The 56,909-nt window shown below is 71.7% G+C and carries 53 protein-coding genes (1 of these 53 only partly in view); 21 read left to right on the top strand and 32 right to left on the bottom strand.

What is annotated here, in order from left to right:
• On the bottom strand, positions 1-677 hold the 5' portion of the coding sequence (locus tag ACFYW7_RS34955) for a cytidylyltransferase domain-containing protein (RefSeq protein WP_389509937.1). 631 nt of this gene lie to the left of the window's left edge; only the first 677 of its 1,308 coding nucleotides appear in the window; it begins with the start codon at positions 675-677; its stop codon lies beyond the left edge, outside the window.
• Between the two features lie 91 nt (positions 678-768).
• Complete coding sequence (locus ACFYW7_RS34950) at positions 769-2,094, bottom strand: DUF6716 putative glycosyltransferase (protein WP_389509934.1); 1,326 nt, start codon at positions 2,092-2,094, stop codon at positions 769-771.
• Between the two features lie 198 nt (positions 2,095-2,292).
• Here ACFYW7_RS34950 and ACFYW7_RS34945 point away from each other — a divergent pair, with 198 nt between their 5' ends.
• The 3 genes from ACFYW7_RS34945 to ACFYW7_RS34935 all read left to right on the top strand — a co-directional run bounded on the left by ACFYW7_RS34945 (position 2,293) and on the right by ACFYW7_RS34935 (position 6,294).
• Positions 2,293-3,273, top strand: a complete 981-nt coding sequence (locus ACFYW7_RS34945; RefSeq protein ID WP_389509932.1) for a glycosyltransferase family 2 protein — start codon at positions 2,293-2,295, stop codon at positions 3,271-3,273.
• The gene (locus tag ACFYW7_RS34940) at positions 3,270-4,604 is read left to right on the top strand and encodes a polysialyltransferase family glycosyltransferase (protein WP_389509930.1); all 1,335 of its coding nucleotides are present in this window, start codon (positions 3,270-3,272) and stop codon (positions 4,602-4,604) included. The genes ACFYW7_RS34945 and ACFYW7_RS34940 overlap by 4 nt, the downstream gene beginning before the upstream one ends.
• A gap of 526 nt (positions 4,605-5,130) precedes the next feature.
• The gene (locus tag ACFYW7_RS34935; protein ID WP_389509928.1) at positions 5,131-6,294 is read left to right on the top strand and encodes an acyltransferase family protein; all 1,164 of its coding nucleotides are present in this window, start codon (positions 5,131-5,133) and stop codon (positions 6,292-6,294) included.
• Between the two features lie 109 nt (positions 6,295-6,403).
• On the opposite strand, the gene leuE is transcribed toward ACFYW7_RS34935, so the two are convergent.
• The 3 genes from leuE to ACFYW7_RS34920 all read right to left on the bottom strand — a co-directional run bounded on the left by leuE (position 6,404) and on the right by ACFYW7_RS34920 (position 8,995).
• Positions 6,404-7,054, bottom strand: a complete 651-nt coding sequence (gene leuE / locus ACFYW7_RS34930; protein WP_389509926.1) for a leucine efflux protein LeuE — start codon at positions 7,052-7,054, stop codon at positions 6,404-6,406.
• Between the two features lie 51 nt (positions 7,055-7,105).
• Positions 7,106-7,267, bottom strand: coding sequence for a hypothetical protein (locus tag ACFYW7_RS34925; RefSeq protein WP_389509924.1), 162 nt, complete (start codon positions 7,265-7,267; stop codon positions 7,106-7,108).
• 147 nt (positions 7,268-7,414) lie between these two features.
• Positions 7,415-8,995, bottom strand: a complete 1,581-nt coding sequence (locus ACFYW7_RS34920) for a methylmalonyl-CoA mutase (protein WP_389509922.1) — start codon at positions 8,993-8,995, stop codon at positions 7,415-7,417.
• 264 nt (positions 8,996-9,259) lie between these two features.
• Here ACFYW7_RS34920 and ACFYW7_RS34915 point away from each other — a divergent pair, with 264 nt between their 5' ends.
• Complete coding sequence (locus ACFYW7_RS34915; RefSeq protein ID WP_389509920.1) at positions 9,260-10,141, top strand: L,D-transpeptidase family protein; 882 nt, start codon at positions 9,260-9,262, stop codon at positions 10,139-10,141.
• A 469-nt stretch (positions 10,142-10,610) separates the two neighbouring features.
• Here the strand turns inward: ACFYW7_RS34915 and ACFYW7_RS34910 are convergent, their stop codons facing one another.
• From ACFYW7_RS34910 to ACFYW7_RS34870, 9 genes are all read right to left on the bottom strand, one after another.
• Entirely contained in the window at positions 10,611-11,726 is a 1,116-nt protein-coding gene (locus ACFYW7_RS34910; protein WP_389509918.1) for a hypothetical protein, read from the bottom strand.
• On the bottom strand, positions 11,726-12,388 hold the full coding sequence (locus tag ACFYW7_RS34905; protein ID WP_389509916.1) for an RNA polymerase sigma factor: 663 nt from the start codon (positions 12,386-12,388) through the stop codon (positions 11,726-11,728). Before ACFYW7_RS34905 ends, ACFYW7_RS34910 begins: the two co-directional genes overlap by 1 nt.
• A 674-nt stretch (positions 12,389-13,062) precedes the next feature.
• Entirely contained in the window at positions 13,063-13,875 is an 813-nt protein-coding gene (locus ACFYW7_RS34900) for a hypothetical protein (protein WP_389509914.1), read from the bottom strand.
• Positions 13,876-14,151: 276 nt separating this feature from the next.
• On the bottom strand, positions 14,152-14,769 hold the full coding sequence (locus ACFYW7_RS34895; protein WP_389509912.1) for an RNA polymerase sigma factor: 618 nt from the start codon (positions 14,767-14,769) through the stop codon (positions 14,152-14,154).
• Positions 14,770-15,213: 444 nt separating this feature from the next.
• Positions 15,214-15,594, bottom strand: a complete 381-nt coding sequence (locus tag ACFYW7_RS34890) for a hypothetical protein (RefSeq protein ID WP_389509910.1) — start codon at positions 15,592-15,594, stop codon at positions 15,214-15,216.
• Positions 15,595-15,791: 197 nt separating this feature from the next.
• Positions 15,792-16,364 (bottom strand): hypothetical protein, encoded by a 573-nt coding sequence (locus ACFYW7_RS34885; protein WP_389509908.1) that lies wholly within the window; start codon positions 16,362-16,364, stop codon positions 15,792-15,794.
• Between the two features lie 393 nt (positions 16,365-16,757).
• Positions 16,758-17,555 carry a DUF4328 domain-containing protein gene (locus tag ACFYW7_RS34880; RefSeq protein WP_389509906.1) on the bottom strand — a complete coding sequence of 266 codons (798 nt, stop codon included), beginning with the start codon at positions 17,553-17,555 and terminating at the stop codon, positions 16,758-16,760.
• A 180-nt stretch (positions 17,556-17,735) separates the two neighbouring features.
• Entirely contained in the window at positions 17,736-19,370 is a 1,635-nt protein-coding gene (locus ACFYW7_RS34875) for a glycoside hydrolase family 20 protein (protein WP_389509904.1), read from the bottom strand.
• The gene (locus tag ACFYW7_RS34870; protein WP_389509902.1) at positions 19,367-19,522 is read right to left on the bottom strand and encodes a hypothetical protein; all 156 of its coding nucleotides are present in this window, start codon (positions 19,520-19,522) and stop codon (positions 19,367-19,369) included. The genes ACFYW7_RS34875 and ACFYW7_RS34870 overlap by 4 nt, the downstream gene beginning before the upstream one ends.
• Positions 19,523-19,794: 272 nt before the next feature.
• On the opposite strand from ACFYW7_RS34870, the gene ACFYW7_RS34865 reads away from it, so the two are divergent.
• The 5 genes from ACFYW7_RS34865 (at position 19,795) to ACFYW7_RS34845 (ending at position 23,969) form a co-directional block, all read left to right on the top strand.
• Entirely contained in the window at positions 19,795-20,367 is a 573-nt protein-coding gene (locus tag ACFYW7_RS34865; RefSeq protein WP_389510008.1) for a 2-oxo-4-hydroxy-4-carboxy-5-ureidoimidazoline decarboxylase, read from the top strand.
• Between the two features lie 167 nt (positions 20,368-20,534).
• Positions 20,535-20,915, top strand: a complete 381-nt coding sequence (sdhC, locus tag ACFYW7_RS34860) for a succinate dehydrogenase, cytochrome b556 subunit (protein ID WP_389509900.1) — start codon at positions 20,535-20,537, stop codon at positions 20,913-20,915.
• Between the two features lie 5 nt (positions 20,916-20,920).
• On the top strand, positions 20,921-21,412 hold the full coding sequence (locus ACFYW7_RS34855) for a succinate dehydrogenase hydrophobic membrane anchor subunit (protein WP_389509898.1): 492 nt from the start codon (positions 20,921-20,923) through the stop codon (positions 21,410-21,412).
• Between the two features lie 23 nt (positions 21,413-21,435).
• Positions 21,436-23,190, top strand: a complete 1,755-nt coding sequence (sdhA, locus tag ACFYW7_RS34850; protein WP_389509896.1) for a succinate dehydrogenase flavoprotein subunit — start codon at positions 21,436-21,438, stop codon at positions 23,188-23,190.
• Positions 23,190-23,969 carry a succinate dehydrogenase iron-sulfur subunit gene (locus ACFYW7_RS34845; protein ID WP_389509894.1) on the top strand — a complete coding sequence of 260 codons (780 nt, stop codon included), beginning with the start codon at positions 23,190-23,192 and terminating at the stop codon, positions 23,967-23,969. Before sdhA ends, ACFYW7_RS34845 begins: the two co-directional genes overlap by 1 nt.
• A gap of 122 nt (positions 23,970-24,091) precedes the next feature.
• Here the strand turns inward: ACFYW7_RS34845 and ACFYW7_RS34840 are convergent, their stop codons facing one another.
• The 5 genes from ACFYW7_RS34840 to ACFYW7_RS34820 all read right to left on the bottom strand — a co-directional run bounded on the left by ACFYW7_RS34840 (position 24,092) and on the right by ACFYW7_RS34820 (position 28,556).
• Entirely contained in the window at positions 24,092-24,355 is a 264-nt protein-coding gene (locus tag ACFYW7_RS34840; protein WP_389509892.1) for a TM2 domain-containing protein, read from the bottom strand.
• Positions 24,356-24,681: 326 nt separating this feature from the next.
• Positions 24,682-25,089 carry a DUF2752 domain-containing protein gene (locus ACFYW7_RS34835; protein ID WP_389509890.1) on the bottom strand — a complete coding sequence of 136 codons (408 nt, stop codon included), beginning with the start codon at positions 25,087-25,089 and terminating at the stop codon, positions 24,682-24,684.
• Complete coding sequence (locus ACFYW7_RS34830) at positions 25,082-25,567, bottom strand: TM2 domain-containing protein (RefSeq protein WP_389509888.1); 486 nt, start codon at positions 25,565-25,567, stop codon at positions 25,082-25,084. The genes ACFYW7_RS34835 and ACFYW7_RS34830 overlap by 8 nt, the downstream gene beginning before the upstream one ends.
• A 131-nt stretch (positions 25,568-25,698) precedes the next feature.
• A complete protein-coding gene (locus ACFYW7_RS34825; RefSeq protein WP_389509886.1) occupies positions 25,699-28,167 on the bottom strand; it encodes a DUF4132 domain-containing protein in 2,469 nt (822 codons plus the stop codon).
• On the bottom strand, positions 28,164-28,556 hold the full coding sequence (locus ACFYW7_RS34820; protein ID WP_389509885.1) for a hypothetical protein: 393 nt from the start codon (positions 28,554-28,556) through the stop codon (positions 28,164-28,166). The genes ACFYW7_RS34825 and ACFYW7_RS34820 overlap by 4 nt, the downstream gene beginning before the upstream one ends.
• A 160-nt stretch (positions 28,557-28,716) precedes the next feature.
• Between ACFYW7_RS34820 and ACFYW7_RS34815 the strand changes: the two genes are divergently transcribed.
• The 4 genes from ACFYW7_RS34815 to ACFYW7_RS34800 all read left to right on the top strand — a co-directional run bounded on the left by ACFYW7_RS34815 (position 28,717) and on the right by ACFYW7_RS34800 (position 30,989).
• On the top strand, positions 28,717-29,133 hold the full coding sequence (locus ACFYW7_RS34815; RefSeq protein ID WP_389509883.1) for a VOC family protein: 417 nt from the start codon (positions 28,717-28,719) through the stop codon (positions 29,131-29,133).
• Between the two features lie 114 nt (positions 29,134-29,247).
• Positions 29,248-29,655: a hypothetical protein gene (locus ACFYW7_RS34810; protein WP_389509881.1), complete on the top strand. Its 408-nt coding sequence runs from the start codon at positions 29,248-29,250 to the stop codon at positions 29,653-29,655.
• 5 nt (positions 29,656-29,660) lie between these two features.
• A complete protein-coding gene (locus tag ACFYW7_RS34805) occupies positions 29,661-30,185 on the top strand; it encodes a thiol-disulfide oxidoreductase DCC family protein (protein ID WP_389509879.1) in 525 nt (174 codons plus the stop codon).
• A gap of 153 nt (positions 30,186-30,338) precedes the next feature.
• On the top strand, positions 30,339-30,989 hold the full coding sequence (locus tag ACFYW7_RS34800; protein WP_389510005.1) for a TetR/AcrR family transcriptional regulator: 651 nt from the start codon (positions 30,339-30,341) through the stop codon (positions 30,987-30,989).
• Between the two features lie 69 nt (positions 30,990-31,058).
• Here ACFYW7_RS34800 and ACFYW7_RS34795 read toward each other — a convergent pair whose 3' ends face one another.
• The gene (locus ACFYW7_RS34795; RefSeq protein WP_389510003.1) at positions 31,059-33,473 is read right to left on the bottom strand and encodes an MMPL family transporter; all 2,415 of its coding nucleotides are present in this window, start codon (positions 33,471-33,473) and stop codon (positions 31,059-31,061) included.
• Between the two features lie 159 nt (positions 33,474-33,632).
• Between ACFYW7_RS34795 and ACFYW7_RS34790 the strand changes: the two genes are divergently transcribed.
• The 3 genes from ACFYW7_RS34790 to ACFYW7_RS34780 all read left to right on the top strand — a co-directional run bounded on the left by ACFYW7_RS34790 (position 33,633) and on the right by ACFYW7_RS34780 (position 38,334).
• Positions 33,633-34,322: a response regulator transcription factor gene (locus tag ACFYW7_RS34790; protein WP_389509877.1), complete on the top strand. Its 690-nt coding sequence runs from the start codon at positions 33,633-33,635 to the stop codon at positions 34,320-34,322.
• Complete coding sequence (locus ACFYW7_RS34785; protein WP_389509875.1) at positions 34,319-35,773, top strand: ATP-binding protein; 1,455 nt, start codon at positions 34,319-34,321, stop codon at positions 35,771-35,773. Before ACFYW7_RS34790 ends, ACFYW7_RS34785 begins: the two co-directional genes overlap by 4 nt.
• A gap of 290 nt (positions 35,774-36,063) precedes the next feature.
• The gene (locus ACFYW7_RS34780; RefSeq protein ID WP_389509873.1) at positions 36,064-38,334 is read left to right on the top strand and encodes a sulfatase-like hydrolase/transferase; all 2,271 of its coding nucleotides are present in this window, start codon (positions 36,064-36,066) and stop codon (positions 38,332-38,334) included.
• A 55-nt stretch (positions 38,335-38,389) separates the two neighbouring features.
• Here the strand turns inward: ACFYW7_RS34780 and ACFYW7_RS34775 are convergent, their stop codons facing one another.
• The 3 genes from ACFYW7_RS34775 to ACFYW7_RS34765 form a co-directional block, all read right to left on the bottom strand.
• Positions 38,390-39,943: an ABC transporter substrate-binding protein gene (locus ACFYW7_RS34775; RefSeq protein WP_389509870.1), complete on the bottom strand. Its 1,554-nt coding sequence runs from the start codon at positions 39,941-39,943 to the stop codon at positions 38,390-38,392.
• A gap of 143 nt (positions 39,944-40,086) precedes the next feature.
• On the bottom strand, positions 40,087-41,481 hold the full coding sequence (locus tag ACFYW7_RS34770) for a metallophosphoesterase (RefSeq protein ID WP_389509867.1): 1,395 nt from the start codon (positions 41,479-41,481) through the stop codon (positions 40,087-40,089).
• 15 nt (positions 41,482-41,496) lie between these two features.
• Complete coding sequence (locus ACFYW7_RS34765) at positions 41,497-41,739, bottom strand: SCO4848 family membrane protein (RefSeq protein WP_389509864.1); 243 nt, start codon at positions 41,737-41,739, stop codon at positions 41,497-41,499.
• Between the two features lie 112 nt (positions 41,740-41,851).
• Between ACFYW7_RS34765 and ACFYW7_RS34760 the strand changes: the two genes are divergently transcribed.
• A complete protein-coding gene (locus ACFYW7_RS34760; protein ID WP_389509862.1) occupies positions 41,852-43,153 on the top strand; it encodes a D-alanyl-D-alanine carboxypeptidase family protein in 1,302 nt (433 codons plus the stop codon).
• 35 nt (positions 43,154-43,188) lie between these two features.
• Here the strand turns inward: ACFYW7_RS34760 and ACFYW7_RS34755 are convergent, their stop codons facing one another.
• From ACFYW7_RS34755 to ACFYW7_RS34740, 4 genes are all read right to left on the bottom strand, one after another.
• Positions 43,189-44,208 (bottom strand): YihY/virulence factor BrkB family protein, encoded by a 1,020-nt coding sequence (locus ACFYW7_RS34755; protein ID WP_389509860.1) that lies wholly within the window; start codon positions 44,206-44,208, stop codon positions 43,189-43,191.
• Complete coding sequence (locus tag ACFYW7_RS34750; RefSeq protein ID WP_389510001.1) at positions 44,196-44,621, bottom strand: GtrA family protein; 426 nt, start codon at positions 44,619-44,621, stop codon at positions 44,196-44,198. Before ACFYW7_RS34750 ends, ACFYW7_RS34755 begins: the two co-directional genes overlap by 13 nt.
• A 164-nt stretch (positions 44,622-44,785) precedes the next feature.
• A complete protein-coding gene (locus tag ACFYW7_RS34745; protein WP_389509858.1) occupies positions 44,786-45,730 on the bottom strand; it encodes a decaprenyl-phosphate phosphoribosyltransferase in 945 nt (314 codons plus the stop codon).
• Positions 45,723-46,232, bottom strand: a complete 510-nt coding sequence (locus tag ACFYW7_RS34740) for a phosphatase PAP2 family protein (protein ID WP_389509999.1) — start codon at positions 46,230-46,232, stop codon at positions 45,723-45,725. The genes ACFYW7_RS34745 and ACFYW7_RS34740 overlap by 8 nt, the downstream gene beginning before the upstream one ends.
• Positions 46,233-46,641: 409 nt before the next feature.
• On the opposite strand from ACFYW7_RS34740, the gene ACFYW7_RS34735 reads away from it, so the two are divergent.
• Both ACFYW7_RS34735 and ACFYW7_RS34730 read left to right on the top strand, forming a co-directional pair.
• Positions 46,642-47,991: an FAD-binding protein gene (locus ACFYW7_RS34735; RefSeq protein WP_389509856.1), complete on the top strand. Its 1,350-nt coding sequence runs from the start codon at positions 46,642-46,644 to the stop codon at positions 47,989-47,991.
• 87 nt (positions 47,992-48,078) lie between these two features.
• Positions 48,079-48,834, top strand: a complete 756-nt coding sequence (locus ACFYW7_RS34730; RefSeq protein ID WP_389509854.1) for a decaprenylphospho-beta-D-erythro-pentofuranosid-2-ulose 2-reductase — start codon at positions 48,079-48,081, stop codon at positions 48,832-48,834.
• A 48-nt stretch (positions 48,835-48,882) separates the two neighbouring features.
• Here the strand turns inward: ACFYW7_RS34730 and ACFYW7_RS34725 are convergent, their stop codons facing one another.
• Together ACFYW7_RS34725 and trpS are read right to left on the bottom strand one after the other, a co-directional pair.
• On the bottom strand, positions 48,883-49,464 hold the full coding sequence (locus ACFYW7_RS34725) for a 2'-5' RNA ligase family protein (protein ID WP_389509852.1): 582 nt from the start codon (positions 49,462-49,464) through the stop codon (positions 48,883-48,885).
• Positions 49,465-49,692: 228 nt separating this feature from the next.
• Positions 49,693-50,706 (bottom strand): tryptophan--tRNA ligase, encoded by a 1,014-nt coding sequence (gene trpS, locus ACFYW7_RS34720; protein ID WP_389509850.1) that lies wholly within the window; start codon positions 50,704-50,706, stop codon positions 49,693-49,695.
• Positions 50,707-51,094: 388 nt separating this feature from the next.
• Between trpS and ACFYW7_RS34715 the strand changes: the two genes are divergently transcribed.
• On the top strand, positions 51,095-51,850 hold the full coding sequence (locus ACFYW7_RS34715) for a hypothetical protein (protein WP_389509848.1): 756 nt from the start codon (positions 51,095-51,097) through the stop codon (positions 51,848-51,850).
• A gap of 82 nt (positions 51,851-51,932) precedes the next feature.
• Here ACFYW7_RS34715 and ACFYW7_RS34710 read toward each other — a convergent pair whose 3' ends face one another.
• Complete coding sequence (locus tag ACFYW7_RS34710) at positions 51,933-53,378, bottom strand: glycine hydroxymethyltransferase (protein ID WP_389509846.1); 1,446 nt, start codon at positions 53,376-53,378, stop codon at positions 51,933-51,935.
• A 403-nt stretch (positions 53,379-53,781) separates the two neighbouring features.
• Here ACFYW7_RS34710 and rocD point away from each other — a divergent pair, with 403 nt between their 5' ends.
• On the top strand, positions 53,782-54,996 hold the full coding sequence (gene rocD / locus ACFYW7_RS34705; protein WP_389509997.1) for an ornithine--oxo-acid transaminase: 1,215 nt from the start codon (positions 53,782-53,784) through the stop codon (positions 54,994-54,996).
• A gap of 27 nt (positions 54,997-55,023) precedes the next feature.
• On the opposite strand, the gene ACFYW7_RS34700 is transcribed toward rocD, so the two are convergent.
• Positions 55,024-56,208, bottom strand: coding sequence for a glutathionylspermidine synthase family protein (locus tag ACFYW7_RS34700; RefSeq protein ID WP_389509844.1), 1,185 nt, complete (start codon positions 56,206-56,208; stop codon positions 55,024-55,026).
• A 276-nt stretch (positions 56,209-56,484) separates the two neighbouring features.
• Complete coding sequence (locus ACFYW7_RS34695; protein ID WP_389509842.1) at positions 56,485-56,820, bottom strand: hypothetical protein; 336 nt, start codon at positions 56,818-56,820, stop codon at positions 56,485-56,487.
• Between the last annotated feature and the right edge of the window lie 89 nt (positions 56,821-56,909).

Raw genomic sequence — 56,909 nt, 5'->3', positions numbered from 1 at the left:
CGGAAGCCGCCGGCCTCCATGGCGTAGACGGCTCCGGTCTCCAGGAGGTCCTGGGGACGGTCCTGGCGGCGCGGGCGGAAGGACTTGTCGTGGTTGATGCCGTACCCGCCGCTGGTGGCGATGTCCGCGACCAGGGTGTCGGTGCCGCCGTCGGCGGCGGAGCGCCCGGTCCCGGCGGCCACCGAGGCCGCGGGATCGTCGTCGCCGTCACGCCACACGAAGCCGTGGAAGGGGGCCACGGTCAGCGCCGTGTCCGCGCCGTTCGCGACGATCGCGTCCACGACGCCGTCCACGTCCTCACGGATGATGAACGGGCTGGTGCACTGGACGAGCAGCACCACGTCGACCGCGGAGCCGTGCAGCGCCTCGTGCGCGTCCATGGCGTGCAGGACGGCGGCCTCGGACGTGGCCGTGTCCCCGGCGATGGCGGCGGGCCGCAGCACGACCTCGGCGCCGGCCTGGCGGGCTGCCGCCGCGATGGCCTGGTCGTCCGTGGAGACGACGACGTCCGTCACGAGGCGGGCGGCGCGGCACTCGCGCACCGCGCGGGCCACCAGCGGCACACCGCCCACGGGGAGGAGGTTCTTGGCCGGCACGCCCTTGGAGCCGCCGCGCGCGGGGATCACCGCGAGTACGCGGCGCACCGGCGCGGCTTGGCCCGCTTCCGAGTTGGTCATGCGGTGTTCTCCTTGACGAGGGAGGCGAGGAAGGCGTGGGGGGCGAGGGAGGCGACCGGGCGCACGACGCCCGCTGTCGGGGTCGCGGCGCTCACAGTTCGCCCATCCGCCGGATCACCGGGGCCACGCGCTGGACGCCGTGGCGGTAGGCGCCGCGGGCGGCCCGGCGCACGACCTGCCGTACGGGGCCGGGCTCCCGGTCCGCCGCGGGGGCGCCGGGCAGCGGGCTGCCGTCCGGGCCGAGGTGGTGGCGGGCGAGGATGCCGGGCAGGTAGCCGGGCGCGGTGACGGGTGTGTAGTAGGGGGCGAGGGGCGGCAGTTTCCGGGCCGCCAGCAGCTCGGTGATGCGCAGCCGGGCCGCGTCGAAGGCCCTCTCGTACGAGTCGCCCTCGGCCGCGACGCCCTGCCGGGCCACCCAGCCCGGGTCGGGGGCCGGCCGGTGCCCCGCGTCGAGCTGGTCCCAGGAGGCGAGGCAGCCGGATCCCACGAAGTGGTGGTTGCCGAGCGCCTCGCGCACCCCGAGGTCGCTGAGGACGACGGTGGGGATACGGCGGTGCAGGGACTCCAGGGCGGCGGTGGAACTGATCGTGACCAGCAGGTCGGTGCGGTCGAGGACCTCGCCCATGTGCCCGTACACCAGACGGAAGTTGGCCGGCGGGTCCGCCTTCTGCACCAGCTTCTGGTAGGGGAGCTCCTCGATGTGCGTGGTGTGTTCGCCCGGCTTGGAGCGCAGTTTGAGCAGGACCTCGCGGTCCGGGTGCAGCCGCGCGTGCCGGACCAGCCGCTCCAGCAGGTACGTACGGTCCTTGCGGCTCTCCGGTACGGAGGGCTGCGCGGCGAAGACGACCGTGCAGGGGTCGTTCTCCTCGTACGCCGCCCCGCCGAGGAAGGGCAGCGCGACCTCGGTCACCGATCCGGCGTCGGCGCCGACCCCCTCGTACACGGCCCGGAAACGGTCCGCGTCCTGGCGGGAGTTGGCGAGGACGAGGTCCGCGCCGTGCCGCAGGAGCAGGCCGTCGGCGAGCTTCTCGTAGACGACACCGACGTAGCCGGTGACGACCAGGGGACGCTCGGACCGCCCTTCCCAGGCGCGGGCCAGGCCGTGCAGCACCGCCTGGACGGCACCGCCGACCAGGGCGAGGACGACCACGTCGTAGTCGTGGTCCCCCTCTCCGGCCCTGCCCAGCTCGCGCAGGAACTCGACGGCGGTGACCTCGCGGAGGGAGTCCGCGCGGACGCCGACCTCTTCGAGCTGGCGGGCGGTCGGGGTGGCACGGCCGCGCAGGAGGAACCCGTCGAGGCGGATGTCCGATCCACCGGGAGAGACGCGGTTCGCGGTGAGCGAACCCCATTTCCACCTGGTGTCGGAATCCGCGAGGACGGCCACCCGCAGAGACTTCGTGGTACTTGCTGGCACGTCCTAGACGCTAGGAAGCCTTTTCGAGGAGCGGCCCAACCTGAATGCAACAAACGGTTAACAGCACATCGCCGATTGGCGAATCAGTCCAGGATCGGCCGAGGAAGCGGCTCGGTTCACAGTTCCGCCACGCGCCGTTCACCTGGCATCTCACCAACGGTAAAGACGAATGCCGGGCCGCCCCCTAACGTCACAGGAGTGGTCAAGCTCTCCGTCATCGTGCCGTTCTACAACGTGCAGCAATATGCGCCCGACACCCTGAAAAGCCTGCGTGCGAACGCACGGCAGGACTTCGAATTCATTCTCGTCGACGACTGCTCGCGCGACGGGACTCCGGACATCCTCGCGCGCGCGGAGCGCGAGCTCCCGGGTGCGGTGCATGTCAGACACGAGAAGAACGGAGGACTGGCCACCGCGCGCAACACCGGGATCGACAAGGCGCGGGGCGAGTACCTCACGTTCCTCGACGGGGACGACTGGCTCGCCCCCGGATACTACGAACAGCTCCTCTCCTCCATCGAGGACCTGGGCTGCGACTTCGTCCGCACGGACCATGTCCAGTGCACCGCCCGGGCGCGCTCCGTCCACCGCGTGCCGAACGGCCGCCGCGGGGTCGTCCTCGATCCCCGCGACGCCATTCTGCCCGCCGACCGGTCCACCTCCGTCGACTACGCCTTCGCCTGGGCGGGCATCTACCACCGCCGGCTCGTCGACCGCGGACTGCTCCATTTCACCGACGGCCTGCGTACGGCCGAGGACCGGCCGTGGATCTGGAAACTCCACCGGGAGGCCGAATCCTTCGCCACCGTGGGTCTGCTGGGTGTGTTCTACCGGCGTGGCGTCGCCTCCTCCCTCACCCAGATCGGTGACATACGCCAACTCGATTTCCTTCGCGCGTTCGATCAGGTCGTCGCGGAAACCGCCGAGGACCGGGACGCGGACAAACTCCTGCCCAAAGCCGTACGCACCTATTGCGCGATCATTTCCCATCATCTGGGATCCATCGAAAGGTTCGAGCCGGCGGTGGCGCGAAAACTGAAGTCCATGAGCGCCGTGGCGCTGCGCCGCATGCCGCAGGACGTGCTGGACGAGGCCCTCGACTCGATGGACGTCCAGCGCGCCACCCGGCTGCGCCGGCTCCGCCGACGGCCCGCGCCCGCCGCGGGGGTGGCCGCGTGACCACCCAGATCTTCATGGCGTCCACGCTGTACGGCACGGCCACGCTCGCCGCGGCCCTCGACACCGACAGCTTCGGACCGGCCGACCGGCGCATCCTGCTCGTCTGCAACAACGCCGCGACGCCCGAGACCACGCCCGCCGTGGACGAGATGCCCGGCTTCGAGCGGCTGCGCGGCCGCTTCGACGAGGTCGTCTCGTGGAACGAGACGTTCTTCCCCTTCCATCCGGGCGGCTGGGCCCCGCGGCAGGACGACGTTCCCCTGTGGGAGCGGCACCTGCGGCTGGCCTGGCGCCTCGGCGACGACGACATCGAACTGGCCGTCGAGTCGATCCAGGTCAACCCCGCCCTCGGCATCTCCCAGATCTTCATGGGCGCGCCCGTCACCGTGTACGCCGACGGCCTGATGAGCTACGGCCCCACCCGCAACAAGATCGACCCGCTGGTCGGGACCCGGATCACCCGGCTGCTCCATCTGGACCTGGTCCCGGGCCTCAAGCCGCTGCTGCTCACCGAGTTCGACGTCGAACCGGAGATCGTGTCCACGGACGCGTTCGTGAAGGTGCTCGCCGAACTCGTCGACACCGGTGACGAACTGCCGTCGGTCGACGAACCGGCGCTGCTGCTCGGCCAGTACCTCTCCGCGCTCGGCATCCTCACCGCCGAGGAGGAGGAGGACCTCCACGTACGGATGCTGAAGGGCGCGATCACCCTCGGCCACACCCGGGTGGTGTTCAAGCCGCACCCGACCGCGCCCGCCCGCTGGTCGCGCGTCCTGGAGCGGGAGGCCGAGAAGCTGGGCGCGGACCTGACCGTGATGGACACCCCGGTCCTCGCCGAGGTGCTCTACCAGCGGATGCGCCCCGCGCTGGTCGTCGGCTGCTTCTCCACCGCGCTGCTCACGGCCTCCGCGCTGTACGGCCTGCCGGTCGCCCGCGTCGGAACCGAGTCGCTGCTGGACCGGCTGACCCCGTACGAGAACAGCAACCGGGTCCCGGTGACCATCGTCGACGCGCTGCTGTCCGACCTGTCGGACGGCGCGGCGCTCACCGAGCGGCGCCCCGGCATGGACGTGGCGGACCTGACGAAGCTCCTGAGAGCCGTGGGCTTCGCGATGCAGCCGAAGATCTATCCGGACCTGCGCCCGGCGGCCGAAAGCTATCTGACGCACCAGCTGACCCAGGAGACATGGCGCTACTTCAAGCGCAAGCGCCTCACCTCGCTGGCCCTGCCCGGAGCGGTACCGGCCCAACTCGCCTTCATCCCGCGCAACGCGACAGTGCGCAGGGTCGCCCGGAGGGCGCGCTCCCTGAAGCGGGCGGTGGGCCGCTGAGGCGGCGAGGGGGACAGGAGCGCCCGCGCGAGCGGGGCGCTCCGACGACGAAGAACCCAGGGGGCGGGGCCGTGTCGATACCGACCGGGCTCCGCCCCCTTGGGCTGTGCTGAACTCTTCAGTCCGCGCCGAACCCTTCGGCCGCGGCGGCCTCTTGGGCTCGCCTTGATCGTTCCCTTACCGCGTTAGCGGGCCGGCACGTCCGTCCGCGGAGGTGCGGTCGGCGCGCGCTTCAGGGGCGGGGACTTTTCGCGCACGTCCTCTGTGCGCGCCTCGCACACCCTTCCGCGCTCCGCGCGGGCACTCTTGAGTGCTCACGCGCTTCCATACTTCCGCGACACTTGTTCGACGGCACTTCCAGCACGGCAGTCGATTTGTGACGATTCGGAAGAGTTCTCAACGCGGGGGCATCACATAGATGAACTCCCGTGGGCGAGACGACAAACCGGCCTCGCTGGGGCGTAAGCATCCCCGACTATCGGACTAACGTGCTGTGGGCCAGCTGAGTCCCGTTGAGGGGAACCTTGTGATCGACACTCCCGAGAAGGCCCGCGGGACGTCAACCGGCACCGTGGTCCGTACCGTCCTGCCTCCTGCCGAGACGCCTCCGGCACCCCGGCCCGCCCCGCGCCGGGAGAACCGGTTGCGCGCCCTCGACGGGCTGCGACTCGTCGCGGCCCTGATGGTGGCCGGGTACCACTACGGCGGCCGGGACGGCGAGGTGGTGAAGTCCTGGGGGACTTCGCCCCGGCACCAGTTCCCCACCCTGCACCATCTGTTCGCCTACGGCTGCCTGGGTGTGCAGGTCTTCTTCGTGATCAGCGGCTTCGTCATCTGCATGAGCGGCTGGGGCCGGCCGCTGCGCTCCTTCTTCGCCTCCCGCGCCTCCCGGCTGCTGCCCGCGTACTGGGCCGCGATCATCATCGTGACGGCCGTGTTCGCCCTGCCCGTCGTCGCGTACAAGGCGGTCTCCCCGAGCGACGCGCTGGTCAACCTCACCATGCTCCAGCAGCCGCTGGGCGTCGACCGGGTGCTGGGCGTGTGCTGGACCCTGTGGGCGGAGGTCCGCTTCTACGTCCTCTTCGCGCTGTGCATCGTGCTGCCGGGGGCGAACCGGCAGCGCGTGATCATGTTCTGCGCGGGCTGGACCCTGGCGGCGGCCATCGCGCAGGGCGTGAACGAGCCGCTCCTCAACATGGTCCTGATGCCGGAGTACGCCCCGTACTTCATCGGCGGCGTCGGCCTCTACCTCGTCCACCGCAACCGCCGTGACGCGCACGCCTGGGGCATCGTCGCAGTGAGCTGGCTGATCGGCCAGCACTACGCGGTCCAGCACCTGTGGCACGCCCCGAACCCGGAGTTCTTCTCCAACCGCTCGTCCCTCGGCATCGTGATCGTCGTCACCTTCGGCTACGTCGCCGTCGCCGCGGTCGCGCTGGGCTGGCTGCACTGGGCGAACTGGCGCTGGCTGACGGTCGCGGGCGCGCTGACCTACCCGTTCTACCTGGTCCACGAACACCTCGGCTGGGTCGTCATCAAGGCCTACCACCAGACCCTGCACATCCCGTCCTACGGCACCATCCTGGCCACGGTCGCCACCATGCTGCTGCTCGCCCGGCTGCTCAACCGGTCCGTGGAGAAGTGGCTCGCCCCGAAGCTCCGCACGGCGCTGTCCAAGCCGCGTCCGTAGCGTTCCTCACCGACGCGGGAGGGGCTGAGCCGTTCGGGCCCGCGCGGGTCTGCCCCCGGACGCGGGCAGGATCTGACGGGACCAGTCCTCGCTTCCCAGGGCCTGCTTACTACGCGCTGGCGAGCGTGAGCTTGACCGCGAAGCCGAGGAACAGGGCGCCGGCGGCGGTCGTGGCGCCCGCGGAGAGGCGCTTGCGCCGGCGGAAGGCGGCGGCGAGGCGCGTACCGCTGAATATCAGCGCGGTCAGGTAGAGGACGCTCGCGAGCTGGGCGAACGCGCCGAGCACGACGAACGAGAGCGCCGGATAGGCATAGCCGGGATCGACGAACTGGACGAAGAAGGCCACGAAGAACAGGATCGCCTTCGGGTTGAACAGACTGATCACCAGTGCCCGCCGGAAGTGCCGCTCCCCGGCCTCGGCCTCGGGCTCCGTGCTCCGCGCGACCGGCTCCCGCCGGGCCCGCCACATCGCCCACGCGGCCCGCAGCATCCCGATCGCCAGCCACGTCAGATATCCCGCACCGGCGTACTTCACGATGCCGAAGAGCACCGCGTTCGCCTGGAGCAGCGACGCCACACCGGCCGCCGACAGCGTCATCAGCACGGTGTCCCCGCACCACACACCCGCGGCGGCGGTGTATCCGGTGCGAACGCCCTTGCGGGCGGCGACGGACAGCACGTACAGCGAGTTCGGCCCCGGCAGCAGGACGATGAGGACCAGACCCGCGAGATAGGTGGGGAGATCGATGACACCAAGCATGTGAGCGAGTGTCGCACGAAGGTACGACATCGGGTACGGGCGTCTCGCCGGTCAGCCGCCGTCCAGGAGGGTGTCCGCGGAAAGGCCCGGGGTGACGCCGACGGACTCGGGGACCGGGACGCTCCGACCCCGCTCGTAGCGTTCGGGAGCCGGGTACCTGCCGTCGACCGGATCCCGGTGGAGCAGGACCTCGTCGTGCTTGTGGTCGGCCACGAGGCAGACCGGGAGGCCCGCCTCCGCGTAGCACCCGACCTCGGGGCCGAGGCCGTCGGACCAGTCTTCTCAGGGGTCGCTCCCCCTGAGCGGAACCGGGGCGGGCGGCATCCGCTCCCGATCACCCGTACGGATGAATCGCCCAGGTCAGAAGGTGTCCGAGGGCACGTACACGCCCCAGATCCCGCGCAGCGCGTCACAGACCTCGCCGACCGTGGCGCGGGCGCGCAGGGCGTCCTTCATCGGAGGGAGGACGTTGTCCGCGCCCCCGGCGGCCTTCCTCAGGGCGGTGAGGGCGGCGTCGACGGCGGCCCGGTCGCGCTCGGCGCGGAGCCGGGCGAGGCGTTCGGTCTGCCGGGCCTCGATGGCCGGGTCGACGCGGAGCGGTTCGTAGGGTTCCTCCTCGTCGAGCCGGAAGCGGTTGACGCCGACCACGACCCGCTCTCCGGAGTCGGTCTCCTGGGCGATCCGGTAGGCGGAGCGTTCGATCTCGCTCTTCTGGAAGCCGTGCTCGATGGCCCCGACCGCGCCGCCCAGGTCCTCGACCCTCGCCATGAGACCGACGGCGGCCGCCTCGACGTCGTCGGTCATCCGCTCGATGACGTACGAGCCCGCGAAGGGGTCGACCGTCGCCGTCACGTCCGTCTCGTGGGCCAGCACCTGCTGGGTGCGCAGGGCCAGGCGCGCCGACTTGTCGGTGGGCAGCGCGATCGCCTCGTCGAAGGAGTTGGTGTGCAGGGACTGCGTGCCGCCGAGGACCGCGCCGAGGCCCTGGACGGCCACGCGCACCAGGTTCACCTCCGGCTGCTGCGCGGTGAGCTGGACCCCCGCCGTCTGTGTGTGGAACCGCAGCATCAGCGACCTGGGGTCCTTCGCGCCGAACTCGTCCCTCATGACGCGGGCCCAGATCCGGCGTGCGGCACGGAACTTGGCGACCTCCTCCAGGATCGTCGTACGGGCGACGAAGAAGAAGGAGAGGCGGGGCGCGAAGTCGTCCACGTCCATGCCGGCGGCGACGGCCGTACGGACGTACGCGATGCCGTCGGCGAGCGTGAACGCGATCTCCTGCGCGGGAGAGGCCCCCGCCTCGGCCATGTGGTAGCCCGAGATCGAGATCGTGTTCCACTTCGGGATCCCGGCCCGGCAGTACCGGAAGATGTCGGCGGTCAGCCGCAGGGACGGCTCGGGCGGGAAGATGTACGTCCCGCGCGCGATGTACTCCTTGAGGACGTCGTTCTGGATCGTGCCCGTCAACCGGCTCGCCGGGACGCCCTGTTCCTCTCCGACCAGCTCGTACATCAGCAGCAGCGGGGCGGCGGGCGCGTTGATCGTCATCGAGGTGGAGACCTTGTCCAGCGGGATCCCGCGGAACAGGACGCGCATATCGTCGACGGAGTCGATCGCCACCCCGACCTTGCCGACCTCGCCGTGCGCGAGGGGGGCGTCGGAGTCGTACCCCATCTGCGTGGGCAGGTCGAAGGCGACGGACAGGCCCGTCGTGCCGTGCGCGATCAACTGCCGGTAGCGGGCGTTGGACTCACCGGCCGTGCCGAAACCGGCGTACTGCCGCATCGTCCACGGGCGGCCCGTGTACATCGACGGGTACACACCGCGGGTGAAGGGGTAGGCGCCCGGCGCGCCCAGTTTCTCGGCGGGGTCCCAGCCGTCCAGCGCCTCCGGGCCGTAGACGGGTTCGATGGGCAGTCCGGACTCGGATTCACGCACCATTGCCGTACCTCCCGTGAGGCCGCCCGGTGACGGGAACCGCCCCTGGCGACGGACTGTGGTGGCCGATGTGCACCCGGTGGGGGGACCCGCGCCGGGCCATGCCCACCGACCGGTTCGCAGGCCCGGTCCGCGGACCTGTTTCGTGGTTCCCTTCCACCATGCCGCCTGGTTCGCAACCGGTCACCCGCGGGGAGCATCTCAGGTGATACGACGGTGGGACGGGGGCCTGATGTGCACGACAGGACGGGTGGAACAGGGGTCCGGATGCGTACGACTGGCATGAAGAGATCGCTGGCCGCGCTCGCGGCGCTCGCCGCGGTGAGCGGCTGCACGGCGCACGCCGGGGACGCGCGGGGGAAGACACCTCCGCCGGTACGGATCGAAGGTTCGCTCGGCCCGGCCCCCACCGCGACGGGGAAGGGCGACGACGCGAAGGGCGGGGACGGCAAGGGCGGGGGCGACAAGCCGTCCGCCGCACCCGCGAAGAAGGGCGGCGGACCGACGGCCGCCCCGGCCGAGGTCCTCTGGTCCCGCGGCGACCGGGGCGACGAGGTCCGCAGGGCGCAGGCCCGGCTGCACCAGGTCGCCTGGCTGATCACCCCGCCGACGGGGACGTACGACGCCCGGACGGTGGAGGCCGTGAAGGGCTTCCAGGGCAAGCGGGGACTGCCGGTCACCGGTGAACTGGACGCCGTCACCTGGCAGCGGCTGCGGAGGATGACGCACGAGCCGGCCGACTGGGAGCTGTACCCCTACGGCGGACAGCCGGCCGCGAAGCCCGACCCGCGCTGCATGACGGGCCGGGTCCTGTGCGTCAGCAAGACGAGCCGCACGCTGCGTTGGATGATCGACGGGCGGACGGTCTCGGAGATGGACGTCCGGTTCGGCTCGCAGTACACCCCGACCCGCGAAGGCGTGTTCAGCGTCAACTTCAAGTCGCGCAACCACGTGTCGACGATCTACCACACGTCCATGCCGTACGCGATGTTCTTCAGCGGCGGCCAAGCGGTGCACTACTCGGCGGACTTCGCGGCGCGCGGCTACTACGGCGCGTCGCACGGCTGCGTCAACGTGCGGGACGAGGGAAAGGTGGCGGCGCTGTTCGCGCAGGTCCGTACGGGCGACAAGGTCGTCGTCTACTGGTGACGGACCCTCACGAGGGAGTGCGGCGGGAGGGAATGGGGCGCGGGCGGGACCGGGGGAACGTGTCCCACCCGCGCCAGGTGCACAGAGCCGTGGGTACGGGGGGAACCCCTGCTCCGTGCGACGGCCGATGACCAGTCGGCTCACCTCTTACTGCGCCGCCAGGATCCAAAACGTCACACCTGGCCCGAAGAAAAATCAGATATATGCGAAGTCGCAGGTCAGGAGCGTGCCGCACGAGGCGGCAGAGGCGGGGCGACCGGGCCGGACGGCCCGTCGGGGCAGTTGGCGGGAGGGCGGGCGCGCACTTCGGCCGTGAGGGCGCTCGTCACGGAAGCGCGCTGGCCGAAGAGTCGGAGTGGCCTGGTCGAAGAGCCCGGGTGCGCTGGTCGGGAACCGTCCGGAGAGCTGACGGTCCGGCGACGCGACGGCCGGGGGCGACCGGCTGACCGGCGTCCGGACCGACGGTGGTTCAGGACGGCGCGCCGTCCAGCGGTCCCGGCGTCGGCCTGGGGCTCGGCACCGGGATGCCCCGGATCCCGACCGGCCGGACCGGCAGGAGCCGGGCCGGCCCCGGGTCCAGCACGGACGGAGTGGCGAGGCCGCCGTCGCTCCGGGGGTCGTTGCCGCGCGGCCCTATGTGGTGGCCGTCGCCGTCGCCGTCACCGCCGCCCTGATCGCCCGGGTCCCCCTGGCCGCCGTGGCCGGAGTCCTGCCCCGACCCCTGGCCGCCGCCGTCGTCCGCGCCGTCGCCGCCGTCACCGGAACCGCCCGACCCACGGCCCAGGAAGACCGAGCAGTACCTCTTCACCCGGGCACCGCCACCCGCCACGTGCTCCAGGGCGCGCCGGTGCTCCGCGTCGAGGTCCTTGCCGTCGAGGACGTCACGGCAGTACGAGCGGGTGCGGACCCACCACTCCCGGGTGCGTTCGGCCTTCCCGGTGGAGTCCGGACCCGGCACGCCGGTCGCGTCGTCGGCTCCGTCCTCGGCCGTCGGGGTGGAACCGTCGGACGGGGAGTTCGACGGACCGTCAGGCACCGGTGCCACGGGGGTGGTTCCGCCGGAGACGCCGGGCGAGGGCGGGACCGGGGCGAGCGGCTGCTCCGGGGTTCGTGCCGCCGTGGCCGAGGCGGCCGGTCCCGGGTGTTCACGGGTGAACGGCGTCGGCAGCACTCCGGTTCCGGCCCCGACGGCGACCCCGCCGACCATCCCGACGGCCAGGGCCGCGGCCAGCCCGAACCGGGTGGGGCGCCCCCAACGCGTCCGTCGTCCGTGCGCGGCGGGGCGTCCGAGGCGTACCAGACCGGCGTCCGCCGCGTGCGCGCCGGACCGGGCGCGACCACGGCGGCCGAGCTGCGTCACGGCGCCGTCCCCACCGGCGCGCGCCTTGCGGAACTCGGCCAACGCGACTGCCTCGCCGGGGAGTTCATCGCTGTTCAGACCGGGTTCGACGGCCAGCGCGGCAAGCGTCTCGGCGAGCCGGTCCACCTGGGCACGGGTGCCGGCGTCGACGGCTTCCAGCGGCTCTCCCCGCAGCAGACGCTCCGCGGCGTCGCGGTCCAGCCACCTGTACTGCTCGTCGGCCATCACATGTCCTTCTGCGCCCGCGAACGCGTATGCGTCACACCGGCGGACGTCACCGCGCGGGTGCGCGAACCTCGTTGCGGGGGAACGGCGTCGAGCGCGGCGGCGGATTCCGGATCCGCGCCGAGCAGCTCAGCGAGCCGTTTCAGACCGCGGTGCGCCGCCGTGCGGACGGCTCCGGGGCGCTTGCCGAGGGTCTCGGCGGCCGTCTTGGCGTCGAGTCCGACCACGACGCGCAGCACGACGGCCTCCGCCTGGTCCTGCGGGAGCTGGGCGATGAGCGAGAGGGTGCTGCCGGTCGCCAGCGCCTCCATCGCCTCGGTCGCGGTGTCGGACTCGGCGGCCTTGCCGGCCAGCTCGGTCTCGTCGCCGCCTATCGCGGGGCGGCGTCCGCGCATGCGTATGTGGTCCAGCGCGCGGTTGCGGGCGATCCTCGCGGCCCAGCCGCGGAACCGGTCCGCGTCCCCGTCGAAGCGCTCCAGGTCACGGGCGATCTGGAGCCAGGCCTCGGACGTGACGTCCTCCGCGTCCGGCTCGCCCACCAGCGTCCGTACGTATCCGAGCAGGCGTGGGTGCACCGCTCGGTACACAGTCCGGAACGCGGTCTCGTCCCCGTCCTGTGCAGCAAGTACCGCGGCGGTCAGCTCCGCGTCGTCCCCCAGCACCCCCGCGCCCCTCTTTGCGCCTCAGCCGGCGCCGCTCTCGCGGACCGGTTCTCGCCGTCGTGCTTCCTCGATGAGCGGTCGTGGTCTCAGTGCCCCGTGGTTCTGGTCTCAGGTCCCACGTGGTCGTGGTCCCCGGTTCCACACGGTCGTGGTCCCGGATTCCTCGTGGTTGCCGTCGTCCGCTCTCCGCACCCGGCGCGAAAGGCACGTTACGGCCTGAAACAGCTCCCCGTCCATGTTCGTACAACGTGCAACTACATGGTGACAGAGAGAGGTGTGACACAAAACGCAGTCGCGGCGCTGTAGGGAGTACGGGTCGCCGCGCGGCCCGTGCCGCGCGACGGTCGGGGCCTCTCCTGTGGGGGGTGGCGGCCCCGGCCGTTGCCATCGGCGGACCTGTACACCGCCGTCGGCGGAAACACGCGCTCCGCCCTCGTACACCGGGTGCCCGTCGCGTCCCGGGCCCGCTCGCGAAACGGGACCGCCCCGCGGACCCCGTCACGATCCCGGTGCCGACCGGACGTCCTCGGCACGAAGTTCGCCGACTCCGGCTCCCGTCACTTCCCGGCCCCCGCCGCGGCCCGCCCCGGCGGGCACTTCCCGTCCGGCGTCATTCCGGTCCCCGTCACGTCCGGCCGTGTCGCTTCCGGCCCCCCGACACTTCCGGACCTCCGTCACTTCCCGTCCGCGGACCTCGTCGGCTTCGGCGTGCCGGTGGCGGCTCCCGGGGCCGACACGCCGTCCGCCTCCTCCTTGTCACCGCCGTCGCCGGTGGCGACGCCCGTGTCGTCGGCGTGTCCGGCATTCCCCGTGTCCCGGTTCCTCGCCACGTCCTCGGCCAGTCGCCCGGCGCAGTACGCCTCGACCTCGTCCTCGCCGCCGGCGGCCGTGACGAGCCGTCTCCAGGCCGTCGCGTTCAGGGCGTTGCCCCGCCTCCCGACCGACACGTACGCGCGGCAGTGGGCCTGGGTGTCCCGGTCCCGTTCCGAACGGTCCGGGGGTTCGGTCCCCGGGGAACCGGTCGGGGGAGGCGGACCGGAGATCCCGGGACTGTCCGACGGTACGGTCCCGGCGCGGGGTACGGCCTCGGCGGACGGCCGGTCCGGAACGCTGTTCGACGGCCGGGGTCCGGCGCCTTCCCCGGCACCGTCGCCGTCGCCGTGCGCGAACGGTCCGGCGGCGTAGGCGACACCGCCCAGGGCCAGTCCGGCCAGCAGCACGGCGGCCACGGCCTTCATGGACCGGCCCGGCGACCACCGCCGCGTCGGCCGCCAGTCGTCCCGCCGCCGGGTGCGCGCGGCGATCCCGCCCCCGTCCCGCCCGGCCAGGAAGGCGGCCACGGCCCGCGCCTCCGCCTCGGCGCTGTCCGCGCGACCGCGCATCGCCGCGGCGAGCGACGTCTCCAGCGCGGCCCGGCCGCTCCCGGAGTCCACCGGGCGTGCGACAGGACGGCCGGAGGTCCCGCCGTCTCCACGCCGTTCACCCATGTCCGGTTCCCTGTCCGGTTCCATCTCCGCCCGCCGCTCCGCCCGACAACTCCTCGCCGTACGACACCTGTCGGGCGCGCGACGCCGTCCCGCCGCCCGGCACCCCCGTTCCGCGACGCCGGCCCACGCCGGACGGTGGATTCCCGCCGAGGGGTGCCTCCGCGCCGCTCCGCGCCCGGGTACCGGACGACGGCCTCGCTCCGTTCGGCGCGCGCGCCGCGTACACCGGCGCCTCGCCGTGGACCGGCTTCCCGTCCGGCGGCGGTGCCCCGCGTCTCATCCCGACTCACCCAGCGTCGGAGGTGCCTCATCCGTCACACCCGGGCCGCCGAGCCGGCGCGCGAGCCGCTTCAGACCCCGGTGCGCGGCGGTGCGCACGGCGCCCGGACGCTTGCCCAGAACCCGCGCCGCGGCGGGCCCGTCGAGGCCGACCACGACCCGCAGCAGCACGGCCTCGGCCTGATCGCGGGGCAGGTCCGCGAGCAGCTCCAGGGCGTACGCGGTGGACAGGGTCTCCAGTGCCTCGTCGTCCGTGCTGTGCCGGCCGGGCAGTTCCAGTACGTCCGCTTCGATGGCGGTCCCCCGGGGCCGGACCTTCAGACGCCGCAGATGATCCAGCGCCCGGTGCCGGGCGATGGTCGCGGTCCAGCCGCGGAAGCCGGCGCCGTCCCCGCGGAACCGCCCCAGATCCCGGGCGATCTCCAGCCAGGCGTCGGAGGCCACGTCCTCGGCGTCGTCGCCGACGATCCCGCGCAGGTAGCCGAGCAGTCCGGGATGCACGATCCGGTACGCGACCGAGAAGGCGGCCTCGTCCCCGTCCTGCGCCCGCGCGACGGCCGCACCCAGTTCCCCGTCGTTCGGCTGCACGCGGCGGGATTCCCCTCCCTGGCCCAACACTGTCTTCCCCGTGCCGAGTTCACTCGCTCGTTCCGCCGGCCCTCGGGCCGCATCGGCACCTCATGGTCATCAGCGTCACGCCCCACGGAAGTGTCACAGCCCGTCAGGGGACCCGCCCGCCCCGGACGGATCGACGGCCCCCACCGGCGGCCCCCACCGGCGGGGCGACCGGACGCGCGCCCGCGCGGGTACGGCTTCGGAGGCTGAACGCCCTTGCGCCCGGAGCCGGTTCACCGTACGAGCGGCAGCGGTCACCTCAGCCGGGCCCCGGGCCCCGGGCCCCACCGACCGTCCGGCTCACCGCCCGGCTTCGTCTCACCCCGCCTCGCACACGGCACCGCCGGGCCGCACGGATCCGTGCGGCCCGGACCGACCCCGGCGTGCCCGGCGTGCCCGAGCAGATCCCGGCGGACCCGAGCGGACTCGGGCCGACCCGGGTGGCTACCGCGCGGCCTCCTGGCACAGCAGGCGCAGCGAGCCGTCGCCCTCGTAGCAGCGGCCGGCCTCCTCGATCGGGTCCCAGAGCCGCCCGTCGGGCGTGCGCAGCCAGTGCCGGCCGCCGGTCTCCCCCCACTCGGCGCCGGTCTCGCGGGCGACGACCTCACCGGCGTACGCCCCGAATCCGCGCAGCACGCTCGCGACGGCCGCGTACGGCGCGCCGTCCCGGCGTATCTCCTCGATCACCCGGTCGACGCGCCACAGGCTCCGCGCCGAGTAGTCGAGGCGCAGCCGGGCGCCCTCGCGCATGGCCGCGACCGTGTCGGCCGCCCAGCGAACGGGCTTCGTCGCCGCTGAGGGCCTGGTTGCTTGAGTTGCGTTCACACTCGATAGAGCGCGACGCCGACGGGATTCGTCACCCGTTCGGGCAGGGGTTCGCGACACCGGCCCAGGACCGCCACCTCGCCCCCGGAACCGTCACAGAAACCCCTCAGGAACGAGGTTTGGGCGCACCGGAGGCGTATCCCGCCTCCGGTGCGCCCGCGACCCTGTTCTACGCCGTCCGGCGCATCCCTCCCGCTCTACGCCCTGCCGCGCGCCCGGCGTGACACCACCGCCCGCAGGACGCGTCGCCCCTCCGTCGACGCGTCGAGCGCGAGCCGCAGTCCGCCCGCGCCGTGCTCGGCGAGCAGTTCCAGGATGGCGACCTGCTTCCGCAGCTCGGCGGAGACGAGCGGGGACATGCCCTCCGTACGCCCCTCACGGCGAGCCGTCACGCAGGCCTCGGCGTCGTCGGCGTGGTCGAGGAACCGGTGCACCTGCAGGGCCGCCACCGAGCAGGCGTCCGACCAGGCACGCAGCTCCTCCGCGGAGGGCTTCGCCGGGACGTCCTCGAGCATCCGCCGGGCGAGGAGCGCGGCGTGGTCCTCGTCGGTCACGGCCGGCTCGGGGTCCTCCGCGTCCAGCTTCGCGCGCGCCTCCTCCAGGCGCGTGCCCCACTCGGCCCAGGTGTCCGACTCCGCCAGGCTCGCCCACAGGGGGCGCAGGACGTCGTCGTCACCACCCAGCAGCGGTACGCACCGGTCCAAACAAGCCAGACCGCTTGCCGCCAGGCCTCGCTCATCGGCCTGAGCGATCAGATCCACCAGACTCATCACGACTCCCTCGAAATGCCTCGACAGGGCGCCCTTGCCTTACGGAGCCCGCACTTCCCCTTACTGCGTGCAACGGACCAGGAGTGTCACAGTGCCGCCTCGCGGAGTCGCCGGAAGGAGCGGAAGAACAGGTTTCGGCCAACCGCTCGCGCTCGGCACCCGGCCCGCCCGCAGGGGTCCCGACCCGAGCGGAGTGACCGTTTCCGGCGGGTGCGCCCGGATTTCCGGGCGGGCGCTCCCGGGCTTCGGGTCCCGCCGCCCGCGTACGCCGGACACAGCGGCACCGCGTTCCGCGGTGCCGGGGCGGGCACCCCCGGGCGTGCCGTTCGGCGGCCGGGCCGAACACGCCCCAGGGGTGGGGATCGATCAGGGAACCGGGCGGACCGGCGCGCGTCAGAGGCCGGCCGGAACCGGGCCGCCGCGCGCCTTCCGGTCCTGCATGCCGGTCAGCTTGAGCACGACGAGGATCGCGAGGCCGGCGGCCACCACGTCGAGGCCGTCGGAGAGCATGACCGTGCCGACGGCGTCATGGATCTCCTGGGCGGTGACGGCCTTGCGGTACTCGGAGAATCCGACCCGGCCGACGATCAGTCCGAGGAGCCAGAAGGTCCACCAGAGATTGACGAGCGCCTGCGAGTCACGGGGCCCCTTGGGGCTGCTCGCCGTCCAGATGTCCGACATGATCCGGCGGGGCAGCCACAGGTTCGCGAAGGGGACGAACCAGCCCCAGCCCGCCCAGGCGCGGGACTTGGCGTGCCCGAACGGGTTGAAGACCTCGGCGTTGACGCGGACCCGCAGGAACCAGACCAGGAAGACGACGACGGTCGCGACCAACGCGATCGTCTGCGCCACCCCGGCAACCAGGTAGAGCGAGTCCGCGTCCGCGGCCCGCTCCTGGAGACGGTCACCGAATCCGCCCGCCGCGAGGGAGCCCGTCACGTCGGACATGGTGCGGTCCGCCCAGAGCGCGAAGAGGTCGGTGGCGATCACCAGGCCGAGCAGCGTGGCGGTGGCCCTCCCGAGGGCGACCGGCGAGCGCAGCCAGGCGGGGCCGTGCGGCGTGGTGAACGGCGGCGGACCCAGCAGCGCCGAGGTGAACGGCGGCGGCGGGACGGACCCCTGCGGGCCCGGCGGCGGACCGGGCTGCGGACCCGACTGCGGGACGGGCTGCGGCGATGGTGGCGTGGCCATGAGAACCCCCGACTACGGACGGCACCGCGTGGTGCCGGCGCGAGAAGCCGGGCGCTCCCCTCCCCAGGGATCACGCCCGGCACACGAACACACGCATACGGATATCCGTTCGCATGCGTTTCCGGAAGATACGGTTCGACGCTCCGTCGCGTCCAGCGGGTTCCGCCGCGGCGCCCGGGCTCAGCCCAGTCGGCTCGCGAGTGCCCTGAACTCCGTCCAGGACAGGGCCGGCTTGCGCGGATCCCACAGTTTCTGGGTCAGGGCGCGCAGCGGCATGCGGATGCCCGCCGCGACCTGGTCCTGGGTCTGCGAGTTCGCGAGGTCGCACCAGACGGCGAAGGATCCGCCGAGGATCTGCGGGTCGTACTTCGCCGGGACCGGTGTCGAACCGCGCAGGACGAGCGGGGTCCACTGCTCGTAGATGCGCTGTCCGGTCGGGTAGACGAAGGTCTGCGGTTCGCCGAGGACGTAGTACAGGTACTCGTCGTTGTAGTTGATGACCTTGCGGCCCGTGCTCAGGTACGCGACCGGTTGCCGGGCCCCGATCTCCTTGCCGGTCCAGTACGCCACCTGGAGATCGGCGTTCGCCTGGACGGCGCCGCCGCTGAAGACGCCGTCGTTCCAGACCCGCGCCGTCCGGTCGTGCCCGTGGATCAGCTTGGCGCGGTCGTTCAGCCAGCCGGTCGCGAGGTCGGCGACGCTCGCGCCCGCTCCGTACTTGTTCCTGGCCGCGGTGACCAGCTGCGGGAAGGACGCCGCCGGGTTCGCGACGGTCAGGGCCTGGTACTCGTCGCCGCCCAGGTGCCAGTAGGAGCCCGGGAAGAGGTCCGCGTACTCGTCGAGCAGGTCGTCGACCATGGCCGCCGAGGCGGGCTTGGAGATGTCCACGGCGCCGCGCACGGGGACCCCCGAGACGTTGCGCAGCTGGAGGTCGGGGTGGGCCGCGATGACGGCGCCGAGGTGTCCCGGCGAGTCGATCTCGGGCACGACGGTGATGTGCCGGCTCGCCGCGAGGGCGAGGATCCGGCGGACCTCCGCCTTCGACAGGTGCTGCGTCGACACGATCTCGGGGTGCCGGTCGGACTCGATGCGGAAGCCCTGGTCGTCGGAGAAGTGCAGGCCGAGCTGGTTGTACTTCAGGTCGCCGAGCTCGCGCACCCGGTCCTCGATCCAGGCCGCCGTGAAGTGCTTGCGGGCGATGTCGAGCATGAACCCGCGTACCGGCTTCGCGGGCCGGTCGCGCACGACGCCCTCGGGTGCCGTACCGCCGCCGCGCACCTCCTGCTTGAGGGTGCGCGTGCCGTAGAAGACACCGGTCTCGGCGGGTCCGGAGATGACGGCCCGGCTGTTCTTGACGGTCAGGGTGTACGACTCCGGGCCGGTGTTCTTCTTGTCGAGGGCGAGCTCGACGTCGCCGGCCTCGGCCCCCGTCCGCCCCGCGTACTCGAGCTTGAGCTCACCGGCGAGCAGTCTGCCCTCGTCGGCGAGGCCGTCGTTCCTCACGACCACCCGGCCACCGGCGGCGGGGCGCCAGCCGGGGCCGCGGGCCGCGGTGTGCTCCCGTACGGCGGGAATGGTCCGCGGGGCCTTGGAGAGGGGATACGTCCGGGTCGGCGAGGGGCTGGCCGCGGGCGACACGCCGGCGGTCACGGCCTTCGACCGGTCGCCCGCCCCGGCCGGCTGCCCGTCACCGCCGGGCCAGACCGCCACGGCCACCGCGACCGTCCCGGCGACCGCCAGACCCCCCAGGGCCAGCCCGGCCCGCCCGGTCCGCACGGTCCGCCGCCGCGGCGCCCGACGCCTGCCACCACTCACTGCGCCACCCTCGTCTCTTCCCACTCGTCCGTGATGCCGGCGCAGCCGTACCCGTACAGGCCCGCCCGGGTCGTCCCGACCATGTCGTCCCACGCGTGTCGCCACGCCGCCGACGCCACGCCGGTGTCGCCACCGAATCGGTTTTCCCCCATCCAGGTGTACTCCTCCGACGAGGTGTCCACCTCTCCGGCCGGCTCTCCGCTCCACCCCGAACTCTGCCCCGCCCGTCACCCGGACCGTCCACCGCACGCTCCGAAACTCTCTCGTGCGGGTGAAAACCGGGCATCCGTCGGACAGCTCTGGACACAGCTCGATAGCGTGAGCGGCACAGCTTTCACTTCTCCCCCTGCCAAAACACACGTACCGCGCGCACGTCTTGCTCACCGGACACCGCGCGTCTCCATCCCACCGCCGAGGACCCACGCTGACGTCTCACCGTCTCCCACGCCTCCCCGGCCAGGTCGCCCTCCCCGAGCAGAAGAGCGCGGCGCCGTCCCCGGCCCGGCTCGACGGATTCAACTACGCACCCGTCGACGTGGTCACCCACGCCCTGCTCACCTGCTGCCGCAGCCTGCGCTGGGCCCACCGTCTGGCCCATCACCGCCCCTACCCGGACCTCGGCGCCGTACTGGCCGCGGCCGACGAGGCGGCGTACGACCTGACCCCCGCCGACCTGGCCGAGGCCATGGCCGGTGAATCGCTCACCCTCCTCCCGGACGGCGCGTACTCCGCCGCCCACACCGCGCTGAGCGCCGCCCACGCCGCGTACGAGAGCCGATTCGGACATGTATTCGTCATCTGTCTCGATGAATTCACTCCCGGGGAGGCCCTCGACCAGGTACTCGTCGGCATCCGCTCGCGGCTGGCGAACGAACCCGAGGAGGAACGGGTCGTCACCGCCGACGAACTGCGCAGACTGGCCCGCGGCCGGCTGGCGCGCCTCGTGCGCCGCTTCGCCGACGAGGCGCGACACACCGGCATCCGAGGCCCGGAATAGCCCGAACGTGGCTGATTGATTGCCAGTTTGATCACATTGATAGGGCCGCTGTAAGCGTTCCGACAACACGTCGCTACGATGGCCAGGGCCGGTGGACCGTACCCGGCCGGGCCCGTCCGACAGAGAAGCCGGCGCGGCCCCAATCCCCGCTCCCGGAGGGTTCTTCCGTGCCGGCTGGAACGCTGTACCGCGGCCGGGAAGGAATGTGGTCCTGGGTGGCTCATCGAGTCACCGGCGTCCTCATCTTCTTCTTCCTGTTCGTACACGTCCTGGACACCGCTCTCGTCCGTGTCTCCCCCGAGGCCTACGACGACGTCGTGGCCACGTACAAGACGCCGATCGTCGCGCTGCTGGAGTACGGCCTCGTCGCCGCCATCCTCTTCCACGCGCTCAACGGCCTGCGTGTCATCGCCGTCGACTTCTGGTCCAAGGGCCCGCGCTTCCAGAAGCAGATGCTCTGGTCCGTCGTCGGTATCTGGGTCGTGCTGATGGCCGGGGCCCTGTACCCCGTCCTCGGGCACGCATTCCGCGAAGTCTTCGGGAGCTGACGCAGATGTCCACTACTGACACCGCCGCTTCCGGTATCGGCCCCGTAGAGGGCGCCGGAGAGTTCTCGGCGTACAGCGTCGACAACCCGGCCCCGTTCATCGAGGCTCCCCGCAAGCGCACCAAGAAGACCCCGAAGTCCACCCGTGGCAACTTCGAGATGTACGCCTGGCTCTTCATGCGCCTGTCCGGCATCGTCCTGGTCGTCCTGGTCATCGGCCACCTGCTGATCCAGCTCGTCCTCGACGGCGGCGTCTCCAAGATCGGCTTCGCCTTCGTGGCCGGCCGGTGGGCGAACCCCTGGTGGCAGGTCTGGGACCTCGCCATGCTGTGGCTCGCCATGCTGCACGGCGCCAACGGCCTGCGTACCGTCGTCAACGACTACGCGGAGCGCGCGAACACGCGCCTGTGGCTGAAGGGCCTGCTGTACACCGCCACGGTGTTCACGATCCTGCTGGGCACGCTGGTGATCTTCACCTTCGACCCGAACATCCGCTAGGCACGGGGCTGAGGCAACCACTCATGAAGATCCACAAGTACGACACCGTCATCGTCGGCGCCGGCGGCGCCGGCATGCGCGCCGCCATCGAGTCGACGAAGCGCAGCCGCACCGCCGTGCTGACGAAGCTCTACCCCACCCGCTCCCACACGGGCGCCGCGCAGGGCGGCATGGCCGCCGCGCTCGCCAACGTGGAAGAGGACAACTGGGAGTGGCACACCTTCGACACGGTCAAGGGTGGCGACTACCTGGTCGACCAGGACGCCGCCGAGATCCTGGCGAAGGAGGCCATCGACGCGGTCCTCGACCTGGAGAAGATGGGTCTTCCGTTCAACCGGACGCCCGACGGGACGATCGACCAGCGCCGCTTCGGCGGTCACTCCCGCAACCACGGTGAGGCCCCGGTCCGCCGGTCCTGCTACGCCGCGGACCGCACCGGTCACATGATCCTCCAGACGCTGTACCAGAACTGCGTGAAGGAGGGCGTGGAGTTCTTCAACGAGTTCTACGTCCTCGACCAGCTCATCGTCGAGGTCGACGGGGTCAAGCACTCCGCGGGCGTCGTCGCCTACGAGCTGGCGACCGGCGAGATCCACGTCTTCCAGGCGAAGGCCGTGATCTACGCGTCCGGCGGCACCGGCAAGTTCTTCAAGGTGACCTCCAACGCGCACACCCTGACGGGTGACGGCCAGGCGGCCGTCTACCGTCGCGGGCTGCCGCTGGAGGACATGGAGTTCTTCCAGTTCCACCCGACCGGCATCTGGCGCATGGGCATCCTGCTGACGGAGGGCGCCCGCGGTGAGGGCGGCATCCTCCGCAACAAGGACGGCGAGCGCTTCATGGAGAAGTACGCGCCGGTCATGAAGGACCTCGCGTCCCGTGACGTCGTGTCCCGCTCCATCTACACGGAGATCCGTGAGGGCCGCGGCTGCGGTCCCGAGGGCGACCACGTCTACCTCGACCTCACGCACCTCCCGCCGGAGCAGCTGGACGCCAAGCTGCCCGACATCACGGAGTTCGCGCGCACCTACCTCGGTATCGAGCCCTACACGGACCCGATCCCGATCCAGCCCACGGCGCACTACGCCATGGGCGGCATCCCGACGAACGTCCAGGGTGAGGTCCTCGCGGACAACACCACGGTCGTCCCGGGCCTGTACGCCGCCGGTGAGGTCGCCTGCGTGTCGGTGCACGGCGCCAACCGCCTCGGCACGAACTCGCTCCTGGACATCAACGTCTTCGGACGCCGGTCCGGCATCGCGGCCGCGGAGTACTCGGCGAAGGCCGACTACCTCGAGCTGCCCGAGGACCCGGCCGGCCAGGTCGTGGCCCAGGTCGAGCGTCTGCGTGCCTCCACGGGCACCGAGCGGGTCGCCGACATCCGCCGGGAGCTGCAGGAGTGCATGGACGCCAACGTGATGGTGTTCCGCACCGAGCAGACCATCAAGACGGCGGTCGAGAAGATCGCGGAGCTGCGCGAGCGCTACCTCAGCGTCTCGGTCCAGGACAAGGGCAAGCGGTTCAACACGGACCTCCTCGAGGCCATCGAGCTGGGCAACCTGCTCGACCTGGCCGAGGTCATGGCCGTGTCCGCGCTCGCCCGGAAGGAGTCCCGCGGCGGTCACTACCGCGAGGACTACCCGACCCGGGACGACGTCAACTTCATGCGCCACACCATGGCGTACCGCGAGGTCGGCGAGGACGGCACCGAGTCCATCCGTCTCGACTACAAGCCGGTCGTCCAGACCCGCTACCAGCCGATGGAGCGTAAGTACTGATGGCTACTCCCACCCTGGACAAGGCGGACGCGGCGGGCACGCCCGAGCCCGGTTTCGCCGACTCCCCGTACATCACCGCCACCTTCCGCGTGCGCCGCTTCAACCCGGAGATCTCGGCGGAGTCGGTCTGGGAAGACTTCCAGCTGGAGATCGACCCCAAGGAGCGTGTCCTCGACGCGCTGCACAAGATCAAGTGGGACCAGGACGGAACGCTCACGTTCCGCCGCTCCTGCGCGCACGGCATCTGCGGATCGGACGCCATGCGGATCAACGGCAAGAACCGCCTGGCCTGCAAGACGCTGATCAAGGACCTCAACCCCGAGAAGCCGATCACGGTCGAGGCCATAAAGGGTCTGACGGTCCTGAAGGACCTCGTGGTCGACATGGACCCGTTCTTCCAGGCGTACCGCGACGTGATGCCCTTCCTCATCACGAAGGACACCAACGAGCCGACGCGCGAGCGTCTGCAGTCCGCCGAGGACCGCGAGAGGTTCGACGACACGACCAAGTGCATCCTGTGCGCGGCGTGCACGTCGTCCTGCCCGGTGTTCTGGAACGACGGCCAGTACTTCGGTCCGGCCGCCATCGTGAACGCCCACCGCTTCATCTTCGACTCGCGTGACGAGGCGGGCGAGCAGCGGCTGGAGATCCTGAACGACAAGGACGGCGTGTGGCGTTGCCGCACGACGTTCAACTGCACGGACGCCTGCCCCCGAGGCATCGAGGTCACGAAGGCGATCCAGGAGGTCAAGCGGGCGCTGATCACCCGGCGCTTCTGACCTCCGGTCCGTACACGGACGAAGGGCCCCGTTCCCGACCGGAAACGGGGCCCTTCGTCGGTTCGCCGCCCGTCGGCTCCGGCCTGCCGCCGCCAGTGGCCGGTCGAGGGCGACCACTGACGTCAGCCGCGCAGGACGCGGCCCTGCTTGTCGGTGCGGTCGTTGCTCGTGAAGAACAGGATCGCGTCGATCAGGGCCCAGACGCCGAGGCCGCCGCAGGTGAAGAGCTGGGCGATGGCGACACCGGTGGAACCGACGTAGAAACGGCCGGCACCGAAGCCGCCGAGGAACAGCTGGAGAACTCCGGCGATGACCTTGGACTTGTCGGAGTAGGGACGGCCCTGCGGGTCGTGGCCGAAGGGGGCGTCAGGGGTGGGGACGGTCATGAGAATTGCTCCTGGATGACTGAGTACAACCGGAACAGATCGTTCCGGAGGGGGTCCCAGGAGGGATCTCATGGCAGAGCTCGCCCATGGATTGTGCGCCCGCCATCCCCCCTGCGCCTTCGGAGCGTACGGAAATTTGAAGCCTCAATGGGAGAGAAATCGATCAATCGTTCCCATCCCGTGATCGTATTCCGTCAACCTCCGACAGCCCCTCAGGTGACGCCGTCTCCCCTGGTGGCCCGTCAACTCCGGTGCCTGTACGACAACCGTCCGAGCACAGGGCCCGGGGGTGGCCCGCCGGGACCCCAAGGAGGGTCTGAACGGCTCTAGAGGACGTTGCGGAGAACGGTCCAGGACACCGCCGTCAGCAGGACCAGCGCCTGCGCGCGGGGCTTCAGTACGGGCCGCCAGCGGCGCCCCCGCAAGCCCTCGGTGATCCAGCGCGCCAGTAGCGCGAGGGCGAACGGCGAGGCGAGCAGCATCACCCTGTTGTCGAGCCAGGCCGCGCCGACATGACCGTGCATCAGGTCGTACACCATGCGGGTGCCGCCACAGGCCGGGCAGAGCAGTCCGGTGACGAGGCGGAACGGGCACCGGGGCAGGACATGGCCCGGCTCGTGCGGATCGGTGACGTACAGATAGCCGGCCCCGGCCACCCCCGCGGTGAGCACCGCGAGGGGGGCCGTGGCCGGATGCCGCGGCGCGACCGGGCGCGCCGCGCCGGAATCAGCCACGCAGGATCCGGCCCTCGGAGTCCGTGGCGTCGTTCCCGACGAGCAGCATGATGCCGTCGATCAGGGCCCATATGCCGAGGCCGCCGCAGGTGAAGAGCTGGGCTATGCCGATGCCGACGTTGCCCATGTAGAAGCGCCCGATGCCGAGGCTGCCCAGGGCGAGCTGGAGGACACCGGCGACGATCTTCGACTTCTCGGAGTACGGGCGGCCGTAGGGGTCGTAGCCGTACGGGGCGTTCGGGTCGCCGGTGTAGGTGCCGGGCGGGACCGGACCCATCGGGTAGCCGCCGGGCGCCGGGTAGCCGTACGGCCCGGGGGGCGGGTAGGCGCCGGGCTGGCCGGGGCCGTAGGCGCCGGGGCCGTACGGACCCGGTCCGCCGGGCGGAGTCGCTCCGGGGGGCGTCGCGCCGGGGTTCGGATAGCCGTAGCCGGGCGGCTGGTCCGAGGGCTGCGGCGACTGCGGCGGCTGGTCGGTCAAGGTGCTGGCTCCTGGTGTGCCCACGCGTGGTGACGTAGGACTCGAGTTCGAAATTCGAAAATCAGTCAGGCCATCTTGCAGGAGGAACCCCTCTGCGGAGAAGTGGGTTCGTCCACGGACACCCGAGGTCGTCAGATCTGACTCAGGATCGTCGGATCCGTGATCCGCAGATCGTCCGCCAGCAGCATCGCCTTGCTCAGGATCACCGCCAGCGTCCGGTCCCCCTCGAACGGCAGATAGCCGGAGCGCGGTTCTCCCGTACCGGCCTTCGGGACGATGCACAGATACTGGTCGTTCGGGCTCATCATGATGTTGCCCGAGCCGAGGTGGATCTTGTACGTGTGGCGCTCGCCCCTCACGTGCAGGAAGCGGCCCTCCAGGGTGCAGCGGTCGGCTATCGCGAGGCGTGGGACCAGACGCTCCAGCAGCACGCGGCGGGTCTCCGCGCTCTGGTTCAACTCGCCGAAGCCGTAGGACGTCCAGTACGCCTGGAAGCGGCCGCCGGGGCCGCCGTCCTGCCAGGTCGGGTCGTTGCCGACGCTCGCGACACCCACGAACAGGTCGACGTCGCGCAGGACTTCGGACAGGACCAGGGGCGGGATCTCGGTGAGGGGCAGGGGCTCCACCGGGTCCTGGCCGTCCCGCAGCCACATGCGGTAGCCCCCGCCGTAGCAGCTCGCCGAGTTCTCGGGGGCGTCCAGCGGGTAGAAGCGCACCTGGTCGGTGCGCAGCCGCAGATAGCTGCCGGACTCGGTGGTGTCCACGCCGTACTCCTCGCCGTCGCCCTCGATCCAGTACTCGGCGCGCAGGCCCCAGTGCGGCAGTTCCCGGGTGGCCGGGGGCGCCTGGTCGTCGACGCAGAGGCGGAGCTTGTTGCGCCAGCCCCGGACGGCGGCCAGGGAGTGGAACTGGTGCTGGCGCACGAAGTGCGCGGCGAAGCGGTTCGAGTACGTGCCCGTCGCGCGCTCGGCGTCGGTGAGCAGGTACACCTCGCGATGGGCCTGCTTGAAGGGCTGGGTGATCTCGTGGCGCTCCAGCCAGTCCCGCCAGGCGACCACCTCGGCCGGCTCACGGCCGACCGGGTGCCAGAGGGTGACCTCCCGGCCGCCCTTCACCGGGTCGTCGGTGAGGGTGGACAGCTCGCCGTTCGCGAACCCGACCGTCGTGCCGTCGACCGTCCACAGGAGCCGGCGGGCGAAGGTGCCGACGAGCGGGTGGTCGAGGTAGCGCTCGCGCCAGGTGTCGTACGCCCAGGTGCGCCGGGCGAGGAACTGCCGGTCCAGGCGCTCGGACTGCGCCGACAGCATCTTGTCGAGGTCCTTGACCGCCGCCTTCAGCTCCTTGAGCTCCTCGGCGTACTCGCGCCGCACGGCCGCGGGCACGCTCTTGACGGCCTTGCCGGTCGCGCCCCGCCAGCTCAGCACGGCGCGGGTGCCCTGGACGTCGACGAGGGCGGCGATCTCTCCGAAGTCGTGCCGGGCGTGCCCCACCTCGGTGAGTCCGTACGCCGGGACGGCCAGTTCCTCGATCTCCTCGCGGCTCAGGCCGAGGGCGGTGGCCCGCGCCTCGAGGGCGCCGTCGATGAGCTTCGCCGTGCCCTTGTACGTCACCCGGGTGGCCAGCCTGGCCAGTTCGGCGAGGGCGGACTCGCTGTCGGTCCGGGCGAGCGCGACTACACCGGCGTTGGCGACTTTCGGGTTGCGCGGGCCGAGTCCGGCGACCTTCTTGAGGGAGGTCTCGACGAGCGCGCCGAGGGCCCGGGCGGTGTCGGCGTGGGGCGGCAGCAGGGAGACCAGCCAGGCGAGACCGCGCAGGGCGTTGGCGTTGTACGGGTCGTATGTCTCATTCGCGTCCGGCCCGTACCGCCCGTCGGACAGCGGGAAGGTCCGGGGGCGGCCGGCGAGGGCCAACCAGGGCAGCACGGTGACGCGGACGCGGTCGGCACCGAGGGCTTCCACGAGGGCGTGGGCCCGCTCGTCCCACTTGGCGGAGGGCTTGGCGGCGGCGGCGGTCGTCAGATGGGTCAGAAGCTCCCCCCAGCCGGAGCCCGAGCCGTCCGCCAGCGCCTGCTCGGCCCACGGCTCACCGACGTTGAGGACGGGCTGGGCGAACTCCTCGGCCACACCCCTCAGAGGCCGGGAGTGGCCGGAGTCAATGAACGTGCGGCGGAACGCGGCGACGACGGCGGGGGCCAGCCGGCGTCCGGCCACCAGCTCGGTCTCGACCAGCTCGCCGATCCCCGTGATGTACCCGCAGGCATACAGGTTGCCGAGTTCGTCGACCTGCCGCTGCCGCTCCACGGAGAGCCGGTCCTCGGGGAGGTCCCGGGAGATGACGCCGTGCAGGATCAACACGCTGATCCAGGCGTTCCTCCCGTCACCGACCGAGTCGTAGCGATCCGCCAGCGCGTCGGCCAGTCTGGTCCGCTGCTCGACGGAGAGTGCGCGCAGCGTTCCGAGGATCTCCCCCCAACCGCCGCTCCAGAAACCCTTCTTGGACGAGGCCGCCTCGATCACCGCGGTGGCGAGCTCCCCCATGTTGCCCTCGGCCGCCCGCTCGCGGACCCGCTCGGCGTATGTACCGGTGCCGTTCATCGTCATCCCCCCACCAGCGCGACGAGCTTGAGGAACGTGACCTCGGTGCCCAGGAGCAGTTCGATCTCCTCGTCGAGGTCCGTCACCTGGCGCTCCCCGACGAGCACCAGGAAGCCGTTCCCCGTGAAGGCCCTCAGCGCCCGCCTGGTCTGCGCCTCGGGATCGATCCGCCGCGGTGTCCGCACCGCGTAGCCGTTCAGCACCCGTTCGGTGTTCTCGGGCTGCACGAGCCCCTGGAACACCTCCGGCGTACCCGCGTTGTACTCGGCGACCTCCTGGAAGATCCTTCGCCGGATCAACTCGCGCAGCGCGAGCCGCTCCTCGGCGATCTCCAGTCCCCAGCCGGCACCGCGGTCCCCACTGGTCGTCTCGTCGACGAACATCACCATTCCCATGCGGACGACAGTACGAGTCACCACTGACAACCGATCAGCGGGACCGGATCCGCCCCGCCCTCGCGCGAGGGCGGGGCCGCTTCACCTCAACGGGTGATCACATGTTCGGCCCGCGACCGGGACCGCCTCGGGCCCTCCTGTCCGCACCTAGCCTGACGCCATGTCAAATGCCGTGTCATACGAGCTTCTCGGGCTCGACAACGTCCTGCTGCCCGTCGGGAGTCTCGGCGAGGCCGTGAGCTTCTACGAGCGGGCCGGACTCCCGACCGCCTTCCGGCTCGACGAGGCCGGGATCGCGCTGCTGAAGGTCGGCAAGGAGACGCCGGGCGTGCTGCTGCGGCTGGACGAGGAGCTGAGCCACCGGCCGCCGCCGTGGGCCTCGCCACGGCTGTGGCTGGAGGTGGCGGACGCCCGGGCGGCGGCCCGCTCGCTGACCGCGGCCGGCATCGCGCCCCTCGACGAGCCCTTCTCCGGAGCCACCGGCTGGACCGTCGAGTTCGCGGACCCCTGGGGCAACGTCATCGGTCTGACGGACTACACCAAGCGGCCCGAACTGGCCCGCCGGGCCCAGCGGTAGCCCTTGCGCCGCGACCCCGGAGGGTCTTCGCGAGATCGGACTTGAACATGTTCAAAAGCAGGTCTACATTCATGTACGACAGCGTTTTGAACGCGTTCAAGAAGGGGTGGGGACATGGACCTCACGGTCGTGGCGTACGTCATCTATCTGCTGGTCAGCATCGCGCTGACGGTCTGGGTGGCGCGCACGCTGAGCCGGAACGGGCGGATCTTCCTGTCGGACGTCCTGCACGGGAACGAGCGGCTCGCCGACGCCGTCAACCATCTGCTGGTGGTCGGCTTCTACCTCGTCAACCTGGGCTTCATCGCGCTCTATCTGCGCCAGAGCGACGAGATCTCCAACGCCCGCGGGATCTTCGAAGCCCTGTCGACCAAGCTGGGTGTCGTCCTGCTGGTGCTCGGGGTCATGCACCTGGGCAACGTGTACGTGCTCAACAAGATCCGGCGGCGGGGCGTCCTGGAGCGCGAGCAGACCCCGCCGGTGCGGCCGACCGACTGGGTCGCCCCCGCGGCCGGGATGTGAGACCCGTGGCCGGCACCTCCGCCGCCCGGGACCGGGACGCCGCGCGCGTCCCGGTCCTCCGGCTCACCGTCCTCTACGACGCCCGCTGCCCGCTGTGCGCCTTCCTGAAGGAATGGCTCGGCAGGCAGGCGCAGCTCGTCCCGCTCCGGTTCGTTCCGGCGGGCTCCGAAGAGGCCCACCGTCACTACCCGCGGCTCGATCACCGCGCGACCCTGGAGGAGATCACCGTGGTGGGGGACGCAGGGCAGGTGTACCAGGGGGCCGCCGCCTGGGTCGTCGTCCTGTGGGCGCTGCGCGAGTACCGGGCGCTGGCCCATCGGCTGAGCACCCCCGCGGGTGCCAGGCTGGCCAGGGGCGCGACCCTCGCCGCCGCCCGCTGGCGCGAGGCCCGGTCGTCGAAGCGGTGGGGCGGCGGCGCGTACCACCGGGGCGACGGATGGAGTTACGACCCGGCGACGGGATGGACGTACGTGCCCTACGCTCCTCCCGCCTGCGACAGCGGCGCCTGTTCCCCCCGGGCCACTGGTTAGGCTCGTCCCGTGCCAGCACCGACAGACAGCCCCGGCCCCGACGCCTCCCCCGAGCCCTCCGGCGCCTCCGAGCCCTCCCCCACGGTCGACAAGGAGGTGGCGAAGGGTCCCGCCAAGAGCGAGCAGACCCGTGCCCTCATCCTGGAGACGGCGATGCGGCTCTTCCAGGAGCGGGGCTACGACAAGACGACGATGCGGGCCATCGCCCAGGAGGCCGGGGTCTCCGTCGGGAACGCCTACTACTACTTCGCCGGCAAGGAGCACCTGATCCAGGGCTTCTACGACCGGATCGCCGGCGAGCACCAGAGGGCGGTCCGGGAGGTGCTGGACCGCGAGACGGACCTGGAGGCCCGGCTGGGCGGCGTGCTGAAGGTGTGGCTGGACATCGCCACGCCGTACCACGAGTTCGCCGTGCAGTTCTTCAAGAACGCCGCCGACCCGGACAGTCCGCTCAGCCCGTTCTCGCCCGAGTCGGAGCACGCGCGCGCGGAGGCCATCAGCGTCCACAAGGAAGTGCTGGCCGGTGCCAGGACCAAGGTGCCGGAGGAACTGCGCGAGGTGCTTCCCGAGTTGATGTGGCTCTCCCAGATGGGGCTCGTCCTGTACTGGGTCTTCGACCGCACGGAGGGCCGCGAGCGCAGTTACCGGCTCGCCGAGCGCGGCGCGCGCCTGACCGCGCGCGGTGTCGCGCTCGCCCGCTTCCGTCTGCTGCGGCCCCTCGTCCACGAGGTGCACGAGCTGTTCACGGACTTCCTGCCGGGGATGACGAAGGCGCTGCCCGACCCGGCCAGGGCGAAGGGCTGACGGGAGGGGGTGAGGGGCGTCCATCCGTTGGACGCCCCTCACCCCGGACGGTTCTCGCGTCCGGCGGCCTCAGTTGACCGCGTCGGCGTCCACCTCTCCTTCGGCCAGTTCCACGTCGTGCACCAGCGGTTCGTCCGTGACTTCCACGTGCCGTACGCGCGCCCCGTACGAACGGGCCGTCGCCGACAGCAGATACGTCCCCGGGGCCGGGACCGAGACGATGTAGGAACCGTCGGCCAGCGAGGTCACCCGGTCCAGCTGGCGGCCTCCCTTGGACAGCAGCGTGAGGACCGCGCCGTCGACGGCCTCGCCCTCCGCGTCCCGGACGAAGCCGTGCACGGCCGAGGCCCCGCCCCGGGCCGAAGGCGCGTCCTTCGACGGCTCCTCGGCGGGTTCCACCGCGAGGTGCGGCAGCCGCTTCTCCAGGCCCGCGGGCAGCCACCAGTTGGAGTCGCCGAGCAGGTGCATGGCGGCGGGGACCAGGGCCGTACGGAGGATGAAGGCGTCCAGGGCGACCGCGGCCGCGAGGCCGACGCCCGCCATCGCCGCTCCCGAGTCACCGCTCAGGACGAAGGCGAGGAAGACGCAGACCATGATCAGGGCGGCGGAGTTGATGACCCGGCCGGTCTCGGCGAGACCCACGCGCACCGCGCGGGCGTTGTCCTTCGTGTGCACCCACTCCTCGTGCATGCGGCTCACCAGGAACACCTGGTAGTCCATGGAGAGGCCGAACAGGAGCGACAGCATGATGACGGGGAGGAAGGCGTTGATCGGCCCCTCCTTGCCGAGGCTGAGGAGGTCGAGGCCCCAGCCCCACTGGAAGACCGCGACGAGGACGCCGAAGGACGCGGCGGCCGCGATCAGGTTCATCACCGCCGCCGTCAGCGGGACCACCAGGGAGCGGAAGGCGACCAGCAGGAGCAGGAAGCCGAGGCCGATGATCGTGGCGACGAACCAGGGCAGCCGGTCACCGGTGATCGCGGCGAAGTCCTTCGACACCGCGGTGACACCCCCCACGTTGGCCGGTACCCCCGCCTCCGGGATCACCCGGTCCCGGAGGGTGTCGATGAGCCGGTCGGTCTCCACCGACTGGGGCGAGGTCGTCGGCACCACCTGGATCACCGTCACGCCGTGCGCGGACGGCAGCGCGGCCGCCCGGGCGACCCCCGCGGTGCCCTTGATGCCCTTCACCAGGGCGTCCGTGTCGCCACCGGTGGCGACCACCTGCAAGGGGCCGTTGAAGCCGGGCCCGAAGCCCTCGGCGAGCAGGTCGTACGCCTGCCGGGTCGTCGTCGTGGAGTCGTCGTTGCCCTGGTCGGTGGCGCCGAGGCGCAGCGACAGGACCGGGATCGCGAGGACCGCCATCACGGCCAGCGCGATGGCGGCGATGGTACGGGGACGGCGCTGCACGGTCGTCGACCAGCGCGCCGCGGCCCCGCTCGCCCGCTCCGGCTCGGGCCCCCGCGCCGCCAGTCCGCGCCGCTGGCGCCTGCTGAGCACCCGGGTGCCGAGAAGTCCGAGGAGCGCCGGCAGCAGGGTGGTGGCCGCGAGCACGCTGAACACGACGGTGAGGGAGGTGCCGATGACCACGCCGTCCAGGAAGCGGAGGTTGGTCACCAGCATGCCCGCGAGCGCGATGCACACGGTGCCGCCCGCGAACAGCACCGCCCGGCCCGAGGTGTTGAGGGCGACCACCGCCGACTCCTCGGGCGCCAGGCCGCGCAGGATGCCGCGCCGGTGCCGGGTGACGATGAACAGCGCGTAGTCGATGCCGACGCCGAGGCCGATCAGGGTGGCCAGCAGCGGGGCCAGGTCCGGGATGTCGGTGGCGTGGCTGAGCAACTGCGTGGAGAACAGCCCCGTACCCACCCCGAAGATCGCGATGCCGATGGGCAGCAGCATGGCGAAGAGCGAACCGAAGGCGAAGAACAGGACGACGGCCGCGGCCAGGATGCCGACCATCTCGGCGAGCCCGGTGGGCGGCTCCTGCACCCGCTGGATCGCCTGACCGCCCAACTCGACCTGGAGCCCGGCGCGTTCGGCGTCCTCGGCGAGATCGACGACGTCCTGCACCAACTCCTTGGGCACGGCGTTCGCCTGCTCGGTGAAGGTGATCTGGGCGTACGCGATCTTGCCGTCGCGGCTGACCTGCGCGGCGCCCCCCTTCCCCTCGTACGGTCCCGCGACCTGGCCCACGCCCTTCATGCCGGCGATCTCGTCCAGCACGGGCCGCATCCGGGAGCGTACGGCCGCGTCCCTGACCGTGCCCTCGTCGACCTTCCAGACCACCGTGTCGGTGTCCCCCGCGCTGTCCGGGAAGGCCTTCTCCATCTGGTCGTACGCGCGCTTGGAGTCCGTGTTCGGGAGGGAGAAGACGTTCGCGTAGTCCGTGCCCGCGGTGGTCGCCGCGAAGCCCAGACCGAACAGTGCCCCCACCCACAGCAACAGGACCACCAGCCGGTGCCGATAGCACCACCGTGCCAATACCGCCACGTTCGAGCTCCTTAGTCGGTCGGTCCCCCAGGTCCTGGGCAACAGGATCGGCAGCGGCGCGGGTGCGGGGACACGACCCGCCCATGACTCTCAAGGAACTCCAAGGCGCGGACGGCTCGCACGGCCGGTGGCCCCGCCGATACTGGAGGCATGACCGCCCACGAGGGAGCCACCGTCCTCGTCGTCGAGGACGAGCCGAGCATCGCGGACGTCCTCACCATCGCGCTGCGCTACCACCGCTTCGAGGTGATGGCCGCGGGCACCGTCCGCGAGGCGCTCTCGCTCGCCGAGCGCACCCGGCCCGACGCGGCGCTGCTCGACGTGATGCTCCCGGACGGCGACGGCCGGGCACTCGGCCGTGAACTGCGTTCACGCCAGCCCGAGTTGGCCGTAGTGTTCCTCACCGCACGGGACGCGCCCGCCGAGATCGTCGGCGCGCTCGCCTTCGGTGACGACTACATCACCAAGCCGTTCAACATCGACGAGGTCGTCGCCCGGATCACCGCCGTCCTGCGCCGTACGCGACCCGACGACGTCCTGCCGCAGCGCCCGCCGCTGCGCTACGGCGATCTGGAACTGGACGAGACGACGTACAGCGTCCACCGCGCGGGCACCACGGTGGACCTCACCCCCACCGAGTACGCCCTGCTGCGCTTCCTCGTCCGCAACGGAGGGCGGATCGTGCCCAAGGAGCAACTCCTGCGCCACGTATGGCAGTACGAGCACCCGGCCGAGTCGACGGTCGTGGAGACGTACATCAGCTATCTGCGGCGCAAGCTCGAACCGCTGGGGCCGCCGGTGATCCAGACCCGCCGGGGCGTCGGATACGGACTCGCGTGAACCCGCCCGTCCGGATCGGATTCCGCCGCCCACGCTGCAAGCACGGCGTCCACTCACTGCGCGGCCAGCTGACCCTCGCGAACGTGGGACTGCTCGCCCTGGGCATCGTGGTGGCGACCGCCGTGAGCCTGATGGGCATGCGGCACTACCTGCTCGACCAGGTGGACACCCAACTCGCCAGGACGCGGGAGTCGCTGGGCGCCTCCCAGCTCACCATGAGCCAGCTCGACTCGCTGAGCGCCCTCGCGTTCGTGCGCGACCGGATCGGTCCCGCGGTCGCCGAGTCGCCGAAACCGGACTCGCTCTTCGCCGCCGTCGACCGGCGGGGCGAGGCCGTCGAGGTGGCCGGGTTCCAGCCCACCGAGACCCAGCGGGCGTTCGCCGCCGCCGTGGACGACCCGGGCGCGCTCGCCCGCGACCGCGAGCCGCGGGACATCAGCGTGCACGGCGCGGACTACCGGGTGACGGGGGGACGGCTCGCCGACGGGACGTACGTCCTGTTCGCCGCCTCGACCGACGGACTGCACAAGGGCATCGCGAAGGCGCTCAGGCTCGATCTGACCGTGGGAACCCTGCTGTTGGCGCTGCTCGCGTGCTGGACGATGTTCAGTGTGCGCCGCCGGATGATCCCGCTGGAGGCCATGGTGGAGACCTCGTCGGCGATCGCCGAGGGGGATCTGACCCGGCGCGTGCCCTCGAGCCATCATCCGACCCAGGAGGTCGAGCAGCTGCGGCTCGCGCTCAACTCCATGCTGCACCAGGTCGAGTCGGCCTACCGGACGCGTGAACGCAGCGCCTCCCAGCTGCGCCGGTTCGTGGGGGACGCCTCGCACGAGCTGCGCACCCCGCTGGCGGCGATACGCGGCTATCTCCAGCTGTACGACAAGGGGATGCTGACCGATCCCGCCGAACGCGAGCGGGCCTGGGACCGGATGAACGCGGAGACCGACCGCATGGGCCGGCTGGTCGACGAGCTGCTCACCCTGGCCCGCCTCGACCAGCGGCCCGAACTGCGCTTCAGGAACGTCGACCTGAGCCGGCTCGTGCGGGACGCCGCGGCGGACCTGCGGGCCCAGCAGCCGGGCCGCCCGGTGGTGGTGGACGCCGACGGCACGCTGCTGGTGCGGGCCGACGAGTCGGGGCTGCGGCAGGTGCTGGGCAATCTCGTGGGCAACGTCCGCACCCACACGCCCGACGACGTGCCCGTGCGGCTCGCGCTGGAGCGCGCGGACGGTGCCGTACGCCTGTGCGTCGCGGACAAGGGGCCCGGGCTCCCGGAGGAGGACGCGGCGCGCATATTCGACCGCTTCTTCCGGACCGGCGGCGGCGCGGGCAGCGGGCTCGGCATGGCGATCGTGCAGGGTGTGGTGCGGGCGCACGGGGGGACGGTCGCGGTCCGGACGGCGCCCGGTGAGGGCCTGGCGGTGACGGTGACCCTGGCGGTGCGGTGAGCGTGCCGGTGCGGTGGGCGTGCCGGAGCCGGTGCGACACGACTGTCGCGGCGGTGCCGTCGGGGCGACGGTCCGGGCGTGGGGCCCGTGCCGCTCCCGGGCCTGTCGCGCGACCCTCGAAAAGTCTCACTTTTACCGCCCTGACCTGCGAAAATGAACTTTGGGAGAACCTGACCGAGCCGGTTGAACACGTGCCGCCACGGCGCCGTACACCTCATTGAGGGCGGTATCGGTCGCATCCGGTCGGTCCGCCGCACCATGACCGCGCTTCGCACGGAAGGACCGCCGGGTTGTCGTTCAATACGAGCTCTCGACAGCTGCCGAACACGGACGGGGCGCCTCCGCGCGACGAGCCGACGCCCGAGCCGCTCGTGGACGGGGCCCCGGACGCGGGTACGGACCCCGGTACGGACGCGGACCCCGGTACGGACGCGGACGCGGGTACGGACGCGGACGCGGGTACGGACGCGGACGCGGGTACGGACGCGGACGCGGGATCAGGCTCGGGAGAGGTCGCCGCCGCCTCGGCCGAGGGGGAGGCGTCGGCCGCGCCCGCCCCCGGAATACCCTCGGCCGACGAACCGGCCCCGACCCCGGCCGCGCCGACCGCCGGTGCCGCCCCGCTCCCGCCGGAGGACTCGGCGGAAACCCCGACGGAACCGTCCTCGACCGAGACGGAGACCGGGACCGGGACCGGCACCAGCACCAGCACCAGCACCGGCACCGGCACCGGCGAGAGCGGTGACCCCGGCAAGACCGACGCGGACCCCGATGCGGGCGGCGCGGACGCGGACGGTGCTCCGGACCGGGCCACGGGCACCCAGGAAGAGGAGACGGCGGCGGACGTCCCGGACGGGACCGTCGCGGGCGGGGAGGAGCCTCCGGCGGGAGCGCCGCCGGCACGCGGCCGAGGGCGCGGATGGCGGGACCGGCACCCCGCCGTCGCCCGCGCCCTCGCGTGGACCACGACCGTTCTGGCCGCCGCCCTCGTCCTGTTCGCCCTGCTCCTGCCGAGCCGGGCGGACCTGATCCGGCCGGCCGAGTTCGTGCGACTCCCGGTGGAGGCGATCCTCGCGTCCGCCCTGCTGATCGTCCTGCCCCGCCGGCCGAGGATCGTCGTGGCGGCGCTCTGCGGACTGGTCCTCGGCGTCCTGACCGTCCTGAACTTCCTCGACATCGGGTTCAACGAATACCTGGGGCGAGGCTTCAACGTCGTCCTCGACTGGCCGCTCTTCAAGGACGCGCAGGCGTACCTCCAGGACACGTTCGGCGGGACGGGCGCGACGGCCGTCGCGGTCCTGGCCGTGGTGCTCGTGATCGTCGTTCTGACCCTCATGGCGGTGTCGGTCGTGCGGCTGGGCAACCTGCTCGCCCGGCACACCGAGCCGGCGACGCGCACGACACTGGTGCTGGCCATCGCCTGGGTCACCTGCGCGGCGACGGGGGTCGAGTTCTCCGGGGTGCCCGTCGCCTCCGAGCACGTCGCGCTGACCGTCCAGGACCGGGCGGCGCGCGTGCGCAAGACGCTGAAGGACGAGGCGGAGTTCGCCAGGTTCGCGAAGAAGGACACCTTCGCGAACACGCCGCCCGGTGAACTGCTCACCGGTCTGCGCGGCAAGGACATGATGATCACGTTCATCGAGAGCTACGGCCGCAGCGCCATCGAGGACCCGGTCATGGCACCGGGCGTCGACGCGACGCTGGCCTCGGAGAACGAGAAACTGACCCGGGCCGGCTTCGCGGCGAGGAGCGGCTGGCTCACCTCGGCGACGTACGGCGGCAACAGCTGGCTCGGCCACTCGACGTTCCTGTCGGGCCTGTGGGTCAACAACCAGCAGCGCTACCGCACCGTGACCGCGGGCCATCACCTGACGCTGCCCGGGGCCTTCGAGAAGACGGGCGCCTGGGAGACCGTGGGCGTCATGCCGGGGGTCCAGAAGGCCTGGCCGGAGCAGAAGTTCTACGGCATCGACCGGCTCTACGACTCCCGCGACCTCGGTTACCAGGGTCCGAAGTTCAGCTGGTCGACCATGCCCGACCAGTACGCCCTGAGCGCGTTCGAGCGGCTGGAGCACGGCAGGAAGCACGACAAGCCGCTGATGTCGACGATCATCCTGACCTCCAGCCACCAGCCGTGGGCGCCGCTCCCCGAGACGGTCCCGGACGACCAGGTCGGCGACGGATCGGTCTACGACTCCATCGAGAAGGCCGGCAAGAGGCCCGGGAGCATCATCACCGACTCGCGGAGGTCGAAGGAGGAGTACGGCAAGTCGATCCAGTACTCGGTGACGAGCCTCATCGACCACCTGGTGAAGCACGGGACCAAGGACACCGTGCTGATCTTCCTCGGCGACCACCAGCCGCTCGCCCGGGTCAGTGGCGACCACGCCAGCCGTGACGTGCCCGTCTCGATCGTCGCCAAGGACCCGAAGGTGCTCAATCGGATCGCCGCCTGGGGCTGGTCGGACGGCCTGAGGCCCGAGCACGACGCCCCCGTGTGGAAGATGGACAAGTTCCGCGACCGCTTCCTGACGGCGTACGGGTCCACGCCGCACCCGTAGCGGGCCCGCCCACGGAGGTCCGGCGGGTCCGGCACTCCGTGGGCGGTGGAAGGCGTCAGACCCAGGTCAGCAGCCAGAGACGGAAGACGCCGGTCCCGTCGGACAGGTACTGGGCCCCGGCGATGTCCTCGCCGCTGACGACGTAGTCCTTGCGCTGCCACAGGGGGATCAGCGGAACATCCCGGGCGACGGTCTCCTGGAGCCGCCGGAACAGCTCCGTCGTCCGGCCGCGGTCGACGACCCGCTGGGTCTCCTCGATGAGATGGTCGACGTCCTTGCTGCTGTAACCGTTCTTCATCGAGTTGCCGGTGCCGACGAGCGGCGCGCCGAAGGTGTCCGGGTCGGGATAGTCGGCGACCCAGCCGACCGCCCAGGCGTCCAGCCCGCCCTCCGCGTACCGCTTCTGGAACTCGGTCCACTCGAAGCCCTTGGTCGTCACCTGGAACAGCCCGCCCGCCTCCAGCTGCCGCTCGAGCTCGGCCGCCTCCTCACCAGCCGCGCCGCGCCCCTCGGCGTACCCGTAGGTGAAGCGCACGGGCAGCGGGACCCCCGCGTCGGCCAGCAGGGCCCGCGCCTTCTTGGCGTCCGGTTTCGGGTAGGCGTCGAAGTACGACGTCGAGTGGCCCGTGATCCCCGCCGGGATCAGCCCGTACAGCGTGTCGGTGGTGCCCTTGTACGTCCGGTCGACCAGCCGGTCGCGGTCGACCAGCATGGCGACGGCCTGCCGGACCCGCCGGTCGTGCAGGGGCGAGTGCTCGCGCGTGTCGAGGACGAGGTTGCGGGTCTCGGCGCTCTCGTCCTCGGTGACCCGCCGGTCGGGGTCGCTCGGCGAGAGCCCGGCGAGCACGGTGGGCGGCAGCTGGCGGGCCGCGACGTCGAACTCCTTCGCCTCGCGGGCCGCCTCCAGCGCCTGCGAGCCCGCGTAGTAGCGCAGCACGACGGGGCTGCCGCTGTCGCTGTCGGCCCCCACGTAGCGGGAGTTGGGTTCGAGGACCGCCCGGGCGCCCTTCGTGTAGGCCTTCAGGACGTACGGTCCGGTGCCGTCGGCGCCGGTGTCGGTGCGCAGGCTGCGCCTCGGGTAGCGGGTCCGGTCGACGATCGACCCGGCGCCGGTCGCCACCTTGAACGGGAAGGTCGCGTCGGGCGAGGACAGATGGAAGGTGACCGTCCGCCCGTCGGCGTCCACTCTGCCGAGGGTGGAGAGGAGCGAGGCGGGCCCCAGCTCGTCCTTGATGCGTTTCACCCGGTCGAAGGAGAACTTCACGTCCTCGGCCGTCATCCCGCGTCCGCTCGCGAACGTCACGTCGTCGCGGAGTGTGCAGCGGTACGTGCGCAGCGCCGAGTCCGAGAAGGCGCAGTTCTCGGCGGCGTCCGGAACGGGCTCGGTGCCGCCGGGCGCGAAGGTGAGCAGCGACTGGAAGACGTTGCTGAACAGGGCCCAGGATCCGGCGTCGTAGGCACCGGCCGGGTCGAGCGAGGTCACGGCGTCCGTCGTGCCCACCGTGATGGTGCGGTCGTTCTCCTCCAGCGGCAGTAACTGCCAGCCGGCCACGGCCGCGGCCGCCAGGACGAGCAGCGCCGCGAGCATGCGTAAGCGAACCGATCGCAAGGGTGCCTCCCCAGGCCCACCGCGGGTCACTCCCGAGTGACGCGGATCACCTAACCACAGGTGTTTCCGCCGGGGAAGCGGATTCGAAAGAGTGTGCCGAACCGGTCCTCATGATCATTTCCGGCCCGTTCCACAGCGGATTCTCAGGCTTCTCGCGAGGCCAGTTCCACGACCGTGATGTCCGAGGGCGCGCCGACCCGGGTCGGCGGCCCCCACGCTCCGGCGCCCCGGGAGACGTACAACTGTGTGTCTCCGTAGCGGTCCAGACCGGCGACCGTCGGATTGGCGGCGGCCGCGATGAAGCTGCCCGGCCAGAGCTGGCCGCCATGGGTGTGTCCGGACAGCTGGAGGTCGACTCCGTGGCGTACGGCCTCGTGGATCTGGGTCGGCTGATGGGCGAGCAGCACGCAGGCCCGGGTCGGGTCCCGGTCGCCGAGCGCCTTGCCGAAGTCGGGCCCCTGGCCCTCGTTCTCCCCGGCTACGTCGTTCACGCCGGCGAGGTCGAACCCGGCCAGCTCGGTCCGCGCGTTCTCCAGGGGATGGATGCCCAGTTCCCGCACCTCCTCGACCCACTGCTCGGCTCCGGAGAAGTACTCGTGGTTCCCGGTGACGAAGTAGGCCCCGTGGCGGGCCCGGAGCCGGGCGAGCGGCGCGGCGGCCGGGCCGAGATCCTTCACACTGCCGTCGACCAGGTCACCGACGACGGCGATCAGGTCGGGCTGCGTGGAGTTGATGGTGTCGACGACCTTCTGGGCGAACCCGCGCCCGAGCACCGGCCCGAGGTGGATGTCGCTCACGACGGCGATCCGGAAGCCGTGGGCGGAGCGGGGCAGCTTGGCGAGCGGTACGGTGACCCGCTTCACCGACGGGCCGCGCAGGACGCCGTACGTCCCGTACCCCACGGTCCCCACCGCCGCGGCCGCGGCGGCGCCACCCACGACACGGGAGACGAACAGGCGCCGGGACAGCGGAGGAACGGCTCCGGCCGGCTCCGCCGCTGTCGCGGGTTCGACCGGTTCCGGCCGTTCCGCCGGGGGTGACGTGGACGGCGGGCCGGCCGGGCCGGTCGACGCCGCCTGCGCGTCGGCGGTGCCGTCACCTGTCGGGGCGGGCGCCGCGCCGGACCGGGAACGCGCGCTCGCGTGCGACTCCTCAGCCACGACGGCCGTGGGGGGCGCGGAGGGCGCGTCCTCGACGTCGGCCCGGCGTGCGACGGCCCGGCGTTCCAGCGCCCTGCTCAGGAGGGGCCGGACGAGCTCCCCCACCAGCAGTGCCAGCACGAGGTAGAGCAGCAGCGCCATCCACAGGAACCCCGGCCAGGCCAGCGTCCGCTGGAGCCAGAAGGGGGCACCGGCGCGCTCGCTCGCGAGGGCGCCGAACATCAGCAGCGGCGCGAGGGCGAGGACGACCGTGCCCGTCCGGCGGAGCGTTCCGGGGCCGGCCGTGGTGTCGCGCACCAGCCGTCTCCAGACATACCGGTGCGATCCACCGAGCACGGCCAGGACGGCCACACCCACCAGCACGAACACGATGACCATGACGCCGTATCCCCTTTATGACGTCTGGCGCAAAGCGCGCACGCCGCGCAACCCGATGACCCCGACGACCGTCCCCAAGACAAAGGAAACGACGGCGAGCGTCAGATGAACCCAGAAGTACGCCGTCGGATCGCCCGCGTCGTCGAACGCGAGCCCGCTGCCGTCCTTGTACAGGTTCTTGACGAAAGTGATCCAGATGACCCAGCTCCACGCCCCGAAGGCGAGCAGGAACCAGGACACGGGGCGGCTGAGCTTCATGTGTTCAGTATCGCCGCCGCCGACCGTGGCCCGGCGCCGGGGTGGGGACGCCGAGGTGACTCTCCCGGGAGGTGATGGAACTTCCCGTCGCGACCCCTGTACTTTCTCGACCGTGTCTGCCTCGAAAAAGACCGTCGAGCGATCCCTGTTGGTCGCTTCCAGTGCTTTGTTGACCCTTTCGCTTGCGGCGCCCGCGTTCGCCGACGCGAGCCCGACGAACAGCCCCACAGCCTCACCGTCGGCCACCCCGCCGGCGGACATGTCGACCCTCGGGGGTGAACAGCTCGGACGGCCCGGGAGCCAGGTCAATCTCGGCAGCGGCGTCCCTGTCCTGCCCAAGGACGTCACCGCCCGCTCCTGGATCGTCGCCGACGCGGAGTCGGGCGATGTCCTGGCCGCGCACAACGCGCACTGGCGGCTGCCCCCGGCGAGCACCCTGAAGATGCTGTTCGCCGACACGGTGCTGCCGAAGTTCCCGAGGACCGCCTCGCACAAGGTGGTCCCCTCGGACCTGGCGGGCATCGGCGCGGGCTCCAGCGTGGTGGGCATAAAGGAGAACGAGTCGTACACCGTCCATGACCTGTGGCTCGGTGTCTTCCTGAGGTCCGGCAACGACGCCGTGCACGTGCTGTCCGCGATGAACGGCGGCGTCGACAAGACCGTCAAGGACATGCAGGCCCACGCCGAGGACCTCCAGGCCCTCGACACGACCGTGGTGAGCCCGGACGGCTACGACGCCCGCCGCCAGGTGTCGTCGGCGTACGACCTGACACTGTTCGCCCGTTCGGGGCTCCAGAAGAAGGACTTCCGGGAGTACTGCTCGACGGTGCGGGCGGAATTCCCCGGCGCGACGGCCAAGCACAAGAAGGGCAAGGCCACCCGCGAGTCCACCGAGATCCGGAACACCAACCGGCTGCTGAGCGGCGACAGCGACATCAACACGTACCAGGGCATCGCGGGCGTGAAGAACGGCAATACCACCAACGCGGGCGCCACTTTCACGGGTGTCGCCGAGCGGGGCGGCAAGGTGCTGCTCGTCACGGTCATGAACCCGGAGAAGGACGAGCACAACGAGGTCTACAAGGAGGCCGCGCGGCTCCTGGACTGGGGGTTCCAGGCTTCCGGCAAGGTCCAGCCGGTGGGTGAACTGGTCCCGCCGAAGGGCGTCGACACCACCGCCCAGCCCGGGGCGAAGGCCTCGGACGGGGCGAGCCCGGACACGGGCTCCGGCAGCGGGTCCTCCGGTGCCTCCACGAAGCCGGTGGCGGCCTCGACCGACACGGCGAAGGGCGGTACGACCGGCATCGGCGTCGCGCTCGGCATCACGGGCGGCCTCCTCGTCCTGCTCGCGGCCGGCGTCTTCCTGGTCAACCGCCGCTGGCCGCTGCCGGACCTGATGCGCCGCCGCCGCTGACCACCCGACACCCCGGAGCCCTCAGCCCACACGCCCTACGAAGCCCCCGGCCCCCTCCGGCCCTGCGAGCCGGGGGGTTCGGCGGAGCCGGGAGACTCGGCGGAGCCCGACGGCCCGCTCGGACCCGACGGCCCGCTCGGGCCGGGGGGCTCGGCGGAGCCGTCCGCCTCGGTCGCCCCCTCCGCGCCCTCCGCGCCCTCCGCCCCTTCCGTGCTCCCCGTCGCCGTCCACGCGGCGCAGTAGAGGAGCAGTTTCGACGTGAAGTTGATCCACAGGAGCAGCGCGATCGGCACCCCGAAGGCGCCGTACATGCTCTTCGACGCCACGCCCCGCATGTAGCCGCTGAGCAGCAGCTTGAGCAGCTCGAACCCGGCCGCGCCGATCAGCGCCGCCACGATCAGCCGACGGTGCGGCGGCTCGACACCGGGCAGCAGCGTGAGGACGTACAGCAGGACCAGGAAGTCGGCGAGCACGGCCACCGTGAAGGCGGCGGCCTGCAGCAGGACGCTCCCCCAGCCGTTCTCGTCGAGGCCGACCTGCCGGGCCGACCAGCCGACCGCCGTGGAGGCGAGCGTGGAGACGGCGATGGTGGCGAGCACGGCGCCGCCCAGCCCGACGAGCACCCCACCGTCCTTGAGCTTGCGCAGGAAGGGGTTCTCCTCGCTGTCGGGCAGTTCCCAGACCACGCGCAGGCACTCCCGCATCGAGCCGACCCAGCTGATGCCGGTGATCAGCAGCAGGGCGCCCGCGATGACCCCGATCGTGCCGGCGTTCTGGACGAGGCCGTTGATGTCCAGCTGGTCGGAGATGCCCGGCACCTGCTCGGCGAGCTTGTCCTGGAGGTCCTTCTGCTGCTGGGCGCTCAGCGTGGCGGCAGCGATCGCCGCGGCCACGGTCAGCAGCGGGAACAGCGCCACGAAACTGATGAAGGTCATCGCCGCGGCGAGCCGTGTCCACTTCACCCGGTCCAGCCGCTCGTACGACCGCCACGCGTGCGTCGCCATCAGGCGCACGACCAAGGGGCCCACGCCGGGAATCCTCTTCAGCCAGTCCATGATCCGACCCTGCCCTCGTCTCGGCCGTCACCTCGGAACACCCATGACCTTGTACCCCAGAAGCGCAGGACCGTGGCGAGCGCCATGCCGACCCCCGCGCCCGAGACGGTGTCCGCGCGCCGCGAGGTGAACCCGAGCCCGTAGTGGCTGACGGTGATGCACAGGAGCTGCACCAGGGCGCCGGCGACGTTCACCGCGAAGAAGGTCAGGTACGGGCGCGGGCCGCGGGCCGTCGCGTGCCGGTAGGTGCCGAGCGCGTTCCCGGCGTAGGCCACCGAGCAGCCCGCCAGGAAGGACAGCGCCTTGGCGGTCAGCGGGTCCAGACCCACCGGACCGCGCAGCGCGACGAACAGGCCGAGGTCGACGGCGTAGGCGAGGATTCCGACGGCGGCGAACCCGAGCACCTCGCTCAGGAACCGGCCACGGCCACCGGCGGTCCCGAGGCAGGCGGCCTGCTCGGTGACGGTGGTCCCGGGTCCCGCCGGTTCCACGGCGGCGGGACCCGGGACGGCCGGTGTCACGAGGACGGAAGGGAGGGCGGGAGGGGGCCCGGAGCCGGGCCGGTCCTCGGTGACGCTCACCAGTTCGCCACGGCGAGCCCGTACATCGCCAGCCACACCAGGCCGATGACGGCGAGCGCGCGGTCGCCCAGGACGACGTCCTCCGGTTCGCCCGCCGTACCCCGGTCGGCGAAGACGGCGTACCGCAGGACGGCGAGGATGAAGGCGACCATCGACAGCTGGCGCCACGGCAGCACCGCGGCGCTCGGCACTCCGCCCTCCTCCAGGGCCCAGAGGCAGTAGCCGAGGATCGAGACCCCGGCCGCGAGCTGCCAGACGAAGCGCAGGTAGCCGGTCGTGTACTCGGTGAGCAGCGCGCGCGTGGCACCCGCCTTCCCCGTCATCTGCACGGCTTCGGAGTAGCGCTTCGCCGCGACCATGAACAGGGCCCCGAACCCGGTGGTGATCAGGAACCAGCGCGAGAGCGGGATCCCCAGGTCCAGCCCGCCGATCATCGCCCGCATCAGGAATCCGGTCGTGACGACGACGAGGTCGACGACCAGCACGTGCTTGAGGCTGACGCAGTAGGCCAGTTGCATGCCGAGGTACGCGGTCAGCAGCGCGCAGACGGCCGGCGGGCAGAGCCAGGCCGCGGCGGCGGGCGCGAGGACCCCGAGGACGCCTCCGACGGCGTACGCGACCGGGACGGGGACCTGGCCCGCGGCGACCGGGCGATGGCGTTTCACCGGGTGGGCCCGGTCGGCGACGGCGTCCCGGGCGTCGTTGATCAGGTACACGGCGGCGGCACAGGCCGTGAACAGGAGGAAGACGAGGGCGAGTTGACCGAGCGCGTGCCGGGAGAAGAGCTCGCCTGCGGCGGCCGGGGCGGCCACGACCAGGACGTTCTTCACCCATTGGCGGGGACGCGCGGTCCTGACCAGACCCCGGACGAGTCCGGTCACGCTCCTCGGCGGCGGGGCGAGGGCCGGGGCGCGCTCCAGCAGTGCCACGCGCTCAGCCATGACCGGCCCCGATCCACCGGGTGCCCAGCCCGGCCGCGGCGGCGCCCAGGGCCGCGCCCGCGGCCACGTCGGTGGGGTGGTGGACGCCGACGACCAGGCGCGAGACGCACATGGCGGCGGCCAGCGGCGCGACGGCGTAGGCGCCCAGGGTGCCGTAGGCGACCGCCGCCGCCGCCGCGGAGGTGGCGTGCGAGCTGGGGAAGGAGTGCCGTCCGGCCGTGCGCACCAGCGGTGTGACGTGCGTGGGACGCGGGCGGCGCACGATCCGCTTCACTCCCATGCTCACGAGATGGGCGGTGGCGGTGAGCGCCGTCGCGCGCAGCCACGCGCCACGGCGCTCGCGGTCGGTGGCCGCCCCCGCGAGTCCCGCGGCGAGCCACAGGGCACCGTGCTCCCCGCTCCAGGACAGGGCGCGCGCGACGGCCGCGACGCGCGGGTCCACGCCGTACGCGTGGAACGCGGACAGCAGCCGACGGTCCACGGCGTCGAGCCTGCGGTCCATGTCCTCGAGCCGGCGGCCCGTGTCGTCACGTCGCCGGGCGATGCCGTCACGGTGGACGCGGTCGTCACGCTCGTCCTTGTGGGCGCGGTCGTCGCGGCCCGCACAGTGGTCCCGGTCGTCGCCGTGATGCCGGTCGTCGCGGTGATGCCGGTCGTCATGCCGTCGTTCCGTGTCGCCGGGGTGGCCGCGCACGTCGGGCCGCCGGTCCGTGTCACCACGGTGACCATGGTCGTCGAGCCGCCGTCGCGCGTCGTCTAGGTCGTCCATGCGATCCCACTCTTCTAGGGAGCGGTCACGGAATTACGGCAATCTAGGACGACATCTCATTAATCACCCATTTCGGTGAGGAGCCGTGAGGGCCGGTTAGATTGCCCCGTCGCGCACCCTCACCGGCGCTACGGTCACGGGCATGCCTGCCGACACCGTCTCCGTCACGGGTTGGGGCCGCACCGCCCCGACCGCCGCACGTATGGTCCGCCCGCGCACCTACGAGGAGGCGGTCACCGCCGTCCGGGACTGCGGAGCGCGGGGAGGGATCGCCCGGGGGCTCGGGCGGGCGTACGGCGACGCCGCGCAGAACGCGGGCGGAGCGGTGCTCGACATGACGGGCCTGGACCGGATCCACGCCGTCGACCTGGACGCCGGCACGGTCGTGTGCGACGCGGGCGTGTCCCTGCACCGGCTCATGGAGGTCCTGCTCCCCCTCCGCCGGTTCGTGCCCGTGACGCCGGGGACCCGTTACGTGACCGTGGGCGGGGCGATCGGCGCGGACATCCACGGCAAGAACCACCACGTGTCGGGCTCGTTCGCCCGTCACGTGCTCTCCTTCGAGCTGCTCACCGCCGACGGCGAGATCCGCACGGTCGGACGCGGCACCCCGCTCTTCGACGCCACGGCCGGCGGCATGGGCCTGACCGGTGTGATCCTCAGGGCGACCGTCCGCCTCCAGCCGGTGGAGACCGCCCTGATGACGGTCGACACCGAACGCGCGGTGGACCTGGACGACCTGATGGCCCGCCTCACCGCAGGCGACCACCGGTACCGCTACTCGGTGGCCTGGATCGACCTCCTCGCGCGCGGGGCACGCATGGGGCGTTCGGTCCTGACCCGCGGCGATCACGCGCCGCTGGACGCGCTGCCCGCGCGGGCGCGCCGCCGGCCGCCGGCCCTGCGCGCCTCGCGGCTGCCGGCCGCCCCCTCCTTCGTACCGGAGGGGCTCCTCGGACGGACGACGGTGGGCCTCTTCAACGAGCTCTGGTACCGCAAGGCGCCCCGCGCGCGGACCGGCGAACTCCAGTCCGTTCCCGCCTTCTTCCATCCCCTCGACGGGGTGCCCCACTGGAACCGGGTCTACGGGCGCGGCGGCTTCGTCCAGTACCAGTTCGTCGTCGGCCACGGACAGGAGGAGACCCTGCGCCGGATCGTGCGGCGCATCTCCGAGCGCCGCTGCCCGTCCTTCCTCGCCGTCCTGAAGCGCTTCGGACGGGGTGATCCGGGCTGGCTGTCCTTCCCCCTGCCCGGCTGGACCCTCGCCCTGGACATCCCGGCGAACCTGCCGGGGCTCGGCGCCTTCCTGGACGAGCTGGACGAGGAGGTGGCGGGCGCCGGAGGACGGGTGTACCTCGCCAAGGACGCGCGGCTGCGGCCCGACCTGCTCGCCGCGATGTATCCGCGGCTCGGCGTGTTCCGCTCCCTGCGGCGGGAGCTGGACCCGCGGGGGGTCTTCACCTCGGACCTGTCCCGCCGCCTGGGCCTGTAGGCCTGTGGACCGCCTCCCGATGCCGCCGGCCGCCCCGCCGCCCGCCGCCCCGCCCCTCCCTTCGTTCTCCCGTCCCAAGGAGCTGTCATGAAGGACGCCTTCGGCATCCCCCAGTCCCTGTTGATCCTCGGCGGCACGTCCGAGATCGCGCTGGCCACCGCGCGCCGGCTGATCGCCCGGCGCACCCGCACGGTGTGGCTCGCCGGGCGGCCGACCCCCGCTCTGGAGGAGGCCGCCGAGCAGCTGCGCCGACTGGGCGCGGACACCCGTACCGTCGCCTTCGACGCCCTCGCCCCGGAGTCCCACGAGGCCGTGCTCGGCAAGGTCTTCGCCGAGGGCGACATCGACCTGGTCCTGATGGCCTTCGGGGTGCTCGGCGACCAGGCCGTGGACGAGCGGGAGCCGGTCCTGGCGGTGCGGATCGCACAGACCAACTACACGGGCGCGGTGTCGTCCGGCCTGGTGTGCGCGGGGGCCCTCCAGACCCAGGGGCACGGTTCGCTGGTGGTGCTGTCCTCGGTCGCCGGTGAACGCGCCCGCCGCTCGAACTTCATCTACGGCTCCAGCAAGGCGGGCCTGGACACCTTCACGCAGGGCCTGGGCGACGCCCTGTACGGCACGGGCGTGCACGTCATGGTCGTACGCCCCGGGTTCGTCCGTACGCGGATGACGGCCGGTCTGCCGGAGGCACCGCTGGCGACCACTCCGGAGGCGGTGGCGGCGGCGATCGAGCTGGGACTGCGGCGCCGTTCCGAGACGGTGTGGGTGCCGGGGGCGCTCAGGGTCGTCATGTCGGCCCTGCGGCACGCGCCGCGCGCGGTGTTCCGACGGCTGCCGATCTAGGGCGGGAGCCCCGCCGAGGCGGGCCCCCGGCTCCTCGGGCGGCGGGACCTAGAGCGCGGGCTGGGTCGTGTCCCGCTCGGGCGATCCGGCCTGCGGGGGCACCACGGCGCTGCCGAAGGCGAAGTCGCGGAGCTTGCGCCACACGCCGTCGGCGCCCTGTTCGTAGAGGGCGAATCCGGTGCAGGGCCACTGGGCCTCGTATCCGGAGAGCGCCTCGAAGGCGCGGTCCATCGCCTCGTCCTCGATGCCGTGGGCCACGGTGACGTGCGGGTGGTACGGGAACTGCAGTTCGCGGGCGACGGGACCGGAGGCGTCCCGGACCTGCTTCTGGAGCCAGCCGCAGGCCTCCGCGCCGTCGGCCACCGTCACGTAGACGACCGGCGACAGGGGACGGAAGGTGCCCGTGCCGGACAGCCGCATCGGGAACGGGCGCCCGGCGGCCGCGACCTCGACGAGGTGCGCCTCGATCGCGGGCAGCGCCGAGTCCTCCACCTCGGTCGGCGGCAGCAGGGTGACGTGGGTGGGAATGCCGCAAGCCGCGGGGTCGCCGAAGCCCGCGCGCCGCTCCTGGAGCAGGCTGCCGTGAGGCTCCGGGACCGCGATCGACACGCCGATCGTTACGGTCCCCACGTCGTCTCCTGTCGTCGTTCGGTGGTCCTGGTGGTGCGGTTGTACCGCGCGGGCGGGGGCGGTTGTTCCGACCTGCCCGACTATCGACTGTACGGCGGTATCACCCGCGTTCGGCGGCCGTACGAGTGTCGCGCTCGTCTCGTACTGACTGCCGAGGTGGCTGTGGTAGGGGTCCTGCCGTCACCGCACGGCGGCCGGGTGGCCGCGGGTGCGGTGACGGCACCGGCGTCAGTGCTTGGCGGGCAGGAATCCGACCCTGTCGTACGCCTGGGAGAGGGTCTCCGCGGCGACGGCGCGGGCCTTCTCGGCGCCCTTGGCCAGGATCGAGTCGAGGGTCTCCGGGTCGTCCAGGAACTGCTGGGTGCGCTCACGGAACGGCGTCACGAAGTCGGTCATCACCTCGGCGAGGTCCGTCTTCAGCGCACCGTAGCCCTTGCCGGCGTACTTCTGCTCAAGTTCCCCGATTCCGGTCCCGGTGAGGGTCGAGTAGATGGTCAGCAGATTGCTGATACCCGGTTTCCCCTCCGTGTCATACCTGATGACGGTGTCCGTGTCCGTGACCGCGCTCTTGACCTTCTTGGCCGTCGCCTTCGGGTCGTCGAGCAGATTGATGAGCCCCTTCGGCGTCGACGCCGACTTGCTCATCTTGATCGACGGGTCCTGGAGATCGAAGATCTTCGCCGTCTCCTTGAGGATGTACGGCTTGGGGACCGTGAACGTCTCGCCGAAGCGGCCGTTGAAGCGCTCCGCGAGGTCGCGGGTGAGTTCGATGTGCTGGCGCTGGTCCTCGCCGACCGGGACCTCGTTCGCCTGGTACAGCAGGATGTCCGCGACCTGGAGGACCGGGTACGTGAAGAGGCCGACGCTCGCCCGGTCGGCGCCCTGCTTCGCGGACTTGTCCTTGAACTGGGTCATGCGCGACGCCTCGCCGAAACCGGTCAGGCAGTTCATGATCCAGGCGAGCTGCGCGTGCTCGGGGACGTGGCTCTGGACGAAGAGCGTGCAGCGCTCCGGGTCGAGACCGGCCGCGAGCAGTTGCGCGGCGGCGAGCCTGGTGTTGGCGCGCAGGTCCGCGGGGTCCTGCGGAATCGTGATCGCGTGCAGGTCGACGACCATGTAGAACGCGTCGTGGGACTCCTGGAGGGCCACCCACTGACGGACGGCGCCGAGGTAGTTGCCGAGGTGGAACGAGCCTGCCGTGGGCTGGATTCCGGAGAGCACGCGAGGACTGTCAGAGGCCATGCCCACCATTCTCTCAGGTGCGGCGGCCCGCTCCGGAACTGGCCGGAAAGAGACGGGACTCGGATGGACCGGTGTGCCTGGTCCCGGGAACCGCGTCCTCCGGGTCTCCGGCCCGTCGGCACAGACGGTCACCATTTCGCTCAACTGAGCGCCAATTGATCACTGATCGTCAGGCAAGTGCAACGGTGAGGTGACATTCCTGCTGGAGGGGGTGTCTTTCGAGGTCACCGGTGTTTAAGAATGCCGGAGCGCCCGGTACCGGAATCGGCAGGGCGGAGCGCGGCTCGGACGTCACCGTCGTGGGGAACCCCGGTGGGTCCGTCGGCGCACCCAGGAAATTGGCACAACGGTGTGCGGGCCGACTCTGCGTCGGCCGTTTGGGGGTTCCATGCGCGGGCTTCGTCAAGTGGTCACGGTGGTCGGGGCTTTGGGGGCGACCGCCGCGGCGGTGGTGTCGGCGGCACCGTACGCCGTGGCCGGCCCGACGGCCGGTGCGCCGGTGGCAGCGCCTGCGGTCCCCGACAGCGCGGAGCAGGCCGCGCGGAGCACCTCGGCGGAAAGCCCGGACGTCGCCCTGACCATCGCGGGCGACACCGGACGGACGACCACCCTCCACAACGAGGACCAGGACTTCGGACGGCTGTGGCGGCTGCTGTCGCCCCGGTACACGGGAACGCAGAAGGCGCCCGACGGATGGAAGGACGGCCACCTCCCCGAACCCCAGGCCACGGTGATCTGGGGGGTCACGGGGCCCGGGGACGGGACGCGGACCGCCCATCGGACACCGGGCGGCGACGTCACCATCGCGCGCCAGGACCAGGTGTACCTCTCCGTGGACGGTACGCCGTGGGTGCGGTCGAACCTGTCACCGGACTCGATGAACCACGAGATCCGCTGGCATTCGGCGTCCCGTTCGGTGTTCGACGAGCTGATGAAGGAAGGAAGACTCTTCGGCTCCAGATCGGTCGTGTCCGCCACCCGGGTGGCGCCGGACCCGGCGATGTGGGCGGTGCCCGGGCTCGCGGCGGGCGTGGCGCTCGGTGCCGGGGCCACGTGGTTCATCTGCCAGGCGGCGTTCCGGGCCCGGCGCGAGAACGCCGGGCCGCTGCTGGTGACACGCCAGGAGCTGATCGAGGTCCAGTGACCGGCCGGACCGGCCCGCCCGAGCGCCTCGGGCCGGGGGGCCCGGCGCGGGGACGAGACCGGACCGGCCCGGGTGCGGCGGGTCAGCCGAGGTCGATCTCCGGGTAGAGCGGGAAGCCGGCGAGCAGGTCGGTGGCCCGGTGGGCGATCTCGTCGGAGATCTTCGCGTCCAGGACGTGCTGGGCCTTGGAGGGGGCACCCTTGGCGGTGGTGCCGGCCTCGGCGGTGGTGAGGACGCGGTCGATCAGACCGGCGATCTCGTCCATCTCGGTGACGCCGAGCCCGCGGGTGGTCAGCGCGGGGGTGCCGATGCGGATGCCGGAGGTGTACCACGCGCCGTTGGGGTCGGCGGGGATGGCGTTGCGGTTGGTGACGATGCCCGAGTCGAGCAGGGCGGACTCGGCCTGGCGGCCGGTCAGGCCGTACGAGGTGGCGACGTCGATGAGGTTGAGGTGGTTGTCGGTGCCGCCGGTGACCAGGGTGGCGCCACGCCGCATCAGGCCCTCGGCGAGGGCGCGGGCGTTGTCGACGACGGCCTGCGCGTAGCCGCGGAACTCGGGGCGGCGGGCCTCGGCGAGCGCGACGGCCTTGGCGGCCATGACGTGCGGGAGGGGACCGCCGAGGACCATCGGGCAGCCGCGGTCGACCTGCTCGGCGAGGGACTCGTCGCACAGGACCATGCCGCCGCGCGGGCCGCGGAGCGACTTGTGCGTGGTGGTGGTGACGATCTGGGCGTGCGGAACCGGGTCGAAGTCACCGGTGAGGACCTTGCCCGCGACCAGGCCGGCGAAGTGGGCCATGTCGACCATGAGCGTGGCGCCGACCTCGTCGGCGATCTCCCGCATGATCCGGAAGTTCACCAGGCGGGGGTAGGCGGAGTAGCCGGCGACGATGATCAGCGGCTTGAACTCGCGGGCGGAGGCGCGCAGGGCCTCGTAGTCGATGAGGCCGGTCGCGGGGTCGGTGCCGTAGGAGCGCTGGTCGAACATCTTTCCTGAGATGTTCGGGCGGAAGCCGTGGGTGAGGTGGCCGCCGGCGTCCAGGGACATGCCGAGCATGCGCTGGTTGCCGAAGGCCCGGCGCAGTTCGGCCCAGTCGGCCTCGGAGAGGTCGTTGACGCCCCGGACACCGGCCGCGGCCAGGGCCGGTACCTCGACGCGGGCGGCGAGGACGGCCCAGAAGGCGACGAGGTTGGCGTCGATGCCGGAGTGCGGCTGGACGTAGGCGTGTTCGGCGCCGAACAGTTCGCGGGCGTGCTCGGCGGCGAGGGACTCGACGGTGTCGACGTTGCGACAGCCGGCGTAGAAGCGGCGGCCGACGGTGCCCTCGGCGTACTTGTCGCTGAACCAGTTGCCCATGGCCAGCAGGGTGGCCGGGGAGGCGTAGTTCTCCGAGGCGATCAGTTTGAGCATGTCGCGCTGGTCGGCGACTTCCTGGCCGATGGCGTCGGCGACGCGGGGCTCCACGGCCCTGATCACGTCGAGGGCGCTGCGGAAGGCGGTGGACTCGGTGGAAAGGGGCTCTGGCATGACGGCCTCCGGACGTGGCGTTCAGCGTTCACGGGTCGGCCCAGGCGCACGGCACTCGGTTGCCACGACTCCTCGCCCGGACACTCCGGGTCCCCTCGGGACGGCCTGTTTCTCCGCTCAGAGGTCCGGGGATCGCCCCGGTGAAGCCACAGCGCGGGTGCCGCTCCCCGATGGTCGGTCCCATCCCAGCGCGCCAGTCACGGCCCCGCCGTCAGCGTACCGGGCGCGCCGGATCACCGGGGTCCCCGGTCCACCATGCGAGCGACGATAGGAAATAGGCCACAAGCCCATCCCCGCGCGGGCGTCCGTGCCCGTTGCGGGGAGAACGCGCCGTGCGGCGTGCCGGGAAAGACCGCGCCACTCCCCGCGCCGCTCGTCAGAGAACGGAGTTCCCGTGACCGCTATGGATGCCAGGGCGACGACGGAGGCCTTCATCGCCTCGGCCGACGCGCACAGCGCGCACAACTACCACCCGCTGCCGGTCGTCGTGGCGACGGCGGACGGAGCCTGGATGACGGATGTCGAGGGGCGCCGCTTCCTCGACATGCTGGCCGGCTATTCGGCGCTGAACTTCGGCCACGGCAACCGGCGGCTGATCGAGGCGGCGAAGGCCCAGCTGGACCGGGTGACGCTGACCTCGCGGGCGTTCCACCACGACCGGTTCGGGGACTTCTGCCGGGAGCTGGCGTCCCTGTGCGGCATGGAGATGGTGCTGCCCATGAACACCGGCGCGGAGGCGGTGGAGACGGCGGTGAAGACGGCCCGGAAGTGGGGGTACCGGGTCAAGGGCGTCCCGGCCGAGATGGCGAAGATCGTGGTCGCGGGCAACAACTTCCACGGGCGGACGACGACGGTCATCAGCTTCTCGACGGACCCGGAGGCGCGGGCCGACTTCGGCCCGTACACGCCGGGCTTCGAGATCGTGCCGTACGGGGACCTGACGGCGATGCGGGCGGCGGTCACGGAGAACACGGTGGCCGTCCTGCTCGAACCGATCCAGGGGGAGGCGGGGGTGCTGGTGCCGCCGGCCGGTTACCTGCCGGCCGTGCGGGAGCTGACGCGGCAGCGGAACGTGCTGTTCGTCGCGGACGAGATCCAGTCGGGGCTGGGCCGGACCGGCGTCACGTTCGCGTGCGAGCACGAGGGCGTGGTGCCGGACATGTACGTCCTCGGGAAGGCGCTCGGGGGCGGGGTGGTGCCCGTGTCCGCGGTGGTGTCGAGCGCGGAGGTGCTCGGCGTGTTCCGGCCCGGGGAGCACGGGTCGACGTTCGGGGGGAACCCGCTGGCCTGCGCGGTGGCGCTGGAGGTGATCGCGATGCTGCGTTCGGGTGAGTACCAGCGGCGGGCGGCGGAGCTCGGCGAGCATCTGCACCATGAGCTGGGCCGGTTGAAGGACTCGGGCCAGGTCACCGCGGTGCGCGGGCGCGGGCTGTGGGCGGGCGTCGACATCGCACCGGCGCACGGCACGGGCCGGGAGGTCTCCGAGAAGCTGATGGACCGGGGCGTCCTCGTCAAGGACACCCACGGCGTCACCGTGCGGATCGCCCCGCCCCTGGTGATCAGCGAGGAGGACCTGGACTGGGGTCTCGCCCAGCTGCGGGCGGTCCTGGGCGCGTAGGGGCGAATCCCGGCGGGTCCCCGGCGGCTAGAGGATCACGTGGGGCAGGAAGCGGGCGTACTCGTCCGTGATCGGGCCGGACGACTCCCGGATACCGAGGCCCGCCGACTCGTCCTCGACGACCCAGGCGCCGAGGACGACACGGTTGCCGTCGAAGGCCGGGAGCGGTGCCAGCTCCTGGTAGCAGCAGTCCTCCTCGCGGACGACGGGGTCGGCGCCGGGTTCGTGGATCGTCACCCCGGCGCCCTCGCGGCCGAGCAGCGGCTTGGCGACGTACCCGTTCGTGCGGGCCAGCTCGCGAGGACCGTCGAGGTAGGCGGGGAGCAGGTTCGGGTGGTCCGGGTAGAGCTCCCACAGGACGGCGAGGAGGGCCTTGTTGGACAGGAGCATCTTCCAGGCGGGCTCGATCCACAGGGTCGTACCGGTGCCGCCGCCGTTGTCGAGGGTGTCCAGGACGTGGCCGGCGAACTCGTCGGAGGTGAGCCACTCCCAGGGGTAGAGCTTGAAGCAGCTGCGGATGAAGCCGAGCCGGTTGTCGACGAACCGGCCGGAGAGGGGGTCCCAGCCGATCTCCTCCATCGAGATCCAGTCGGTGGCGAGGCCGGCCTGTTCCGCGGTCTCCTTCAGATAGCCGACCGTCATCAGGTCCTCGCCGAGCTCGTCGGCGGCGGAGTGCGCGAAGTACAGGGGGCTGCCCGGCGGAAGGAGGGCGCCCTGCTTCTTCCAGGCGGCGACGAGACGCTCGTGCAGGGAGTTCCACTGGTCGGCGCCGGGGAAGCGGTCCTCCATCCAGAACCACTGGGGACTCGCGGCCTCGACCAGCGAGGTCGGCGTGTCGGCGTTGTACTCGAGGAGCTTCGCCGGGCCGGTGCCGTCGTAGCGGAGGTCGAAACGGCCGTACACGGAAGGGAGTTCGGCGCGGCGGTGCCAGGACTCGGCGACGGCCTCGGCGACCCGCGGATCGTCGATCCCGAGGTCGGCGAAGCGTCCCCGCTCGACGATGTGACCGGCCGCCGCCAGGCACATGCCGTGGAGTTCCTCGACGACCTCCTCCAGCGCCTCCACCTCGGCGAGCGAGAAGGCGTAGTAGGCGCTCTCGTCCCAGTAGGGGCGCAGGGAGTCGTCGGGGTGGCGGGTGAGCGGGTAGACGAGTCCCTGCGCCTCGACGATCTGCTGCCAGCCGGGGCGGGGGGCGATGGTGTGGCGTTCCATGGGGCGTGGGTTCCCTGTTCGGCGGGGCGGTCGGGCTGGTGGTCGGCCGGAGTGGCGAGCGCGTTCGTGCACGCCCGGTGCGTGGCGTACCGGTGTGGGCCGGACCCGCGTGTGCGGGCGCCGCGGTCACGGGCGGGTCGGACACGCCGTGTGCGGGCGCGTCGCGTGCGGGGCTCCCGCTGCCGCGCCGCGGCCCCGCGTACGGGCGGGTCGTCCGGCGGGAGGGTGGGGCCGGGATCGTCCGCCGCGGGTCCGCCCGGTGGGCGCGTCCGGCGATCAGCCGCCGGAGCCGCCCTTGCCGCCGCCGAAACCGCCGCGGTGGACGCCGCCGCCCGAACCGCCCGAGCCCTTGGCGGGCTTGGTCAGGGAGCCGCCGTCGACCCAGCTGCTCTTCTTGTCGCCGCCGTAGTACCAGACGCCGCCGGACGAGGTTCTGGTGGACTTGCAGTTCTCGTCGGCGACGACCTTGTAGCCCTTGTCCGCGTTGTAGCTGTCGCGGTCGACGCAGCGCTTGTCGGGGTCCGAGGAGCAGGCGGTGAGTGCCGCCGCGAGGAGTCCCATACCGCCGAGGACGACCGTGCCCGAGCGGAGCTGCCGTCGCATGTCTGCCATTTCCGTTCCCCCGTTTGATCAATGCGCTTCAGGTTCGACCGAAGAGAAACAGATTAGAGATCCCCGACGGCGGGTCAATGGCGGCCCCC

The organism is Streptomyces sp. NPDC002580 (genome assembly GCF_042889485.1).
Taxonomy (GTDB): Bacteria; Actinomycetota; Actinomycetes; order Streptomycetales; family Streptomycetaceae; genus Streptomyces.
This window is presented reverse-complemented; position numbering and strand designations above follow the sequence as displayed.

Coding starts and splice junctions, on each gene's coding strand:
- ACFYW7_RS34815 (WP_389509883.1), top strand. CDS start 28,717: ATGTCAAATGCCGTGTCATACGAGCTTCTCGGGCTCGACAACGTCCTG.
- ACFYW7_RS34700 (WP_389509844.1), bottom strand. CDS start 56,208: ATGGAACGCCACACCATCGCCCCCCGCCCCGGCTGGCAGCAGATCGTC.
- ACFYW7_RS34755 (WP_389509860.1), bottom strand. CDS start 44,208: ATGGACTGGCTGAAGAGGATTCCCGGCGTGGGCCCCTTGGTCGTGCGC.
- ACFYW7_RS34810 (WP_389509881.1), top strand. CDS start 29,248: ATGGACCTCACGGTCGTGGCGTACGTCATCTATCTGCTGGTCAGCATC.
- leuE (WP_389509926.1), bottom strand. CDS start 7,054: ATGCTTGGTGTCATCGATCTCCCCACCTATCTCGCGGGTCTGGTCCTC.
- ACFYW7_RS34820 (WP_389509885.1), bottom strand. CDS start 28,556: ATGGGAATGGTGATGTTCGTCGACGAGACGACCAGTGGGGACCGCGGT.
- rocD (WP_389509997.1), top strand. CDS start 53,782: ATGGATGCCAGGGCGACGACGGAGGCCTTCATCGCCTCGGCCGACGCG.
- ACFYW7_RS34870 (WP_389509902.1), bottom strand. CDS start 19,522: ATGGGGGAAAACCGATTCGGTGGCGACACCGGCGTGGCGTCGGCGGCG.
- ACFYW7_RS34845 (WP_389509894.1), top strand. CDS start 23,190: ATGGCTACTCCCACCCTGGACAAGGCGGACGCGGCGGGCACGCCCGAG.
- ACFYW7_RS34825 (WP_389509886.1), bottom strand. CDS start 28,167: ATGACGATGAACGGCACCGGTACATACGCCGAGCGGGTCCGCGAGCGG.
- ACFYW7_RS34745 (WP_389509858.1), bottom strand. CDS start 45,730: ATGGCTGAGCGCGTGGCACTGCTGGAGCGCGCCCCGGCCCTCGCCCCG.
- ACFYW7_RS34885 (WP_389509908.1), bottom strand. CDS start 16,364: ATGAGTCTGGTGGATCTGATCGCTCAGGCCGATGAGCGAGGCCTGGCG.
- ACFYW7_RS34715 (WP_389509848.1), top strand. CDS start 51,095: ATGCGCGGGCTTCGTCAAGTGGTCACGGTGGTCGGGGCTTTGGGGGCG.
- ACFYW7_RS34840 (WP_389509892.1), bottom strand. CDS start 24,355: ATGACCGTCCCCACCCCTGACGCCCCCTTCGGCCACGACCCGCAGGGC.
- ACFYW7_RS34790 (WP_389509877.1), top strand. CDS start 33,633: ATGACCGCCCACGAGGGAGCCACCGTCCTCGTCGTCGAGGACGAGCCG.
- ACFYW7_RS34920 (WP_389509922.1), bottom strand. CDS start 8,995: ATGGTGCGTGAATCCGAGTCCGGACTGCCCATCGAACCCGTCTACGGC.
- ACFYW7_RS34740 (WP_389509999.1), bottom strand. CDS start 46,232: ATGGACCGCAGGCTCGACGCCGTGGACCGTCGGCTGCTGTCCGCGTTC.
- sdhA (WP_389509896.1), top strand. CDS start 21,436: ATGAAGATCCACAAGTACGACACCGTCATCGTCGGCGCCGGCGGCGCC.
- ACFYW7_RS34800 (WP_389510005.1), top strand. CDS start 30,339: ATGCGGCTCTTCCAGGAGCGGGGCTACGACAAGACGACGATGCGGGCC.
- ACFYW7_RS34735 (WP_389509856.1), top strand. CDS start 46,642: ATGCCTGCCGACACCGTCTCCGTCACGGGTTGGGGCCGCACCGCCCCG.
- ACFYW7_RS34765 (WP_389509864.1), bottom strand. CDS start 41,739: ATGAAGCTCAGCCGCCCCGTGTCCTGGTTCCTGCTCGCCTTCGGGGCG.
- ACFYW7_RS34880 (WP_389509906.1), bottom strand. CDS start 17,555: ATGGCCACGCCACCATCGCCGCAGCCCGTCCCGCAGTCGGGTCCGCAG.
- ACFYW7_RS34855 (WP_389509898.1), top strand. CDS start 20,921: ATGTCCACTACTGACACCGCCGCTTCCGGTATCGGCCCCGTAGAGGGC.
- ACFYW7_RS34695 (WP_389509842.1), bottom strand. CDS start 56,820: ATGGCAGACATGCGACGGCAGCTCCGCTCGGGCACGGTCGTCCTCGGC.
- ACFYW7_RS34910 (WP_389509918.1), bottom strand. CDS start 11,726: ATGGCCGACGAGCAGTACAGGTGGCTGGACCGCGACGCCGCGGAGCGT.
- ACFYW7_RS34770 (WP_389509867.1), bottom strand. CDS start 41,481: ATGGTCATCGTGTTCGTGCTGGTGGGTGTGGCCGTCCTGGCCGTGCTC.
- ACFYW7_RS34730 (WP_389509854.1), top strand. CDS start 48,079: ATGAAGGACGCCTTCGGCATCCCCCAGTCCCTGTTGATCCTCGGCGGC.
- ACFYW7_RS34915 (WP_389509920.1), top strand. CDS start 9,260: ATGCGTACGACTGGCATGAAGAGATCGCTGGCCGCGCTCGCGGCGCTC.
- ACFYW7_RS34710 (WP_389509846.1), bottom strand. CDS start 53,378: ATGCCAGAGCCCCTTTCCACCGAGTCCACCGCCTTCCGCAGCGCCCTC.
- trpS (WP_389509850.1), bottom strand. CDS start 50,706: ATGGCCTCTGACAGTCCTCGCGTGCTCTCCGGAATCCAGCCCACGGCA.
- ACFYW7_RS34900 (WP_389509914.1), bottom strand. CDS start 13,875: ATGGGTGAACGGCGTGGAGACGGCGGGACCTCCGGCCGTCCTGTCGCA.